The sequence below is a fragment of the Enterocloster sp. HCN-30185 genome (assembly GCF_037890305.1).
GTDB lineage: Bacteria > Bacillota > Clostridia > Lachnospirales > Lachnospiraceae > Enterocloster.
On record NZ_JBBKBT010000001.1, the window covers coordinates 288,358 to 346,028 of the forward strand.

61 protein-coding genes and 2 pseudogenes (2 of these 63 only partly in view) are annotated in these 57,671 nt (G+C 44.3%); 14 read left to right on the plus strand and 49 right to left on the minus strand.

Annotation, left to right across the window (positions count from 1 at the left end):
- The 22 genes from WKT10_RS01285 to WKT10_RS01390 form a co-directional block, all read right to left on the minus strand.
- Positions 1–469 carry the 5' portion of a hypothetical protein gene (locus tag WKT10_RS01285; RefSeq protein WP_066544717.1) on the minus strand. Its footprint begins 215 nt before the window's first position, so the window shows 469 of its 684 coding nt (coding positions 1–469); its start codon is at positions 467–469; its stop codon lies beyond the left edge, outside the window.
- 1 nt (position 470) lies between these two features.
- Entirely contained in the window at positions 471–2,318 is a 1,848-nt protein-coding gene (locus WKT10_RS01290) for a KAP family P-loop NTPase fold protein (protein WP_340274916.1), read from the minus strand.
- Between the two features lie 42 nt (positions 2,319–2,360).
- Positions 2,361–5,462, minus strand: a complete 3,102-nt coding sequence (locus tag WKT10_RS01295) for a type I restriction endonuclease subunit R (protein ID WP_081422848.1) — start codon at positions 5,460–5,462, stop codon at positions 2,361–2,363.
- Entirely contained in the window at positions 5,459–6,757 is a 1,299-nt protein-coding gene (locus tag WKT10_RS01300; RefSeq protein WP_066544723.1) for a restriction endonuclease subunit S, read from the minus strand. The genes WKT10_RS01295 and WKT10_RS01300 overlap by 4 nt, the downstream gene beginning before the upstream one ends.
- Before the next feature lies 1 nt (position 6,758).
- On the minus strand, positions 6,759–8,519 hold the full coding sequence (locus WKT10_RS01305) for a type I restriction-modification system subunit M (RefSeq protein WP_066544725.1): 1,761 nt from the start codon (positions 8,517–8,519) through the stop codon (positions 6,759–6,761).
- Positions 8,520–10,247, minus strand: coding sequence for an N-6 DNA methylase (locus WKT10_RS01310; protein ID WP_340274921.1), 1,728 nt, complete (start codon positions 10,245–10,247; stop codon positions 8,520–8,522).
- 104 nt (positions 10,248–10,351) lie between these two features.
- Positions 10,352–10,969 (minus strand): DUF6040 family protein, encoded by a 618-nt coding sequence (locus WKT10_RS01315; RefSeq protein ID WP_143331325.1) that lies wholly within the window; start codon positions 10,967–10,969, stop codon positions 10,352–10,354.
- A 28-nt stretch (positions 10,970–10,997) separates the two neighbouring features.
- Complete coding sequence (locus WKT10_RS01320; RefSeq protein WP_340274925.1) at positions 10,998–12,239, minus strand: relaxase/mobilization nuclease domain-containing protein; 1,242 nt, start codon at positions 12,237–12,239, stop codon at positions 10,998–11,000.
- Positions 12,188–12,568 carry a plasmid mobilization protein gene (locus tag WKT10_RS01325; RefSeq protein ID WP_066544730.1) on the minus strand — a complete coding sequence of 127 codons (381 nt, stop codon included), beginning with the start codon at positions 12,566–12,568 and terminating at the stop codon, positions 12,188–12,190. Before WKT10_RS01325 ends, WKT10_RS01320 begins: the two co-directional genes overlap by 52 nt.
- Before the next feature lie 793 nt (positions 12,569–13,361).
- Positions 13,362–13,814 carry a hypothetical protein gene (locus tag WKT10_RS01330; RefSeq protein ID WP_066544731.1) on the minus strand — a complete coding sequence of 151 codons (453 nt, stop codon included), beginning with the start codon at positions 13,812–13,814 and terminating at the stop codon, positions 13,362–13,364.
- Positions 13,811–14,755, minus strand: coding sequence for a ParM/StbA family protein (locus WKT10_RS01335; protein WP_066544733.1), 945 nt, complete (start codon positions 14,753–14,755; stop codon positions 13,811–13,813). Before WKT10_RS01335 ends, WKT10_RS01330 begins: the two co-directional genes overlap by 4 nt.
- A gap of 250 nt (positions 14,756–15,005) precedes the next feature.
- Positions 15,006–15,320 carry a helix-turn-helix domain-containing protein gene (locus WKT10_RS01340; RefSeq protein ID WP_055220256.1) on the minus strand — a complete coding sequence of 105 codons (315 nt, stop codon included), beginning with the start codon at positions 15,318–15,320 and terminating at the stop codon, positions 15,006–15,008.
- A 123-nt stretch (positions 15,321–15,443) separates the two neighbouring features.
- Positions 15,444–15,791 carry a TnpV protein gene (locus WKT10_RS01345; protein WP_055220253.1) on the minus strand — a complete coding sequence of 116 codons (348 nt, stop codon included), beginning with the start codon at positions 15,789–15,791 and terminating at the stop codon, positions 15,444–15,446.
- A 168-nt stretch (positions 15,792–15,959) separates the two neighbouring features.
- A complete protein-coding gene (locus WKT10_RS01350; RefSeq protein WP_340274930.1) occupies positions 15,960–16,865 on the minus strand; it encodes a hypothetical protein in 906 nt (301 codons plus the stop codon).
- Positions 16,865–17,347, minus strand: coding sequence for a DUF2812 domain-containing protein (locus WKT10_RS01355; RefSeq protein WP_340274932.1), 483 nt, complete (start codon positions 17,345–17,347; stop codon positions 16,865–16,867). The genes WKT10_RS01350 and WKT10_RS01355 overlap by 1 nt, the downstream gene beginning before the upstream one ends.
- 118 nt (positions 17,348–17,465) lie before the next feature.
- Positions 17,466–18,965 carry a tagaturonate reductase gene (locus WKT10_RS01360; protein WP_066544737.1) on the minus strand — a complete coding sequence of 500 codons (1,500 nt, stop codon included), beginning with the start codon at positions 18,963–18,965 and terminating at the stop codon, positions 17,466–17,468.
- A 567-nt stretch (positions 18,966–19,532) separates the two neighbouring features.
- Entirely contained in the window at positions 19,533–19,802 is a 270-nt protein-coding gene (rpsR, locus tag WKT10_RS01365) for a 30S ribosomal protein S18 (protein WP_066544740.1), read from the minus strand.
- 42 nt (positions 19,803–19,844) lie between these two features.
- The gene (locus tag WKT10_RS01370) at positions 19,845–20,321 is read right to left on the minus strand and encodes a single-stranded DNA-binding protein (protein ID WP_066544742.1); all 477 of its coding nucleotides are present in this window, start codon (positions 20,319–20,321) and stop codon (positions 19,845–19,847) included.
- Between the two features lie 47 nt (positions 20,322–20,368).
- Positions 20,369–20,656 (minus strand): 30S ribosomal protein S6, encoded by a 288-nt coding sequence (gene rpsF, locus WKT10_RS01375; RefSeq protein WP_066544744.1) that lies wholly within the window; start codon positions 20,654–20,656, stop codon positions 20,369–20,371.
- Between the two features lie 132 nt (positions 20,657–20,788).
- Positions 20,789–20,995 carry a DUF951 domain-containing protein gene (locus tag WKT10_RS01380; RefSeq protein WP_340274938.1) on the minus strand — a complete coding sequence of 69 codons (207 nt, stop codon included), beginning with the start codon at positions 20,993–20,995 and terminating at the stop codon, positions 20,789–20,791.
- Between the two features lie 52 nt (positions 20,996–21,047).
- Positions 21,048–22,043, minus strand: coding sequence for an aldo/keto reductase (locus tag WKT10_RS01385; protein WP_337932920.1), 996 nt, complete (start codon positions 22,041–22,043; stop codon positions 21,048–21,050).
- A 14-nt stretch (positions 22,044–22,057) separates the two neighbouring features.
- Entirely contained in the window at positions 22,058–22,786 is a 729-nt protein-coding gene (locus WKT10_RS01390) for an NAD-dependent protein deacylase (RefSeq protein WP_340274941.1), read from the minus strand.
- 153 nt (positions 22,787–22,939) lie between these two features.
- Here WKT10_RS01390 and WKT10_RS01395 point away from each other — a divergent pair, with 153 nt between their 5' ends.
- Positions 22,940–23,605 carry a GntR family transcriptional regulator gene (locus tag WKT10_RS01395; RefSeq protein WP_066544749.1) on the plus strand — a complete coding sequence of 222 codons (666 nt, stop codon included), beginning with the start codon at positions 22,940–22,942 and terminating at the stop codon, positions 23,603–23,605.
- A gap of 109 nt (positions 23,606–23,714) precedes the next feature.
- Here WKT10_RS01395 and WKT10_RS01400 read toward each other — a convergent pair whose 3' ends face one another.
- The 7 genes from WKT10_RS01400 to WKT10_RS01430 all read right to left on the minus strand — a co-directional run bounded on the left by WKT10_RS01400 (position 23,715) and on the right by WKT10_RS01430 (position 29,513).
- Positions 23,715–25,169, minus strand: a complete 1,455-nt coding sequence (locus tag WKT10_RS01400) for a GntP family permease (protein ID WP_337434244.1) — start codon at positions 25,167–25,169, stop codon at positions 23,715–23,717.
- Between the two features lie 36 nt (positions 25,170–25,205).
- Positions 25,206–26,387 carry a UxaA family hydrolase gene (locus WKT10_RS01405; protein WP_340274944.1) on the minus strand — a complete coding sequence of 394 codons (1,182 nt, stop codon included), beginning with the start codon at positions 26,385–26,387 and terminating at the stop codon, positions 25,206–25,208.
- On the minus strand, positions 26,384–26,695 hold the full coding sequence (locus tag WKT10_RS01410; protein WP_066544754.1) for a UxaA family hydrolase: 312 nt from the start codon (positions 26,693–26,695) through the stop codon (positions 26,384–26,386). The genes WKT10_RS01405 and WKT10_RS01410 overlap by 4 nt, the downstream gene beginning before the upstream one ends.
- A 1-nt stretch (position 26,696) precedes the next feature.
- The gene (locus tag WKT10_RS01415; protein ID WP_340274946.1) at positions 26,697–27,341 is read right to left on the minus strand and encodes a hypothetical protein; all 645 of its coding nucleotides are present in this window, start codon (positions 27,339–27,341) and stop codon (positions 26,697–26,699) included.
- A gap of 571 nt (positions 27,342–27,912) precedes the next feature.
- Positions 27,913–28,122 carry a hypothetical protein gene (locus WKT10_RS01420; protein ID WP_003503778.1) on the minus strand — a complete coding sequence of 70 codons (210 nt, stop codon included), beginning with the start codon at positions 28,120–28,122 and terminating at the stop codon, positions 27,913–27,915.
- Positions 28,123–28,201: 79 nt separating this feature from the next.
- Positions 28,202–29,002, minus strand: coding sequence for a helix-turn-helix domain-containing protein (locus WKT10_RS01425; protein WP_006772920.1), 801 nt, complete (start codon positions 29,000–29,002; stop codon positions 28,202–28,204).
- Positions 29,003–29,015: 13 nt separating this feature from the next.
- Positions 29,016–29,513, minus strand: a complete 498-nt coding sequence (locus WKT10_RS01430; protein WP_006772919.1) for a hypothetical protein — start codon at positions 29,511–29,513, stop codon at positions 29,016–29,018.
- Between the two features lie 329 nt (positions 29,514–29,842).
- On the opposite strand from WKT10_RS01430, the gene WKT10_RS01435 reads away from it, so the two are divergent.
- The 5 genes from WKT10_RS01435 (at position 29,843) to WKT10_RS01455 (ending at position 33,700) form a co-directional block, all read left to right on the plus strand.
- Positions 29,843–30,256, plus strand: coding sequence for a cysteine-rich VLP domain-containing protein (locus WKT10_RS01435; RefSeq protein WP_009256047.1), 414 nt, complete (start codon positions 29,843–29,845; stop codon positions 30,254–30,256).
- 111 nt (positions 30,257–30,367) lie between these two features.
- Positions 30,368–30,763 carry a replication initiator protein A gene (locus WKT10_RS01440; RefSeq protein ID WP_006772917.1) on the plus strand — a complete coding sequence of 132 codons (396 nt, stop codon included), beginning with the start codon at positions 30,368–30,370 and terminating at the stop codon, positions 30,761–30,763.
- A 187-nt stretch (positions 30,764–30,950) separates the two neighbouring features.
- Positions 30,951–31,895 carry a MobV family relaxase gene (mobV, locus tag WKT10_RS01445; protein ID WP_006772916.1) on the plus strand — a complete coding sequence of 315 codons (945 nt, stop codon included), beginning with the start codon at positions 30,951–30,953 and terminating at the stop codon, positions 31,893–31,895.
- Entirely contained in the window at positions 31,879–32,094 is a 216-nt protein-coding gene (locus tag WKT10_RS01450) for a hypothetical protein (RefSeq protein ID WP_006772915.1), read from the plus strand. Before mobV ends, WKT10_RS01450 begins: the two co-directional genes overlap by 17 nt.
- Positions 32,095–32,188: 94 nt before the next feature.
- The gene (locus tag WKT10_RS01455) at positions 32,189–33,700 is read left to right on the plus strand and encodes a recombinase family protein (protein ID WP_006772914.1); all 1,512 of its coding nucleotides are present in this window, start codon (positions 32,189–32,191) and stop codon (positions 33,698–33,700) included.
- On the opposite strand, the gene WKT10_RS01460 is transcribed toward WKT10_RS01455, so the two are convergent.
- From WKT10_RS01460 to WKT10_RS01485, 6 genes are all read right to left on the minus strand, one after another.
- Positions 33,684–34,340 (minus strand): lactate racemase domain-containing protein, encoded by a 657-nt coding sequence (locus WKT10_RS01460; RefSeq protein ID WP_340274978.1) that lies wholly within the window; start codon positions 34,338–34,340, stop codon positions 33,684–33,686. The two genes, WKT10_RS01455 and WKT10_RS01460, sit on opposite strands and share 17 nt — an antisense overlap.
- 206 nt (positions 34,341–34,546) lie before the next feature.
- Complete coding sequence (locus WKT10_RS01465) at positions 34,547–36,151, minus strand: DUF3794 and LysM peptidoglycan-binding domain-containing protein (protein WP_340275177.1); 1,605 nt, start codon at positions 36,149–36,151, stop codon at positions 34,547–34,549.
- Between the two features lie 70 nt (positions 36,152–36,221).
- Positions 36,222–37,085: a tRNA 2-thiocytidine biosynthesis TtcA family protein gene (locus WKT10_RS01470; RefSeq protein ID WP_066544757.1), complete on the minus strand. Its 864-nt coding sequence runs from the start codon at positions 37,083–37,085 to the stop codon at positions 36,222–36,224.
- On the minus strand, positions 37,082–37,774 hold the full coding sequence (cysE, locus tag WKT10_RS01475; protein WP_340275179.1) for a serine O-acetyltransferase: 693 nt from the start codon (positions 37,772–37,774) through the stop codon (positions 37,082–37,084). Before cysE ends, WKT10_RS01470 begins: the two co-directional genes overlap by 4 nt.
- A 97-nt stretch (positions 37,775–37,871) precedes the next feature.
- On the minus strand, positions 37,872–38,264 hold the full coding sequence (locus WKT10_RS01480) for a protease complex subunit PrcB family protein (RefSeq protein ID WP_340275181.1): 393 nt from the start codon (positions 38,262–38,264) through the stop codon (positions 37,872–37,874).
- A 94-nt stretch (positions 38,265–38,358) separates the two neighbouring features.
- Positions 38,359–39,384 carry a branched-chain amino acid aminotransferase gene (locus WKT10_RS01485; RefSeq protein WP_340274981.1) on the minus strand — a complete coding sequence of 342 codons (1,026 nt, stop codon included), beginning with the start codon at positions 39,382–39,384 and terminating at the stop codon, positions 38,359–38,361.
- A gap of 171 nt (positions 39,385–39,555) precedes the next feature.
- Between WKT10_RS01485 and WKT10_RS01490 the strand changes: the two genes are divergently transcribed.
- The 3 genes from WKT10_RS01490 (at position 39,556) to WKT10_RS01500 (ending at position 41,260) form a co-directional block, all read left to right on the plus strand.
- Entirely contained in the window at positions 39,556–40,590 is a 1,035-nt protein-coding gene (locus WKT10_RS01490; RefSeq protein WP_340274983.1) for a hypothetical protein, read from the plus strand.
- A gap of 22 nt (positions 40,591–40,612) precedes the next feature.
- Positions 40,613–41,026 (plus strand): EamA family transporter, encoded by a 414-nt coding sequence (locus WKT10_RS01495; protein WP_066544766.1) that lies wholly within the window; start codon positions 40,613–40,615, stop codon positions 41,024–41,026.
- Between the two features lie 75 nt (positions 41,027–41,101).
- On the plus strand, positions 41,102–41,260 hold the full coding sequence (locus WKT10_RS01500) for a hypothetical protein (protein WP_340274985.1): 159 nt from the start codon (positions 41,102–41,104) through the stop codon (positions 41,258–41,260).
- Positions 41,261–41,289: 29 nt separating this feature from the next.
- Here WKT10_RS01500 and WKT10_RS01505 read toward each other — a convergent pair whose 3' ends face one another.
- The 3 genes and pseudogenes from WKT10_RS01505 to WKT10_RS01520 form a co-directional block, all read right to left on the minus strand.
- On the minus strand, positions 41,290–41,517 hold the full coding sequence (locus WKT10_RS01505) for a DUF3791 domain-containing protein (protein WP_340274987.1): 228 nt from the start codon (positions 41,515–41,517) through the stop codon (positions 41,290–41,292).
- A pseudogene (locus WKT10_RS16000) lies at positions 41,495–41,925 on the minus strand (DUF3990 domain-containing protein). Before WKT10_RS16000 ends, WKT10_RS01505 begins: the two are co-directional and overlap by 23 nt.
- Entirely contained in the window at positions 41,922–42,149 is a 228-nt protein-coding gene (locus WKT10_RS01520) for a DUF3791 domain-containing protein (RefSeq protein WP_340274994.1), read from the minus strand. The pseudogene WKT10_RS16000 and the gene WKT10_RS01520 overlap by 4 nt, the downstream one beginning before the upstream one ends.
- A gap of 186 nt (positions 42,150–42,335) precedes the next feature.
- On the opposite strand from WKT10_RS01520, the gene spoIIID reads away from it, so the two are divergent.
- Positions 42,336–42,611 (plus strand): sporulation transcriptional regulator SpoIIID, encoded by a 276-nt coding sequence (gene spoIIID, locus WKT10_RS01525; RefSeq protein ID WP_066544770.1) that lies wholly within the window; start codon positions 42,336–42,338, stop codon positions 42,609–42,611.
- A 90-nt stretch (positions 42,612–42,701) separates the two neighbouring features.
- Here spoIIID and ucpA read toward each other — a convergent pair whose 3' ends face one another.
- The 4 genes from ucpA to WKT10_RS01545 all read right to left on the minus strand — a co-directional run bounded on the left by ucpA (position 42,702) and on the right by WKT10_RS01545 (position 46,292).
- Positions 42,702–43,499: an SDR family oxidoreductase UcpA gene (gene ucpA, locus WKT10_RS01530; RefSeq protein WP_296036387.1), complete on the minus strand. Its 798-nt coding sequence runs from the start codon at positions 43,497–43,499 to the stop codon at positions 42,702–42,704.
- Positions 43,500–43,571: 72 nt separating this feature from the next.
- Positions 43,572–44,978, minus strand: coding sequence for an APC family permease (locus WKT10_RS01535; protein ID WP_337434564.1), 1,407 nt, complete (start codon positions 44,976–44,978; stop codon positions 43,572–43,574).
- 219 nt (positions 44,979–45,197) lie between these two features.
- Positions 45,198–45,770, minus strand: a complete 573-nt coding sequence (locus tag WKT10_RS01540; RefSeq protein WP_337434565.1) for an ANTAR domain-containing response regulator — start codon at positions 45,768–45,770, stop codon at positions 45,198–45,200.
- 189 nt (positions 45,771–45,959) lie between these two features.
- Positions 45,960–46,292 carry a hypothetical protein gene (locus WKT10_RS01545; RefSeq protein ID WP_337434566.1) on the minus strand — a complete coding sequence of 111 codons (333 nt, stop codon included), beginning with the start codon at positions 46,290–46,292 and terminating at the stop codon, positions 45,960–45,962.
- A gap of 298 nt (positions 46,293–46,590) precedes the next feature.
- Here WKT10_RS01545 and pnuC point away from each other — a divergent pair, with 298 nt between their 5' ends.
- A complete protein-coding gene (gene pnuC, locus WKT10_RS01550) occupies positions 46,591–47,298 on the plus strand; it encodes a nicotinamide riboside transporter PnuC (RefSeq protein ID WP_337434567.1) in 708 nt (235 codons plus the stop codon).
- Positions 47,299–47,310: 12 nt separating this feature from the next.
- Here pnuC and WKT10_RS01555 read toward each other — a convergent pair whose 3' ends face one another.
- A complete protein-coding gene (locus tag WKT10_RS01555; RefSeq protein ID WP_337434568.1) occupies positions 47,311–48,087 on the minus strand; it encodes a sulfite exporter TauE/SafE family protein in 777 nt (258 codons plus the stop codon).
- 351 nt (positions 48,088–48,438) lie between these two features.
- On the opposite strand from WKT10_RS01555, the gene WKT10_RS01560 reads away from it, so the two are divergent.
- The 3 genes and pseudogenes from WKT10_RS01560 (at position 48,439) to WKT10_RS01570 (ending at position 51,430) form a co-directional block, all read left to right on the plus strand.
- A complete protein-coding gene (locus WKT10_RS01560) occupies positions 48,439–49,086 on the plus strand; it encodes an IS607 family transposase (RefSeq protein ID WP_337434570.1) in 648 nt (215 codons plus the stop codon).
- Positions 49,025–50,187, plus strand: a pseudogene (locus WKT10_RS01565) (RNA-guided endonuclease InsQ/TnpB family protein). Before WKT10_RS01560 ends, WKT10_RS01565 begins: the two are co-directional and overlap by 62 nt.
- 196 nt (positions 50,188–50,383) lie before the next feature.
- The gene (locus tag WKT10_RS01570; RefSeq protein ID WP_337433351.1) at positions 50,384–51,430 is read left to right on the plus strand and encodes an FUSC family protein; all 1,047 of its coding nucleotides are present in this window, start codon (positions 50,384–50,386) and stop codon (positions 51,428–51,430) included.
- Between the two features lie 81 nt (positions 51,431–51,511).
- Here the strand turns inward: WKT10_RS01570 and WKT10_RS01575 are convergent, their stop codons facing one another.
- The 6 genes from WKT10_RS01575 to WKT10_RS01600 form a co-directional block, all read right to left on the minus strand.
- Positions 51,512–52,846, minus strand: a complete 1,335-nt coding sequence (locus WKT10_RS01575) for a 6-phospho-alpha-glucosidase (protein WP_066544783.1) — start codon at positions 52,844–52,846, stop codon at positions 51,512–51,514.
- Positions 52,847–52,870: 24 nt separating this feature from the next.
- On the minus strand, positions 52,871–54,454 hold the full coding sequence (locus WKT10_RS01580; RefSeq protein WP_340275007.1) for a PTS transporter subunit EIIC: 1,584 nt from the start codon (positions 54,452–54,454) through the stop codon (positions 52,871–52,873).
- Positions 54,455–54,583: 129 nt separating this feature from the next.
- Positions 54,584–55,339, minus strand: a complete 756-nt coding sequence (locus tag WKT10_RS01585) for a MurR/RpiR family transcriptional regulator (RefSeq protein ID WP_066544789.1) — start codon at positions 55,337–55,339, stop codon at positions 54,584–54,586.
- On the minus strand, positions 55,320–56,405 hold the full coding sequence (locus WKT10_RS01590; protein WP_340275010.1) for a DctP family TRAP transporter solute-binding subunit: 1,086 nt from the start codon (positions 56,403–56,405) through the stop codon (positions 55,320–55,322). The genes WKT10_RS01585 and WKT10_RS01590 overlap by 20 nt, the downstream gene beginning before the upstream one ends.
- A 40-nt stretch (positions 56,406–56,445) precedes the next feature.
- On the minus strand, positions 56,446–57,276 hold the full coding sequence (locus WKT10_RS01595; RefSeq protein ID WP_066544792.1) for an arginase family protein: 831 nt from the start codon (positions 57,274–57,276) through the stop codon (positions 56,446–56,448).
- Positions 57,277–57,293: 17 nt separating this feature from the next.
- Positions 57,294–57,671, minus strand: partial view of a methylated-DNA--[protein]-cysteine S-methyltransferase gene (locus WKT10_RS01600; protein WP_066545291.1) — the 3' portion only. Its footprint extends 180 nt past the window's final position; 378 of the gene's 558 nt are visible here — the last part of the coding sequence; its start codon lies off the right edge, out of view — the gene reads right to left on this strand; it ends in the stop codon at positions 57,294–57,296.

Consider the following 57,671-nt stretch of genomic DNA (forward strand, 5'->3'; position numbering starts at 1 on the left):
GAAAATCAAAGTTTTCTTTTATGTATTCTTTCAACATTTCCTTCAGTAATATATCAACTGAAACATTCCCTATATCCGCAATATCTTCTATTTCTAAATTCTCCATAGCCTGTGACAATGCATCCGCTGCCATATTATCTTCTACCGATGCACCATAATTTGTAAATTCATGAAGTAATTCTGTCCAAACAACTTCTGACGATTTTCCAATAAGATCTTCACGATGATACTCACGTAATGCATTATCTATGCCTCCAGAGGCAACCTTTTGTGCAAAACCTAAGACTCCTGCTGCCGCCGATTGAAAACTACCACCTGTCGACATATCTTTTTTCATTGCGGTTGCATATTTACTGGCCGCTTTTGCTTTAGAATCAAAGTCTCTATTATTTATAAAGGCCGTCACTGCTCTTTTTGCGGTTGACCAATGCGGTGTTGTTGGTGCTATATATCCTTTTGATGTACCCATATTAGCTTTCCCTCTGCTCTTTTATTTCTGTAATCTGCTCGTCTGTTAACGTTCCTCTTTTTACCATGTTTTCTAATACAGTATTCATATTTTCCATATCACTATTATACATTGTTCTTAATGCAGCCATATCACCTGCTTTAATAGGAACTGTTGATTTCCCAATTGCATCCACTATTTTTCCTTTATATGCATCAAAATTCAAAAACAAATCTCTTACAACAAAAAATTTCATTTCACCTTTTTCGATTTTAGATGCAACAACCTTAAATGTATCCGCAATTTCTTCTGCACTCAATTTTTTCATATCTTTTATAATAGCCACCATTTGACCAGATTTAGCTCGTCCAATTCTTTCTAAAATTTCTTTCGTATTTTTACTGAATCCAGACTCGTCAATACTAAATCTTTTCAAATTTTCTCTTGTCAAATAAAAATATTTTTCCAATCGATATTTTTCTAATTCAACAGGTTTGCATTCTAGCCACTTTTTTATTTGTGCTGTGTTCCACGGATTCTGAGCATCAACCTTTCCTTCCTTCACTTTTGTTCGAATTTCCTTAAATTCTTTATTTTCAGTATCAAATTCTTTATTCCATTCATTCAATTGTATAAACAAGTCATTATCCAGCTTTTGCAGCACTAATAATTTAGCTAAAATGGAAATATCAATTTCATCACCATAATAAATTTTTGCCAACTGGCGTTTGGTAATAAATGTGTTCAAAAAACGTTTTGCCTGGCGTGGATTGCCTTTCAATGTAGAAGCAACAATTTCCCTTATTTCATCAATAATTTTCGCCGTTTCTTTAAAAGCTGTTTTTCCCCCATCCTGCCAATTCAACCCTAACTCATCAATCAACTTATTAATTTCTTCTAATGTAATTACATCCCCAGAAATTGTTCTTTTTTCTTCAAATATCTTATCTATTAGATGCTTAAAACTCTCTTGTTCCAAATAGCTTTGTGTGACCAGTAATAATAGATAATTTTGTATATCCTTTGCCGATAACTCCGGAATATATATTGGCAGTTGAATAATTTTTTCAATGTATTCTTTGTCCAGTTCTACATCAAATCCATTCATTGGTGGATACTTTTCACGGATAGAGTACTTTATAACATTTTCATCTGCAGCAATAATAAATGTTGTCCTGTCAACAGACAAGAATAGTTTAATTACTTCCAATATTTCAATTATTCGTTCTGGACGACATCTGTCTAAATCATCTATCATTACAACTACATTTTTAATATCGTCACTTTTCAATGCATCAGAAAATTCCTCTCTAAATTTTCTGATATTGTTTATCGTGCTTTCATCATTTGATACATCTTCCTCTTTCCAATATTCATCTTTTAATGATTGTATGGAATTTGCTGCATTTTTGACTGTATTTCCAATTTCTTCAGCACTTCCCGTTACATTTAACAACATAGGCAATGGATTTCCTGTGGCCACGCTTGCAACTACAGGTGCAAGCGTGGATATTGCTTTTGTTCCTAACTTAAACCAGTCAACTCTTTTTATTAATTTTCCCAATTTCTTTTTAGTTTCTTCTACAGGAACTTCTTCTTTAAGTTCCTGTAATAAAGCCTCCATAATTGCGGTTTTAGCATCGTCATATGATTCAAACATCCATGCATTAATAGTTACACAAATAATTCCGTCCTGACTCTTAAGTTTTTCACCTATTAACTTCAATAAGGTTGATTTTCCTGCTCCCCATAATCCAAACACACCGACTGTCAATGGATTATATTGTTCATTTTTTGCAATATCGGCAATTATTCTTGCATACGGCTCATAAAATAAAATATCAATATCTGACGCATTATCTAGCCACATAAAAACCCTCCCTTGCCTTTTCATACCATCATAGTTTCTTTTTTACTTTCCATATTTAGCTGGTTCTTCCGCCACCATTTGAACCTGCTCATCTCGTTCAACTTTCCGGTAGTCCACGGTCTTTTTAGAACGCATTTCCCTATAAATCACCCCTGCTAACGCACTCATTACAGCATCGTACTTGCTTTTGTCCTCAAACAGTGATCCATAACTGTCCTGGGCCTCCATATAGCTTTCCATTGCTGCATTTCCAAACGCTGATGGAAAAATACTTTCTGTAAATATTCTTGGATCAGAAGTGCGAGCCGAACTTTCCAGTTTATCATCTGCAATCAATTTATCATGCAAAGCACCCAGCATTACCCGATCACCTTCTGAAAACTGCCCTTTATACTTTTCATTAATCTTGTCCAATATTTCATCCAATGTGCTTTTCTGTCTGTTTCCCTGTACTCCCTGTTTCTTGGAAGGAACATACTGACCATCAACTTTCTCCAGTGTTATTGCACCTTCGAATGTTTTCTGCAGCTTATAATATTCCAGTTTCAATTTTCCATCCAGATCAACTGGCTCTTCTTTTTCTTCTGGAAGCAGTCCAATCAGATAACTCAGAAACAAATATTCTTTATGCATATCTTCATCAAACATGCGAACTACCTGTGTAATATAGCTGTACCATCGGATCAACTTTCTTACCAGTCTTCTGAATTGATATCGTTCTTCCGGATTCTTCAAATTGTATCTGTCTGCTATCGGTTTCAACACACTCGTCATTTTTCCCATAGCAGTTGCATCTTGTCTTCCCGGATGATTCCATACGTCTATAAAAGCATTAATATCATTCTCATTATAAATCGCATAATCCAAAAGCTCTTTTTCTGTCTGGTAAATCAAATCCACATTTACTTCCTGCTCAAGACTTGTCTCCTGATAAAATGGTTGAAATGCTTCTAGAATATCCTCTTTTTTATTTGCGAAATCCAACACAAATGTATCTACTTTTCCAGGGCAGGTACGGTTCAAACGTGATAATGTCTGCACAGCCTTTACATTTTTCAGTTTTTTGTCCACAATCATAGTATGTAACAAAGGCTCATCGAATCCCGTCTGATATTTTTCTGCAACAACCAGGACATTAAAGTTATCATGAAACTCTTCCTTGGTCTGTCCTTCTGATATATGACTTCCATCTTTTCTGACATTTAATCCAGATTCTGTATATTCTTCGTCACCATCCTGCACGCTGCCGGAAAATGCCGCTAAAATATCCATATCTGCATAATGCCGTTCTTGAATATACCGTTTAATTTCATGGAAATATCGAACTGCAGCCAGTCTGGAGTCTGTGACTAGCATCATTTTCCCTTTTCCATCAATTTTATTTTTGGTCGTTTCCCGAAAAGTTTCTACAATAATTTGCGATTTCTGGCTGATATTATATGGATGCAATTTCTCATACTTTTTAATAATCTTTGTTGCTCTGCTCTCTGGAAGCTCTGGATTTTCCGGTGTATCTTTTGCTATCTTGAAACAAGTACTGTATGTCATGTAGTTCTGCAGTACATCCAAAATAAATCCTTCTTCAATCGCCTGTCTCATACTATAAATATGAAATGGATGAAAACTTCCATCAGTCCATTGGCTACCAAACATCTCTAATGTCGCTGGTTTCGGAGTCGCTGTAAATGCAAAAAATGATAAGTTCGGATGCTTTCCATGTGTCAGCATTTCCTGAACAAGTTTATCATTTCTGTCAATTTCATCTTCTGCTTTCCCCTCTATTTCTGCATATTCCCGTAATGCTGCCTCTGTATCTGCTAATGAGGCCTTCAATTTCATTGCCGAACTTCCAGTCTGTGAAGAATGTGCTTCGTCAACAATGATCGCAAAGTTTCTTCCGGCCACCTTATCCACTTCCTGATAAATCACCGGAAATTTCTGCAAAGTAGTTACAATAATTCTTGAACCATTATTAATTGCATCTCTCAAATTTTTTGAATTCTTTTTATCATCAATCGTCTCTACTGCACCTATCGTATGGTCAAATCCTGAAATCGTTTCCTGTAGCTGAGCATCTAGCACAGTTCGATCTGTCACTACAATAACACTGCTGAAAACAGATATATCATTGGCATCATGCAAGGATGCCAGTCTATATGCTGTCCAGGCAATCGAATTTGATTTTCCAGATCCGGCACTGTGCTGGATCAGATAATTGTGCCCCGTTCCTTCTTTCCGTACATCTGCAATTAACTTACGCACCACATCCAACTGATGATATCTTGGAAATATCAGTGTTTTCTTTTTCGTAACCTGCTCTGTGCCATCCGACAAACGTTTCTTTTCTTCTTTGATTTGCAAATGGATAAACTTCTGAATGATATCCATCATACTGTCTTTCTGAAATACATACTCCCAGAAGTACGCCGTCGGATAGCCATTCGGATTTGCCGGATTTCCTTTTCCGCCATCCTTTCCTGCACCATTGGAACCTTGATTGAATGGAAGAAAATATGTATTCTTTCCTTCCAGCTTTGTTGTCATCCAGACTTCCAACTGATCAATGCAGAAATACCCTAAAATTCTTTTATTGAACTGAAAACAAATTTCTCTTGGATCACGATCATACATCCACTGCCGTTTTGCATGATCTACGTTCTGTCCGGTATACTGATTCTTTAATTCCAGTGCAAATACCGGAATTCCATTCACAGCCAGAACCATATCCACAGAATTGTGTGTATCATTGGAATAAAACCATTGTCTGTTACAGGTAATCTCATTCTTTTCGTATAAAGACATCGCCGTCTGATTCAGACCTGATTCCGGTTTAAAATAGCAGACTTTAAATGGAATTCCTCTGTGTTTAAAACCATGACGTAACACAGAAATGAGACCATCCATATCACAGGCATTATTGAACGCAAGACAAAATTTCCGTTCTGGATCTACTTTGTTTTGTAATAAAAAACGCTTCCATTCCTTCGGTTGTGTTTTCTGCACAAAACGTAGCAAAGTATCTTTATATACACCTAACTGCGGATCGTATGTATCATGGTTGTGTGTATATCCACCTGCTGGCGATAAAAAGAATTCTTCAATATCTGATTCAAAACGTTTCTCTGTAGTAACATCTATGCTCAAGATTCTGGCACCTCCTTCTTCCCGGTAACATACTCATAAATCAGGGATTTTTTGTAATTTTCCAGTTCACTTATGAACTGCTCTTTCTTAAAAATAACAGTTTCAATACAACCACATTTTTCTTTTAAATAATCTACAATTTCATTCTGCTCATCTATACTTGGCAAAGGAATTGTGAATGCTAACACCTTACTTGAACTTGTGCATGCAAGATTCGTTGTTTTTACCGCAGTAACATCAAAATAAGTACGTCCAACAGATGAAGCTGTTAAATATTCTAAATAATATGGATTTAACAGTTTCTCTTTTACTTTAACAGCAAAAATGTGATTCTGATGCAAGCATGGTGTGATTCGTCCATCCCATACACAACCGCGTCCCAGCTTATCCCTGTCCCCTCCTTCTGTCATGAGAACTTCTCCAGCTGATATGCTATATTTCTCTATTTCATCTTTACTTACTTGAAGAACAGCAATATCATTCGTATCTACATAACCATCCTGGACATTTGCTACTCTTAAATATGGCATTTCAACTAATTCAGTATATTTTGAATATGTTTTTCCCAATGTAATCCCAGATCTTATACTTGCACAATGTCGTAGTTGTGTTACTTTCCATGAAGCCGGAATTTTACCTATCCACTCAGTTCCGCTCTCCTTCATCGTATCATTTTCATTGATCCCTTTGGTTACAATTTGTGTAATAAATGACTGCTTTAAATTTCGATATTCCTCGATAGCTACTTTAGATTTTTCTATTGCTAAATTTATTTTCTCACATTGTCCATCTAAAAAATCTGCAATTTTTTTCTGCTCATATTTATTGGGCAACGGAGCAAAAAAATTATTAAAAATTCCTAACGTTACATGTTGCATAAAAATACCATGTTTATTGTCATTATTCATATTTTCCATGACAACTTTCAGTAGCCAAAAGAAATATTCTGGTGAAATACTTTCCTCATTAGGAAGTGCTTTAAATATATGCTGATTCAACCATCCATAATCTTTTTTCCAAATAAAAGCTTCTAATGTTGCCGCCCACGATACTAGAATATCACCTTTTTTGATTAGATACTTATTATCTAAATTTCCGCTATAATAATTAGGTTTATCATTAGAACCAGTCAAATCTTGAATACGGATGATTCGAATTCCTGTATTCCCCCAATCATCTGGTTTAAATGCATATCCATTAATATAAGTTCCTAAATATTTTAATTTTGTGATTTCCCAATCCTCTGGTATCTCTCCCAACCATTCAACCCCAGAATCTTTCATCTCCCTACTCATATCATTCACCCCCAAACAAAGCATCCAAACTGCTCTGAATTTCCAGTTCCAGTTCATGCAGACGCACTGCAATTTCTTCCACTGGTTCCGGTGCCTGATATTCATAGAAATATCTTGTCATTGGAATCTCATATCCTTTTTTCGTTTTCTTCTTGTCAATCCATGCTTCCGGTGCATATGGTAATACTTCTCGTTTGAAATACTCCTTGATATCTTCTGTCAAAGGTACATTTTCTGTATCACGCAGAGATGTATCTGCTACAGGCTTTCCCTTCTTTAATACAATTTCTCCATTTTCATCTCTCTGGGGTTGTTCTACGACAATCTTCTGGTATCCAAATTCCTCTGTATCGAATATTTTGCTCTGGCAATAAATACCTTCCTTATCTCCATATACAGCATCATTTTCAAATGCACCATAAGCCTTTACAATCAAATCACGACACTGATCCGTAATATCATTTCTTTTTGTTCCAATACTTTTTCTTCTTGCTTCATAACAATGTGATGCATCTATCAACTGCACTTTTCCAGTTCTATGCAACGGTTTATCTTTGGAACAAATCCAGATGTAGGTACTGATGCCTGTATTCATAAACATATCGGTTCCTAATTGCACGATTGCATCCAGCCAGTCATTTTCAAGCATATATCTTCTGATTTCTGACGGTCCACTTCCCGCATCTCCGGAAAACAATGGCGAACCGTTCTGAATAATTGCCATTTTCCCATTTGGTGCAAGCTTGGAAAGACCATTTAATACAAACAACTGCTGACCATCTGATATTTTCGGAAGTCCCGGTGCAAATCTTCCCAGATCACCTTTCTTTGCTTCTGCTTCCACTGCTGCCTTTTCTCTTTTCCAGTCGATTCCAAAAGGCGGATTGGAAATGATATACTGGAACTGATAGCCACTAAACTGATCTTCTGACAAAGTATCACCGAACCTCATATTATTCGGATCACCACCCCGAATCATCATATCTGCTTTTGCAATCGCAAAAGTGGACGGATTGAACTCCTGACCAAAACAGGTAACGCCAATCTCTGTATTTAATTCCTGAATTCTTTCTTCCATACAGCTAAGCATCTGAGAGGTTCCCATTGCCATATCATACACAGTTACATTTCCCCCCTTACTCAGATCCGCATCGGATAAAAGCAAGTCTGTCATCAAATAAATGATATCTCTACTGGTAAAATGTGCTCCTGCTTCTTCACCGAAAGACTCTGAAAATCGCTTTACCAGATCCTCAAAAATATAACCACAATCTACAGCACTGATTTTATCCGGTCCCAGGTAACCTTTCTGGGAATTGAATTCTTTGATAACCAGATATAATGTATTGCTTTCTACCATTCTGCGGATAATGTTGTCAAAATCAAACTTCGATAACACATCCTGGACATTTGCAGAAAATCCATTTAAATAATCTCTAAAATTTGCTTCGATATTTTCCGGATCAGCAAGCAATGAATCAAATGTATATTTGCTGATATTATAAAACTGATACTGAGAGGCTGTTGTCAAAAATCCATCAATAACTGCAAATTTCTTTACTTCCTCATACTTTTCAAGTACTGCTTTATGCGTCGACAATAGGCAGTCATGAAATCTTTTTACTACTGTCATTGGTAAGATTATCAAACCATATTCATGTGGTTTGAATGGTCCTCTAAGCATATCTGCTACATTCCAGATCATCGTCGCTTTTTCTGCTATATTGGTTCCAACTACATCAAATTTATTATTCTCGTTCATTTATTTTTCCTCCGTATAAATATGTTCCAGTTCTTCTGTTGCCTTTTCCAGTTTGTATTTTAATTCTTTAATCTCACTTAGCTTCGCATAATATTGATCTGCAATTTTTTTCTGACTTTCTAAATCCGGCAACGGAATTATCACCTTTTTTAATCCTTCCACCGGTAGATTTAACAAGGTAGCACCTACTGCGACTCTGGATAAAGCCGCCTTCCCATTTTCGCTTTCCAGATACGCTTTTAAGAAATAAGGATTTATCTTATCTTCATCCAGTTCAATAACATAGAGATTTCCATTTGCCAAAATCTTATTGCCTTCTTGTACAGACGCAATCGCCATTTTCACCGGCGATGCATTTTTGGAAATTACCAGACTTCCATTTTTTATACAATATTTTTCATATTTAGAGTCTATTCCCTTTAAATATGGAAGTTCGTCACTAATGATTCCATCCTGTAAATTTGCCAACATCAAGTACTGCATGTTCGTCGGTTTATCTGATACAATTTCATCTAAAACAGATGCTTTAATTTGTGCTCCTCTTGTTATATTCTTTATTACAGTTTCAAAAAGCACACCATTTTTTACAACTGTTTCTTGTTGAAGATATCTTGAAGGATTAAGAACATATTCATTTTCCGCCACCTCTTCAATAGAAACCTGTCTTGAATTTTTGTCATCGGTATTCAACAATTCAACAATCTCAGAAATATTTTCATCACTAAGAATGTTCTGTCTCCGTCCGACCGATACCATTTCTGTTGCATCTATCATTCTTATATTTTTATTATTTCTGCTTAGCACCAGTAATGAACATGCAATTCCTGTATTTAAATATAAATTTTGCGGAAGAGCAATCACTGCTTCCACAAATCCTCGTTTTATAAATTTTTCACGAATGATTGTATTATTTCCACCATTCCAAGTAACTCCATTACTTACCGAAATAACAGCCTTACCATTTTTATTAAGGTGATTCATGACATTTATAATAAATATCCAGTCTCCTGCTGCCACCTTCTTTACTTCTGGTATCTCATCATATATTGCTTGTAATGCTTCGTTACTTCCAATGCTGTCTTTTGCTTTTATTCCCCATGGATAATCACAGAATATTTTATCAAACATCAAATTATCCTTTATATTTAAAACTGATTTTTGCTCAATTTTTACCCGATCAGATATCAATTCTGTACGGATTTCTGACACTTCTTTTACATCTCGCACAATCTCTGTACCATAAAATTGTGATTCTGGACTCTTTTCTATGGCACTCACAAGAAACGAACCAATTCCGCTGCAAAAATCTGCCACCTTATCATTTGAAATCTGAAGAATCTCATTTGCCAGCTTTATGACACTCTGCGGTGTTTCACATTCTCCCATGAAACGATTCCCCTGTAATTGCCACCATAAAACAGTCGCTAAAAGTGCAGCTTCTGAATATTCTTCTGAAATTTCTATTGCAACATTCCATAAATTTCCAATATTTTCTTTTATGAAACTGACTCTTTCTGGTGAAAAAGTCAGCTCCACATATTCTTTTAACTGGTTTATATCTGTTATCTTATTTTTTAAGGATACATAGGCCACATATGCTAAACAAAACCCACCGTACATAGAAGCATTTCCAAATTCTCTTATCCTGTTTGAAATATTCCAGCTAATCTCTTCAACTTTTGAGATTTCTTTTGCTTTTAGCTCTTTAACCGAAGTCTTCAATGCCACTTCCTCCTTTGGTTATTCACAATCAATTTCCATATTTTTACTATAGCACCCACATTATTGATTGTCAATAATCAAATTTGGTTTTTGATAACCATTGTTGATTTTTAATATATTTCATTAGCTCTACGATAATAAATCCTTATTTCTATGACAGCGATATTTATTATTCCAAATAATACCACAAGATTTATTGGCATACATCTTCTCAACACATCGCCTGATACAATAATCATCTCTAAACTGACCACCATAAACCGTATGGAATATTTATCCCACACTCTTCGATACTGTTCTATTTTCTTCAGAACAAACATTTCACCGGCAATTACTGCTCCGACAATGATAATAATTGCCATAACTCGCAAACACCACGACCATTCTGTTGAAAAATATTCCTTCTCACCCCAAATATTTAATTCTGATGGACGAATTACCCATTCTACATACCTACACCAAACTCTTACCGGAACTTTTATACAAGCAATTAAATCATTCTGAACTACTGTGCTTTCTATCATCTCAAATACTAAAAAAATAATATATGCCATCTGCCAGAAACTTGTTTTTTCTTTCATTTCTTGTTTCAGACTTTTTATTTTCTGATCCGCCTTTTCTTTCATCGTTTCTGCATTCTCTTGTAATTTGTTATATTGACATTGTATTGTCCTTACCTTCTTTTCAGCTTCTTCCTGTTTCTGCTGTGCCTGTTCCACCGCTTCCACAGATGATTGGTTCACTTGTATCTGTAATTTAGAGTTCCGGTCCCGAACGTCTTTTATTTCTTCTTCGAGCCGCTCTTGCTCGCTCCTGCTCATCAATCCGTTTCTGTTCCTCAAGTCGTCGTTGCTCTGCTGAAGCGATTGATTCAGCTTCTGCGTTTCGGACAGTTCGGTTGTCAAACGCTGAATTTCTACGGTTGATTTCCGAACTTCTTCTCGCAATCTCTGCCTGTCGGATAAGATCGTCTGTTTCTCTTCTTCCAGTGTCTGTATCTGCTTTTTCTGTGTTCGCATGAACTCTTTCGCTTTCTCGAAACTCTGTACGAGAATATCCCTCTCCGCTTTGAGCTTGATTGGTGATTCCTCTGGTGTCTGTAATGGCTGCGTCAAGCTCTCTGTAATAGTTTCTGAGTTCTTCGTCTGATCTGCTGTCTCTGTCGGCTGCAACTCTGGATTTTTCCCTATTTCCATTAAATTCATTCTCTAAGCCCTCCTTACTGATGTCCAGATGGAATGTTTTTGACAGATTGCTGTCACGCACTTTCTTTCCATCCTGATTCTGAAATGTGATGTGTTTCCGCTTTTCTGTCCAGTTTACATTCCATCCAAACTGTTTCATTTTTTCTATAAACTTTTCTTTGCTGATACAATTTTCCAGTGCCTTTAATACCGCCATTGCACAGTCCGCTACAAAACTATCCTTTACCTGTTGACAGAACAGGTTATATTTATCTTTGCTCCATGCAATAACTTCCCCTTTTTCAATCTGGCTTCCATCAAAGTGCTTTCCTTTCTCGACAACTGTCAGTCCACGTTCTCGGCACATCTGATTAGTAAGCTGTTTCATACGTTCCAGATCCTTTTTGGTGTTATGCAGTTTTCTCCCATCTTCATAACTCACAGAATTTGTAACCAGATGGCAATGGATATGGTTTTTATCCTTATGCACAGCCACTAAGGTCTGGAATCCCCGAAACCATTCTTCTGCAAACTCTTTTCCAAATTCAAATGCTTGCTCCGGTGTGATCTGCTCGTCCTTGTGCCAGGAAATAATATTGTGGGCGTACATCCTTCCAGAATCTTTATCCCACACCTTCTTTTCCTCTAAAAATGCTCTGTACACCAGATCATAATTGATCTCGTCATGGCAGTACGGGCCAGTCACATAGGTAAGCTGCTCACTGGTCTTGTCCTGACGCAATACATATTCGATGCAGTTTCTCATTGCTCCATGTGTATTTGTCCGCTTATTAATCGTCTTATTAATAGCCATATCTTTTCACTCTCCTTCCGGTACTTAAGAATACTTTTATTGAGGAAATACAGCGTACTGTCATTTGGAACTTCTCCATCTGTATACAGCTTTCTTGCAATCTGATTGATATTTGTAGTAGCTCCACGAAGCTGACTGAGAATGTCGGCAAACATCTGATTCAATCTTTTTAGTTCTTCCACTTCCTCTGTAGAAGCTATCTTCAAATCTGCGATTGCTTTTATTACTACTTCCTGCTGTGTTCTTCCGGATTCTTTTACTTTGCTTTGAAACAGATCATACTCTGCTTTATTCATTCGTATCGTTACCGTATAATTTCGTTTTCGCATAAATCTTCGTTTCCTTTCTCCACTCTATCTTTTTTATAAATCAGCCATAACCTTTCCGACTGGTAGATTAGCATCCGGCTGGTAGATTAGCAGGGGATTCCATAAGGGGAAATGCAATATTCCCCTTTGGCAGGTGCAGGACAGCGTCCTAGTCAATCAGTAAGTCATCCGAAGGAATGTCCGGTGGACATTTAGCAGGATTACTTACGTTATTGGCGTGCCGGGGTTCCAAGGGGCGGAGCCCTCTGGCAAGTTTAGGAACAGCCCAAAGGCTGGCTCCGGTGCAGAGTGGCTTGCCACTTTGCGAAACTTGCCTGTCATCTTCCCACTACTAAACCGATACTAGCCAAGCAACATTTCCACACTGCATTATCAACCCTAAATGGAGATGACAGTGGTTTTGTGGTGCAGGGACAGACTGTGGAAGAAATAGAAAAGCTCCCATTTCCATAGATTTTCTCTTTCTGAAACAGACTGTTCCTGCATCACTCCGATGCGAAGTATCGGACAATCATGTGCCGTATCCGGCACTCTATCTCTTTTCTTCGCCTTGCTTGTTCAATCACCCATCTGCCAACGCTTTTCTGTTATATTTTCCTGTTATTTCTGTCTTTCTTTTTCTGGATCTCTTTCCATTTCTGCTAAAAGACATAAAAATAGCAGTCATAAACATTTCTCCAATTCATAATATCTGAAATGTCACCACTGCCATTGTCTTTTTCTGCTATTCTATTTTTGTAAAGCTATTCCTTACTGTCAGTCTGTTTTCCTGTTACTGCTATTTCATAACTATCTAAAAACTGTCTGCAAAATCCAGTGCTGCATCCATATCAGCTTCTTTCTCCCAGTCCAGATTATCTTCTGCAATCTCTCCATCCGTTTTCTCCATTGTTAGTGTTCTGTCCAGCAGATTAATTTCTCCTACCGATTCTTTTACAAACGGTACAAGCATTTCCATCAGATTCTTCGCTATAGCCATCGGGGCAGATTCTTTCACTCCATCCCGGACTGCTGTTTCCACTCTTTCCAGAAAAGCATCTTCCTTTTCTCTGGTTTCCAGATACGGATCTGCTTCATTCCTGTACTCTCTGGAAAAATAATCGTTTAAAGCAACTACAACTGCTCTGGTGTACGATTTATATTTTTCCCTGTCCATCGTCTGCAAATATTCCCATGCCTGCCTGTCCTGTTCATCACAAAGGTTCAAACGGATATTGGTATTGATGATTTTCCGTTCTTTTCTCATACAAGCATCCCTCCGTTTCTCTGGATTTTCCTTACGGTCATTGCTTCATAGCCTTTCGCTGTGGCACAGATGTCCCGTACAATTGTCACCCGGCTCTTGTCATATTCTCCAAAATTCTGGATCATACAACCGCCACCGCCGACCACATACAGACGCATCAGTTCTGGATTATATTCCCGTTCTCTCAGCTTATGGAAGATTTCTTTCGTATAATCTCCGGCAGCTTTACGAATGACTGTCAGATATTTCTCGCCAATATCTGCTGTCCTGGTACGGATTACCTGCTCAATCACCAGATCGTCCACCACTGTTCCCAGTTCTTTCAGCAGGGATTCCCTTACAGCAAGCACACACTGATGTGTTCCATATTTCTCTGTAAAGCATTTCTTCTCTAATGGACGGGAATTGTTGATATACATGATGTTCATAGTTCCGTTTCCAATATCCACCAGCATGTTGATGCCTTTAAAATCCTGTAAGCGGTAAAAGGCTGCTGCAAATCCCTGTGGGTAAATATCAGCTCCTGCGAACTCTACATGATACTCTTTATTGCGGAATGTAAAATCTACACATTCATTCTGGAGAAGATATTTCTGAAAGTCTTCTTTCTGTGTAGCTACCCAGGTAAGGGGAAGTCCGGCTGCGATATGTACCGTTGCCCGGTTCATACCTTTCCCATCCAGTTCCCTTGCGATAGCTGCCAGTGTCAGCACATAATAGTCCTCATCCTGCGTTTTCTCTGCACAGAACTCCTTGTGTTCCTCTCCGATCTGGTAATACATGCCATTGTAAACAAGAAGATTGTTCTGAAAGATTGGCTCCTTGTCATATCTGGCTACACCAGATGGAAAGCATCTAGTGGCAGTTTTCATGTTTCCATAACCATGATCAATCCCGATCACTGTAACTATCTCATTATTGTTGTTTTTCATCATTCTCATAATCATACCTCATTCTTTCTTTTCTTATCCAATCCTATTAATACTTACGTGAATTGATAAGATGGATATTTTATTTACTGGTTTTTTAATAATTCATATTTGATAACATTGGTTATTAATAGCGACGGTTTGTCCAATATGGGATTTATCATATCTGGTTTTCCTATTTTCTGATGTCCGGAGATAGGAATTTCCTATGACCTGATTATCCAAAATTGGACTATCCACCATTAGGCATTTTCTCCTTCGCTTAATCATTTTCTTCTCCTAATGGAACTTCCCGGATAATATATTCGGTATCTCCATAAAAGCCATATTCATTACGCAATCTATGACGTTCCACATATCCATGATGCTCTAATTCCTTAATTGCAGAACGAACAGAATCAATCCCATCTCTGTTCAGTGTTGCCAGTCCCTGCATATTGTAATTCCATTCCTCTGGTAAACTTAACATCAGTGACAATAGGCCTTTCGCTTTCAATGTCAGATTCTTATTCTTGAAATGGTGATTACTCATTACCGTAAAATTCTTAGTTTTCTCTACACGAAAAATCTGTGCCATGCTCCCATCCTCCTTTCCAGTTCAAAAGAAAAAGACGCAAGCCATATCTTATGACTCACGTCTTACTTCGCTCACAATATTCTATTTTTATCAGTTACCTGCCAGATTAGTTACTGGCAATCCTTATACATAAATCAATTCTTTCAGGATAATCTCTTCTGCAATCGCTCTGTGCTGATTGGCAGCTCTTACCCATGCCATCTGATCTTTCTCCTTATCCGGCAGTGGTTCTTTTTCTTCCAACTGTTTCAGAATCACTTCTTCCCGTTCCCTGGCTGCCTTGTCCACTTCCAGAAGATGCTCTCCAATCGTATCCTGCAGAAGCATCACCTGATAGGTTGAATTTCGATGGTTTTTCAGATAATCTCTACGAAGAAAACCATACTTTCCAAGTTGCTCCATCTGCTCACCGGATTTATAGGTGAGATTCGGAATCAGATATCCATTTACATTCGTATACGTTAATTTCATTTTATTAGCACTCTCCATTTCTCATCATTTTTTGACCACAAATTTACGACATTTACGACAAATCTGACACTGCTTTACAATACCAGACAAAATGACTGATGCCCCGGAAAGCCTGTAAAACAGGCGCTTCTAGGATACACAAGACAGGACAAAAATCGACTTCCATTATCAAGAGTTGAGTGCTAATTTATTTAAATTTTTTTCCACGATCCCTTTCTGCCCCTCATCCGGCTCCCATGGGAAATGGATTTCCGCAAGAACATTTTCCCAGCATATCAGATACTGATTTCGGAAACCATATCTGGAATCATAGATACGGTATGCTTCTATGGCTCCCCAGGGCCTCGCATCCTCTTCCTGATAAATCCTGTCTCCCTCCGGATAATGGCGCTCTCCTTCCCGGATCAGAGCCTGCCTGCACCGGTCATAAAGCACCGGCAGCTTCACAGTTATCAGGCTATACTCCAGTTCCGGCAGTTCCCTGAAATTTTCCGCATCCAGGCGAGGCCTCTGGGAAATGCTCTCCTGCCTGAGAAGCAGGGATTCCTTTTTATCATTTTCTCTGGTATATTCCTCATAGCTCTCCCCCGTCAGATCTTCCAGCTTAAGTGGAAGCTCATCCTGAGACACCTCCCAGATTCTTCCCCCATACTCATAGGTTTCCTTTTCATCTGAAATAAACATGCCTCTGTCAGACGCCTTCAAAATTCCCAAGGTAAGAAATCCCAGCATAAAACACGAAATAAAATATGCGGCGATCATTCCTGCGATCTGATGTCCTCTCCCTGACAGGCCCCTTTTTTTCATCCATCCCATTCCCGCATACACTATGCCAAATAAAAGGCTGAAACAGGCAACTCCAAGAACCACCAGCCAGCGCTCCATCAAACCTCCGCCAAACAGCGTTCTCAGCGTCCAGAGTATCATCATAAACGACAGCATTCCAAACAGAATCCTCCGAACTATCCCCATTCCCCGCGCAGAAGGGAGCCTGCCCTTTAGAACCTCCTTCTTTGCCCGTAAATACCATAAAATACAACCGATTGTCTCGCCCAGGCAAATAAAAACCACCATCAGAAAACAAATGCCTCCCAAGAGGCGGCCCCCGTCAGACAGCACTCCTGTAAAATCCCGGCCCAGAGATGAAAAAAAGTCCACTCCTGCAGCAGGGCTGCTGCAAAAACAAGGAGCCCTGAAAAAAGATATCTTTTTATCCCAATCCCACGAACCGCTTCCAGCTCCTCCTTTGCCGTACTACCAAAAGGAGGCGCCTCCTCCCGGCTGCAGCAGTAGATTCCCATACGGTCCGACTGGCAGACCTGCTTCCAGCCATCCTGTGGCAGCCGGCCCCCGTCCTTTTCCTCAATCTCCTCTTTTATCCCCCTGCAATGAGACACTGCAAAATGCAGTCTTGCCGGTTCGATCCGTTCATACTCCCAGAACAGCCCAATCCTTTTGAGCATCCCCCCCTTTTGAACCATCTGCTCCAGATGGGTGCAGATTTCTCTGTAATCGTAAAATGTAAAGTTCTCCATTCGGCGTTTTCGGTTTCTCACAGGCACACCCCCTTAATTTTTGCCACATTCTTCTCCATTTAACTGAAAAATGCCGCAGAAGCCCATTTCAGGCTTTCTGCGGCACTGCTTTCAGCGGTTTTAACACATTTTCCGGCGATTACAGGCAGCTTGCGTATGCAGCCTTTGCGCCTTCTGTATGAATCTTCTTTAAGTTTTCTGTAACCTTGGCCTCCAGACCTTCGATCTGTGTCAAATCCTGATCCCACATTTTTTCATTGGTCAGAACAGCATGTACCAGCTCCTCCTCAGAATCATCCTTATGGTCGTAGTAGAATTCCAGTACCCAGCGGTCATCGCTTACGGTATACTCATTGCCGGCCGGACGCTTACATACAAGACCTGCATCTGTAAGAGCCTGGATGTCATTGCTGTAGAATGCAATGTATGCAGCCAGGGACATGGTCAGGCACTCAGGCAGCCTGCCCTCTTCCTTGATGTACTCCAGGAAGGACGGCATATTTCTTGCCTTCCACTTGGAGGTGGAATTTAAGGAAATGCTCATCAGCTCATGGTTTACAAATGGATTATTGAAACGGTCAGATACAGCTGCTGCGAATTTTAACAGGTCATCCTTGTCCAGAGGAAGGGTTGGGATCACCTCATCATAGAGCATCTTGTTCATGAAGCCCTTGATCACCTCATCGTTCATGCAGTCGCGGACAATATCCTCTCCTGCCAGGTATGCACCCAGAACAAAGCCAGTATGAGCGCCGTTTAGGATACGCACCTTTCTCTTCTTATATGGGCTCATATCAGGTGTTACAAATACCTTGTCCATCAGTCCGGCCTTCTTAAATGGCAGAACATCATTTAACTTCTCGTCACCCTCGATTACCCAGACGCCGAATACCTCGCCAACGTCCGTCAGCGGATCCTCGTAGCCGTTCTTTGCATCCAGAGCCTTTACTTCCTCTGCATCACGGATACGGCCCGGAACGATACGGTCTACCAGGGAACCGCAGAAGGTGCAGTCCTCATTGACATACTTCTTAAATCCGTCCTCAAGTCCCCACTGCTCAATGTACTGATTTACGCACTTCAACAGCTCTTTGCCGTTGTTGTCGATCAGCTCGCAGGCCAGCATGATAATACCGGACTTTCCAGCCTGATAGCGATGATAGAGCACCTGTGTCAGCTTTGCAGGAAAGCTTGCAGGAGGGCAGTCATCCTTCTGGCAGGAAGGATCATACTGAATACCTGCCTCCGTCGTATTGGATACGATAATCTCAAGATCGTCGCTTGCGGCAACCTCCATCATCTTGTCATAGTCAGCCTTCTCATATGGATTTAAGCAGTTTGCAACGCTGGAAATCACACGCTTGTCGTCTACCTTCTGACCATTTTCACTTCCGCGCAGATACAGGGTGTACAGACCCTCCTGCTCGTTGATCATCTTTGCCAGACCCGGAGCAATGGGCTGTACCAGACAGCACTTTCCGTTCCATCCGGCCTTTTCATTTGCAAGATCAAACCAGTAATCCACAAATGCACGAAGGAAATTTCCCTCGCCAAACTGAAGGACCTTTACAGGGGCATCCTCCAGGATATATCCGTCATAGCCGGATTTCTTCAACACATCATAATTTAAAAGTGCCATAATAAATGTTCTCTCCTTTCCTTTGTGAACCATCTTTGTACTTTATTTTACCACAGGTATTTACCATTTTTAAATAGAAATATTTTATTTTGTAGAAAACATGAAAATTATAGCTGTATTTTTGTAAAATTTGTTGTGTTTCTCGGTATTGTGTATTTTTTATCAATGTTACATTTTCTTACATGGCTCTTTCATAAGAAAACAGACAACTTTTCCGCTCTTTATAAATTTTTTAATGGCAAATCCGTTCCTCAGCCCAGCCACAGTCCATATAATGATTATAATAGGACGGCAGATCATCACCGTATATTTCTCTCAAATCCGGATTATTATCTGAATAATACTGTGCATCGAATACAAAGGAAATATGTTCCGGTATGTCCGGTTCTTCATTTCAAGCTTATGTCTGTACAGGCCTATTATACCCCATTCATACCCCCAGGCCAAGGGGGATATTAAGCTTGAGCATTTTTTGAGTAAAAGGTGTACGCCCTAATAAATATTTGAGTACAAAAAACGAAAAAAGCCCCGGAAACACCAAGTTTCCAGGACTTTCCCATGTCAAAATTATTCACATGTATAAGGCATTAAAGCGATGTGGCGTGCGCGCTTGATAGCTACAGTTAAAGCTCTCTGGTGCTTTGCGCAGTTGCCAGTGATACGACGGGGAAGGATTTTTCCTCTCTCGGATACGTATCTCTTCAGCTTGTTTACATCCTTATAATCAATTACGCCATTCTTGTCGCCGCAGAATACGCAGACTTTCTTTCTTCTGCGCATACCGCCCGGTCTTCTCATCTTAGCGCCCTCTGGTCTTTCAGTCTTATTAAATGCCATTGGTGTTGTCCTCCTTTATTATTCACCGTGAAGAATCCCGGTCTAGTTGAATGGAAGTCCTTCGTCCTCAACTCCGTCCGGAATATTCATAAACCCATCACCAATCGCGCTGGCAGGAGCCGGTCTCTGAGAAGGCGCAGACTGTCCGTAACCGGACTGTCCATATCCGCCCATATCAGAAGCCGCACCCTTACTGTCCGCGAACTCCTGGTCATCTAAGATGACCTCGGTGGTGTATACCTTTTGACCGTCCTTATTTACATAGCTTCCTGTCTGGATACGTCCGGATACAAGAACACGCATGCCCTGGCGGAAATACCGCTCTGCAAACTCGCCTGCGCGGTCAAATGCCACACAGTTGATAAAATCTGCAGTCTGCTCGGAGTTTCCATCCTGATTTCTGCGGCCTCTTCTGTCCACTGCGAGAGTGTATCTGGCAATCGCCATAGAACGCTCTCCCTGGGAATATCTTACTTCCGGATCTCTTGTCAATCTGCCCATTAAGATAACTCTGTTCATACGGTCACACTTCCTTTTCAATTCCGCTTAAGCGGTCTGGGTATCTCTTATGCCTCAGCCTTAACGCATAAGTATCTGATCACTGGTTCCATAATACGAACGTGAGCTTCTACTTCGTTCGGGCATACAGAATCAGACTCGAACTGGATGAAGTAGTAGTAAGCCTCATGCATCTTCTGGATCTCGTATGCAAGTCTCTTCTTACCCCACTCATCTACGTTAGTTACAGTACCGCCGAAACGGGTGATGTAACCCTTTACCTTCTCGAGTGCTGCTGCGCGCTCTTCGTCTTCAAGCTTCACATTCAGAACAACGGTTAATTCGTACTTGTTCATCTTGCTTTACCTCCTTGTGGTCTCTGGCCCCTGCTTTCAGTTTCAGGAGCAAGGATTTAATATGTCACGAATAGTTATTCTACCAAAGGTTTTGCTTAAATGCAAGCCCTTTTTTCGCTTTTTTCATGGGTTTTAGGACATTTCTCCGCCGCTCTTTTTCAGGCCTCTGGTATTCTTCTCCACCATCCTCCTGGCCACCATGATCTGATGGCCGCAGCCAGTGCATTTTAGGCGGAAATCCGCCCCCACCCGCAGGATCTCCCATTCGCTGCTGCCGCAGGGATGAGGCTTTTTAAGCTTCACAATGTCTCCCATCTGGTAATCTGGTTTTTCAGTCATAATCCGCTCTCCCTTTTTTATTCCTCTGCCCTTGTCCCTATTCTGCCTGTTCTTAGGAATCTGCCAGAATACGGTCAATGGCCTCCTGTTCCTCTTTTGTAAATACTGGTCCGTCCAGAGCCTTTATATTGTCCTCCAGCTGGGCGACGCTGCTGGCGCCGATGAGGACGCTGGTCACTTCCTTTCTGCGAAGGATCCAGGAAAGAGCCATCTGAGCCAGACTCTGACCACGATTTTCTGCCATCTCATTTAACGCGCGGATTTTTTCCAGGCGTTCTGGCGTGAGGTAGCGCCCTCCTACTGTGGTGTTGCTGCGTGACGCTCTGGAGCCCTCAGGAATCCCCTTTAAATACCGTCCCGTCAAAGCCCCCTGAGCCAATGGGCTGTAGCAGATGCATCCTACTCCTTCCCGATCCAGAACCTCAAAAAGCCCATCTTCGCACCAACGCTCGAACATATTGTAGCGGGGCTGATGAAGCAGACACGGGGTCTTATTTTCCTTTAAAATGGCAATGGCCCGCTCTGCTTCCTCTGCCTCATAATTGGAAATTCCCACATAAAGGGCCTTTCCCTGGCGCACCATATCGGAAAGAGCGCCCATGGTTTCCTCTAAAGGAGTATCCGGATCCGGACGGTGATGGTAAAATACGTCCACGTAGTCAAGGCCCATGCGCTTCAAGCTGGCGTCCAGACTGGACATCAGGTATTTGCGGGAGCCCCAGTTACCGTAAGGACCGGGCCAGCAGTCATAACCGGCCTTGGTGGAAATAAACAGCTGGTCTCTGTAGGAAGCCAGATCGGATGCCAGAACGGCTCCAAAATTTTCCTCCGCCTTTCCTCTGGCCGGAGCGCCGTAATTATTTGCAAGGTCAAAATGAGTAATCCCAAGATCAAAGGCCCGAAGAAGGATCTCTCTCTGCTCCTCCAGAGGCTTTTCCAGTCCAAAATTCTGCCACAGCCCCAGAGAAATCTCCGGAAGCAGTACGCCGCTTCTTCCGCTGCGTCTGTATTTCATATGGTCATATCTGTTTTCTGCTGCCTGATACATAATTATTTCCTCCTCTATCTGATACCGGCCACGGCTCCTAAGACCTGGCCGATACTGTCGTTAATGATCAAATCTGCCTGGGAATCTCTGGGAGTGGCAGAACGGTTGATAAGCACAAGTTTCTTTCCTCTATAATAGTCAATCAGGCCGACAGCCGGATAGACTGCCAGAGACGTACCGCCCACGATCAGCAGATCTGCTTTTGAAATGTTCTCGATAGAGCGGCGCAGAACCGTATCATCCAGTCCCTCTTCATACAGAACCACATCCGGTTTGACTGTGCCGCCGCAGGTGCATCTGGGAACATCTTCACTGTTCGTTATATAATCCAGATCATAAAACTGTCCGCAGCGGGTGCAGTAATTTCGGTGTACGGAGCCATGCAGCTCCAGCACCTCCCTGCTTCCTGCCATCTGATGAAGCCCGTCAATATTCTGGGTAATAACAGCCTTTACCTTCCCCTCCTGCTCCAGCTTTGCAAGCGCTCTGTGGGCGTCATTGGGTACAGCCTCTTTATAAATCATCCTGTCTTTATAAAAACGGTAGAACTCCTCCGTATTCTTCATATAAAAGCTGTGGCTGATGATTGTTTCCGGAGGGTACTTATACTTCTGACGATACAGCCCGTCCTCGCTCCGAAAGTCCGGAATTTTGCTCTCAGTAGAAACACCAGCACCTCCAAAGAAAACTATATATTGGCTTTCCTGAATCCACTCCTTTAACTGCTGCCATTTTTCATCCATGAGTTTTCCTCCTTTGCCGGATTTTGAACCTATTATAGCACGGGTTTCGTTTAGATTCACTATGAAAAACAAAATTGCTCCTGCCCGTTTACTTATACTTCCTCTGATGATATGATAAAAGAAATTAAACATTCGATCCCGGAGATAACATACATGAGCCAAATCAGAAGAATTACTACAATCAAACAGCAGGTATATGAGATATTAAGAGATGATATCTGCAGCGGCGTCTATGCGCCAGGACAGCAGATCCAGGAAACAGAGCTGTCAAAAAAACTGGAGATTTCCCGCAGCCCCATCCGTGAAGCCCTGCGCCAGCTGGTATCCGAAGGACTTGCTGTAGAATATCCCAACCGGGGCGTATTTGTAAAAACCTACACTCCAAAGGATATTGAAGATGTGTTCGATTTGCGGATCCTGCTGGAAAGCTATGCCATTATGCGTTCCGGAAACTGTCTGACCTTAGAAAAACACCATGAATTAAACGACTGCATGGAACGCTTAAAAACCTATCACAGCCAGGACGATATACAGCGTTATGTGGAAGAGGACACTCTGCTTCACCAGCTTTTGATCCAGCTCAGCGGAAATAATCTGGTAATCAGTACCTATGAACGCGTCTACGCCATGGTTCAGCGGTTCCGCATCTATTCCTTAAAAAGCCGGAAGCGTTTTGACGATTCCCTGACCGAGCATATACAGATTATCCAAAATGTACTGGCCGGAAATGTCAAAGAGGCAGACCGGATCAATCGGGAACACCTGCTTCTTGCAAAGGATGCCATTATCGTATATCTGGACCAGATGCATCAGGATTGATGTATTTCCATACAAAGACAGCCGGCGCACCCGCAAAAAAAGAGCCATCTCCCAAATTAGAAGAGACAGCTCTTTTTTCATATCATATCACAGTCCTGCATTCTTCCCATCAATGGATAAAGATAGACAGGATGCAGAAAATAGCTGAACCAAATGCCGGAACCAGAATAGATCCAATCGTCCATGTCTTTAAGCTGGTCTTGATATCCATACCGGAGAAATTGGTTACAACGTGGAAATAGGAATCGTTTAAGTAGCTTGGGCACATGGTTGTCAGACAGAGTGACAGTGCTGCAAGATACGGATTGATATTCAGTGTGCTGATCATCGGGGCAATAATCGCGGAGCCTGTAATCATAGCTGTGGTTCCGGAGCCCTGCGGGAAACGCATGATGACACCAATGATAATCGGTACTAAAATACCTGGAACTCCCGCAGCAACGATTGCGTCTGCCATCATCTTTGCTGCGCCTGTCGCATTGATAACTGCGCCAAGGGCACCGCCTGCTGCTGTGATGAATACGATAGGACCTGCATCACGACAGGCTTCCTGCATCAGATCCACACAGGTCTTGCGGTCATATTCCGCACACAGAAGGAATGCGCCCATGCAGAGGGAAATAAACAGCGCCATAACCGGCTGTCCGAGGAATTTCACACACTCTGCAAATGCAGTTCCCTGAAGCGCTCCGATCTGTCCTACCAGAGTGTTGGCAAAGATCAGAACAATGGGTACTAATAAGGTGGCAAAGGATAAAAATGCACTGGGAAGCTTCTCAGCAGCCAGCAGATCTGCAAAATCCTCTGTAGCAAGATCTTCATTGCGGCTCTGTTTTTCCTGAATGCGGTCAAGAACCTTTAACTGGCCCTCACTGTACTTGGAACGGTCGATCTCATAAGGCACAACCAGATCCGGGTATTTCTTTCCAAAATAACGGAAAAGAAATACAGAAAAGATAAACAGGGGAACAGAAATCAGGATACCAAAAATGATATACATTCCCAGATCCAGATTATAACCATTTTCCTGGAAGGTTCCTACAACTGCCAGAGGACCCGGTGTAGGCGGAACCATAAAGTGGGTAATGTAAAGTCCCATACCAAGAATGCCGCCCAGCCAAACCATGGATTTCTTGGTAAGGCGTGAAAACTCTTTTGCCAGAGAGGACAGGATAACGAAACCGGAATCGCAGAATACGGGAATGGAAACTACGAAGCCTGTAAGTCCAAGAACCACATCGCAGTTCTTTACACCGACCATTTTAAGGATTGTCAGAGCCATACGCTTGGCAGCGCCGCTCTTCTCAAGGAAAATTCCCATGATACAGCCAAAGCCGATTACAACGCCGATACTTGCCATAGTGTTTCCAAAGCCCTTGGTAACGGTGCTTACACATTCGGTCAGGGTCGCAACTGTGGCTCCCTCCGGACCAAATGGCATTGCAAGAACCGCAATCAGGATTGCCGAGATGATCAGTGACGGAAATGCATGCATTTTTGTAAAAATGATCAGTACCATCATAACGACAATACCGATTGCCATAGCTAATACAGGATTCAGCATAAATAATTACCCCCTTACATGATTAAACCCCAAATATCAGATTACAGGACCCAGGCAGAAAATATCCATGGATCCGTAATAGCCCAGTGCCTCGTTCTTTGTCATTTTTCCTGAAAGAACATCCAGCATCAGACGGAAGGCCTCTTCTCCTACCTCCTCGATCGTCTTTTCCCCCTGAATGATCCGTCCTGCATTCAGATCCATATCGTGCTGCATCCGCTCATATGTATGAGGATTGCCGCAGATCTTGATTACAGGCATGGACGGAAAGCCCTGAGGTGCTCCTCTTCCAGTGGAGAACATCATAAACTGCGCTCCCGTGGCCGCCATTCCGGTCAGAATCTCCGGTTCCCGTCCCGGAGCATCCTTGATCCACAGCCCCTTCTGTCCGTCTACCCGGTCACAATATTCTAAAACTCCCTGGATCGGCCGATGGCCGGATTTTACGATCGCTCCCAGGCTCTTTTCCTCAATACTGGAAAGTCCTCCTGCAATATTGCCCGGTGTAGGCTGACCGCCTCTCATATCCTCTCCTACAGATTTAGCCCGTTTTTCCATCCGATCTACGATTTCATAGACTTTCTGGCCTATGGGGCCGTTTTCTCCGCCTACTGCCCGTTTAGCAAGAATGTGCTCGCCGCCTAAGAATTCTGTGGTTTCCCCAAATACCACAGTTGCTCCCAGGTCTACCAGCTTATCTGCCACATAACCGATCACGCAGTTGGAAGCCATACCGGAGGTAGTATCGGAAGCACCGCATTTAATTGCCATGACTACCTCAGAAATATCAACCGTTTCCCTCTGCAGTCCGGAAATCTCCTGAACCAGTCTCTGAGCCGCATCAATTCCGGCCTGGATTGCCCTGGAGGTTCCTCCCAGCTCCTGGATCCGGATAATCTCTACCGGTTTTCCGGCTGCCCGTATTTCTTCCACCATCCGCTCGTGGTCTGTTCCCTCACAGCCCAGGCTGACGATCAGCGCCGCTCCCACATTGGGGCTCTGTCCCAGATTGGAAAGGGTGTCCGTCACTCTCTTTAAGTCAATGGGAAGCTGGCAGCAGCCCTGATGATGAAAATATCCGATGGTTCCCTGCACCTGACGGCAGATTGCCTGGCCTACGTCATTAGCACAGATAACGCTGGGGATCACAGCTACCAGATTGCGGGCGCCAACCTTTCCATTGGCTCTCCGATATCCCTGAAATGTATATTCGCTCATTGCTCCACCTCCTCCAGATCGCCTCTGCCTCTTAATGCATCCAGGTTATGCACATGGACATAATCACCCTTTTTGATATCCGTGCTCGCCGCTCCAATGGATTCTCCATATTTCATAATATGAGCTCCCTTCGGAATGTCCGTCACTGCGATCTTGTGACCGTAGGGAACATCCCCATGGACGCAGATTTCTTCCTTCTGCCCCTTTTTATCCCGGACCTCTACCACCGTGCCGTCTGTGATATCATCGGCAAAAATGGTAGCTACATTGTCCAGATCGTCTACCTTTAACGCCAGCTTAAGCTCCATCTTAGTCCTCCTGTTCCTTTACTGCCAGCACTGCCACGCCATCGGGAATAACAATCACCCTTGCGTCCCGTCCCATCATCTCATAGGCCATTTCAAGAGCCTCATCCGGCGAAGAGGCCGGGATCATATTGGCTTTGCGTACCATCTCATGATCCAGATAGGTGGTCACAAGAATCACCTTATGCTTCTTTAAGATCCTGGAATAGATCTGTGCACACCACTGCTCCGGGATCGTCTCTCTGGGAGGAATCTTTGACAAATAAGCATCAATTTCATCCACCGTTCCCTGAACGATCAACTTTTCAAAATGAGTGCCGCCCATACCGTCAAAGCAGGAGGCACACATGATGATAACTCCGCCGTCTTTACAGCAGGCCTCTGCTGTGGCCACTGCCTTGGGACTCTGATACAGGTTCTGATCCAGAGGATAACCGCCGTTTGAGGTAATAACGATATCTCCCGTCATGCCCGGACACTGAGCCAGACCGCGGACAAACTCCACGCCTTTTTCATGAGCCTTTTCCAGATCTCCTGCAAAGGCTGCAATTACCTTTTTCTCCCCATTTAATGCTACATTTAAGATAAACTGAACATTCACTGCTCTGGCCGCATACACCATATCCTCATGGATGGGATTGTGCTCCAAAACGCCTGTAGCAGCATAGGGACTGGAAATGGCCTTGTAGGAATGGTTTTCATTTACGGTTAGGTCAGTTTACAAGGAACTACACGCAGACCACGAAACGGGGGCTGCTGACAACAAATAAAGGCTGAGTATCAAGCACCGGGAAAGTGCGGGATATTCAGCCTGTTTTGTTGTCAGGGGTTTCCAAAGGGGCTTGCCCCTTGGCACACGACTTTGCTCGCAAAGTGTAGTGTGTTATACGCTCTGTCGGCGTTGCCGTGAAAATGCCGTTGCCGCCGGAGAGGGCAAGGGCATTTGAAGCGGCAGGAAAGCAGGGCTGTGATTGCGTGGCGTGGAGCCGCAAACGCAGGACTGGTTTTATCAGCAGACAGGGCGTATATGAAAGCCCCCGTTCCTCGTCCCACGCCGGACTTCGGGACAAAATGTCCCGAACTTGTGGACACACTCACGAAAAAACAGACGGATTTTTCTCTCAAAATTGAAATGGGCGGGAAGCCGTTTTAGGGCTTTGCTATTTCCCCGATAAACTTGAAGTTGTACTTATGCACAGGCAATCAAGCATCCCGTTTAATCAAAGCGGCATCGGAGTCCGGGCAATCACAATGACTGCCAAAACAGCGCCCGCAAACGCTGCTGCGCCGATAACTGCCGCCGTTTTTTTGCTGAGGTTCTTCTTTACTGCCTTACAGATTAGCATGGCGCAAACCACGCAAACAGCCGCAACCGCAAGCGCAATAACCAGCGTCTCCCATAACCATGAAAGTTCGTATAATATTCTCATTCGCTCACCATACCTTTCTCTTGCAAACTGGAAGTTACTTTTTCATATACACGCCTTTGCCAAATCCCGATTTATCCCTTTACTTTCTCCCCCGCTGCGGTTTTGGGTTTTTCAGCAAGTCCGACTTCTGCGCAATCCTTTTCAGCCACTTTCTTTCTTCCTCCGACAGCTTCCCATAGTTCAGCTTGAGCCGTTTACAGATAAACGCCATCGCCGCCTGTTCCGGGTCGCTGCCCGGAGTGGACGCTGCTTCTGCGGCTTGCAAAAAATCTTCCAGAGGATTGTCCTCCGGGACGCTGAAAAAATCGTCCTTATGGGCTTCCCGCAGGTCAAGGGCTATGCCGTTTATGTCCTGCTGTATTACATAGCGGCAAAAGCTGTCATCGTCAATATGGGCGGCGATAAGCTGCCTTAGCTGCGGGTCGGACAAGCCGGGATTGTGCTGCTTCATAATGGTTGCGCTCATAATATCCACAATGGCATTTGCGCTCTGTACCTGCTTGACTGCCGTTCCGTTCACATAGATTTCAAGGTCAGCCATGAGCCGGGGGAAATCCGGGTGTACCGCCAGTTCACACAAGAGGAAATTATCCACCAGCCCGCTTTTCAACAGTTCAATCATATCATCACTCACACGCAGGTCTGCAAGATCGGCGTTTGGGTGATTTTTTGTTTCGGACAGCCCCAGCAGGTAATCGGCGGTCACGCTGTAAAACTTCGCCAGCTTGATAAGGGCATAGTGGCTGATGTCCTTAAAATCCTCCGCTTCATAACTGCCCAGCGCAGACTTGGAGAGGTGGGTCTGCTCCGCAAGCTGTTCCAGCGTCAGCCCACGCTCTACACGCAGGTCTTTTAGGCGCTCTTGAATGGTTAAAGCCATATTTTGTTCCTCATTATATTGCCGTTATCATATTTTCTAACTTAAATCTTTCGAGCTGCGGAATGTTCTTGGCAGAAATATTTAGGCCATATTCTGGTTTCGACTTTTTACCCTCGTATGAATGGTAAACAAAAGTATTACTACTGTCGTTATCCCATGTGGTCGCAGGAATTAAATATTCTATGGGGTGTTCGCCATCATTTAGCAAAAGCAAGAACAAGTAAAGTGATTGGTCTGAAATATCAAAATATTCCTCCCGCATAAAAACATAGCCTGTTCCTTTGCGAATGGCTTTAACTTGAAACTTCAAAAATCCTCTCTTGCTTTCTGCAATAAAATCTATTCCATGGTCATCAACCTCGGAAGTATAAATGCTCACTCCATAAGAGGCTAATGACATTTTTGCGTAGTATTCACAGAACGTCCCCAGCTTTTGCCGGGTGAGGTCACTTCTTGACCAATTTAGGTTATACATTTCATTTCCACCTCCTGCTACATTTCTCTTTTTCATTCTACCACAATTCCGAGAGCGTGGAAATAGGCAGTTTTTTTGGCGGATTTCCTACCTCTTGGATATACGGGACGAACGGTCATTTAGGTGTAGACTTAGGGTAGTTCATCGATGGACAGCACCTTGAAAACCGAATGACCGTCCGAAAAGAAATACCCCGGCCGGGGAAGCACCGCAAGGAGACGGACTTCTGGACACTTTGTCCAGAGGTCACTTCGGGACAAGTGTCCAGAAGCTGCGGGGAGCGTGCCAACGCCGGAACACGCCGCAGGAATGGGGCAGGAAGCCTTTTCGGGGCGAACGGCAAAAGCGAAAAATGGAGGGAACGCATGAGAGATAACCCCTATAAAGACTTGCCACCGCTGGAACGCAGGCCGGACGGTTCCCTTTACCGCATGACCCCAGCGCAGCGGAAACAGGCAAACGCCCTGATCCGCCGGGAGTGCTGCTGTTATGAGGACGGGAACTGTATGTTCCTTGACGATGGGGACACCTGCACCTGTCCGCAGACGGTTTCTTTCTCGGTCTGCTGTAAGTGGTTCCGCTGGGCGGTTTTGCCGCTGGACAAGACGCTGGAAGCGGAGATTTTCCGGGATAAGGACTTGAAACGCTGTGCGGTCTGCGGCGGTGTGTTCGTCCCTAAATCCAACCGGGCAAAGTACTGCCCCGACTGCGCCGCCAGAGTTCACAGGCGGCAGAAAACAGAAAGTGAACGGAAAAGGAGGTCTACTGTGGACAGTTAGGGGCTGAAAAGTCCTTGATTTTCAAGGCTTTGCAAGCACAGAACAGGGGCAGGCAATAGAAACTACCGTCTGCCCCCGGAAACAGGCTTCTAACCGTCCACAAAACACGATATGGCAAACACCATTTATATCCATCAGCCGGAAAAGGCGGTCAGCTTTACCCGGCTTCCCAATTTCCTTTTTGAAGCCCCCACATTCACACCCCTGTCCAACGAAGCAAAGGTTCTGTACGCCTTTATCCTGCGCCGGACAGACCTATCCCGAAAAAACGGCTGGGCAGATGAATACGGGCGGATTTACCTCTACTATCCCATTAACGAGGTAGTGGAGCTGCTCCACTGCGGGCGGCAGAAAGCGGTCAATACCCTGCGGGAGCTACAATATGCCGGACTGGTGGAAATCCAGAAGCAGGGCTGTGGAAAACCCAACCGCATTTATCCAAAATCCTATGAAGCGGTTTCAAACACCGACTTCAAGAAATCCGGTTATGGAACGCCGGAGGACTGAAAACCGCACTCATAGAGTACGATAATCAATCCTCTTGAAGTACGAAAACCGGACGGTATATAGAAATACAGAGATTAAAACGATTTTATTTATATCTATTCCATTCCAATCCTATCAGAGATAGTTTCGGCGGGATTTTCCCTGTGGAAAACCCGCTGGAAAAGAATGGAACGAGGAAAGGAGCAGAATGGCACAACACGCAATCTTGCGGTTTGAGAAACACAAGGGCAACCCGGCAAGGCCGCTGGAAGCCCATCACGAACGGCAAAAGGAACAGTACGCCAGCAATCCCGACATTGACACCAGCCGGAGCAAATACAACTTCCACATTGTTAAGCCGGAGAGCAGGTACTACCACTTTATACAGAACCGTATTGAACAAGCTGGCTGCCGCACCCGTAAGGATAGTACCCGGTTTGTGGATACGCTGATTACCGCCAGCCCGGAGTTTTTCAAGAAGAAGCCCCCAAAGGAGATACAGGAATTTTTCCATAGGGCGGCTGATTTCTTAATCGGGCGGGTAGGCCGGGAAAATATCGTATCGGCAGTGGTACACATGGACGAGAAAACACCCCACCTGCATTTGGTCTTTGTCCCTCTGACAGAGGACAACCGCCTGTGCGCTAAGGAGATTATCGGCAACAGAGCCAATCTCTCAAAATGGCAGGACGATTTTCACGCCTATATGGTGGAGAAATATCCCGACTTGGAGCGTGGGGAAAGTGCCAGCAAGACAGGCAGGAAGCATATCCCCACCCGTCTGTTCAAGCAGGCGGTCAATCTATCCAAACAGGCAAGAGCCATTGAAGCCACGCTGGACGGCATTAACCCGCTGAATGCCGGAAAGAAAAAAGAGGAAGCCCTCTCCATGCTGAAAAAGTGGTTCCCACAGATGGGGAATTTCTCCGGGCAGTTGAAAAAATACAAGGTCACAATCAATGACCTGTTAGCGGAAAATGAAAAGCTGGAAGCAAGGGCAAAAGCCAGTGAAAAAGGCAAGATGAAAGATGCGATGGAACGGGCAAAGCTGAAAAGCGAACTGGACAATTTACAGCGGCTGGTTGACCGTATCCCGCCGGATATACTGGCGGAACTGAAACGGCAGCAGCGGCAGCATGGAAAGGAAAGGTGATTTTATAAGTACCACTATCAGATACAAAAAGGAAACGGAAGTCGTGACTTTTCAAGGCAGGGAAATCACGCTGGAAAACCTCTCCCCGGTGTTCACGCCGGAGCAGGAAGCGGCAAAACGCCGGGAACTGGAACAGCAACTTTATGAGGTGTTCCGCAAGTATGCCGACAAACGGCAGAGTGAGGAAGCCGGGGCATAAGGTTTTCCAAAGCCATCGTTGATTTGCGGGGCTGCTGACGGTATAATAAAGGTGTCAGCAGCTCCGTTTCTTTTTTAAGAAAAGGAGCGACAATATGAATAATCGAATAGACGCAATCTATGCAAGGCAATCGGTAGACAAAAAGGACAGCATTTCCATTGAAAGCCAGATTGAATTTTGCAAATACGAGTTGAAAGGCGGTAACTGCAAGGAATACACAGACAAGGGGTACAGCGGCAAGAACACAGACCGTCCGAAGTTTCAAGAACTGGTGCGGGACATCAAGCGGGGCTTGATTGCAAAAGTCGTGGTTTACAAACTCGACCGTATCAGCCGTTCCATTCTGGACTTTGCCAACATGATGGAGCTGTTCCAGCAGTACAATGTGGAGTTTGTGTCCTCTACGGAAAAGTTTGATACCTCCACCCCGATGGGGCGGGCTATGTTGAATATCTGTATTGTGTTCGCCCAGTTGGAACGGGAAACGATACAGAAGCGGGTAACGGACGCATACTATTCCCGCAGTCAGCGGGGCTTCAAAATGGGCGGCAAGGCTCCTTACGGCTTCCACACCGAGCCTATCAAAATGGATGGTATCAATACAAAAAAGCTGGTGGTAAATCCAGACGAAGCGGCAAATATCCGGCTGATGTTTGAGATGTATGCTCAGCCCACAACCTCCTACGGGGACATTACCCGGTACTTTGCCGAACAGGGGATTTTATTCAACGGCAAAGAGCTGATACGCCCCACGCTGGCGCAGATGTTACGCAATCCTGTCTATGTGCAGGCAGACCTTGATGTGTACGAATTTTTCAAAAGTCAAGGGACGGTCATTGTCAATGACGCTGCCGATTTTACTGGCATGAACGGCTGCTATCTGTATCAAGGGCGAGATGTGAAGCCCAGCAAAAAGAACGACTTGAAAGACCAAATGCTGGTACTGGCTCCCCATGAGGGCATTGTTCCCTCCGACATCTGGCTGACCTGCCGCAAGAAGCTGATGAACAACATGAAAATCCAGTCTGCCCGAAAAGCTACCCATACATGGCTGGCGGGAAAAATCAAGTGCGGGAACTGCGGGTATGCCCTTATGAGTATCTTCAATCCCTCCGGCAAGCAATACCTTCGCTGTACGAAACGGCTGGATAACAAGAGTTGTCCGGGGTGCGGGAAAATCATTACTTCGGAACTGGAAGCGGTTGTTTATCAGCAGATGATAAAGAAACTGGCAAGCTACAAGACGCTGACAGGCAGAAAGAAAGCGGCAAAGGCAAACCCTAAAATTGCCGCCCTGCAAGTGGAACTTCTCCATGTGGACAGCGAGATTGAAAAGCTGGTGGACAGTCTGACGGGTGCAAACAATGTTCTGCTCTCCTATGTGAATGTGAAGATAGCGGAACTGGACGGGCGCAAACAGGAACTTGTGAAGCAGATAGCCGAGTTGACGGTGGAAGCCATCAGCCCGGAACAGGTCAATCAGATTTCCGGCTACCTCGACACATGGGACAATGTATCCTTTGACGACAAGCGGCGGGTGGTGGATTTGATGATTACCACCGTTGCCGCTACAAGCGACAGCTTGAACATCACATGGAAAATCTGATGGGTGGAACCCCTCCCGTCAGATACCTACCCTGTGTAGTCCCTTGTAAACTGTACTTTGCCGCATTGCAAATACCCGGCAGGATACTCTTTCGTCCTCCTGAAAAGCCGGCAAAGAAATGCGGCTCAATAAATCCTTCCGTAATCAGCAGATCGCAGTCTAAGGCCAGTTTGTTTACCCACAGCTCCGCTCCGGAAGGAAGACCGGTCACATAGGCAAAATCATCCGGCTCAAATGCCTTATTTACCGCAATCTTCTCATGGTCTACGATCGGATCGCCAAACATCCTGCGCTGCTCTGCCTCTGTGGTAGGCCGGTGAAGGCCGGTAGCGATCAGAATCGTAATATCTGCGTCCGGATTTCCTTTGCGGATCTCCGCCAGAAGCAAAGGCAGAGTCAGTTTACTTGGTACGGCCCTGGTGTGGTCTGAGGTAACAAGCACGATCCGGTTCTTTCCCTTTGCCAGTTCACTGAGCCTGGGTGTTCCGATGGGATGCTCCAGCGCCTCCTTTACCAGCTCCTCCTCACTCTTTCCTGCCTCGTATTCATCTGTGCGGGCCGTGATCACCGCCTCCAGATTTTTTTCATCCACATGGAGATCTAGACTGGAAGTGTAATATGGAATCTTAATAGTCTTCAAACTTCATCACCTTCCCTGAATTTTAATCCGTCTTTTTAAATTGTCGACTGTCTACTTTTTCATTCTATTACATTTGCAGCTTAATGTCAATATTTTCCAATATTTTATTTTATTTTCAACTTTTTTTGATATTTTTACACATATGACTGTCATAAAAAACAGACCCTCCATAGAATTACTTTTCCATGAACAGTCTGTTTCCTTTTTTATCCCCTTGCCACCTCTTTTACCAGAAGAAGCCTCTGCCCGGCCTTAATCTCCTCGTCCGCCAGTTCATTGGCTGATATGATGTGGCTGATGGTCGTATGGAATTTTTTAGCGATCATCCAGAGACTGTCACCGGGCTGAACAATGTATCCCGCAATTCCCGGCAGCTCCTGAAGCTTCTTTAAATCCAGAGGGCCGGAAGAGATACCTGTGATCACCTGTTCCTTTACAGGCTGCAGAACCAGGAAGTCCAGCACTGCCACAGCCTTAATTTCCACCATATCTCCTCCCATCATCACGGCTGTGAGCTGTTCCAGCCCCGCATCCAGCTGGTATACGCTGTCTTCCCGGATCCCTCTGGCCTCTGCCGTACATTTAAAGGGAATCTGCTCTACTGCCGGCTGAACCGGAGCCTGGTCATCACTGGTAAGATAAAGAAGTGTCACCTCCAAAACCCCCTCTATCTTTAAGCAGTCCTCTCCCGGTTCTACCTCATCCAGTTTTATGGTTCCGCTGTGATGACAGATCTGTAAAATCCGCTCTCCCTGGGGAAGCTTCACTTTTTCTCCGATTCTGGAACGGCATACATTTCGTGTAAGGATCCGGTCAAACACCGTTTCCCTACGCTCCGGCGTCAATTCCCGGCTGTTGGAATATACATCGCTTAAAAGCTCTGTTTCCAGTTCCTCATACAGACGGATATCCAGCTCAAGAACCCCGTCAATCTCCAGTTCCCGCATCTCTCCGTCATAATCCGGTTTTGCCTCGATCTCCCGATGGGAAAGCCGGACCGTAATCATGGGGATCTGATCCTCCTTTACTCCCTCTGCCTCCATTTCTCCTGAAAACGGGATCGTTTCCTCCAGCCACTGCACAGGCATTGTATCATCCTCCGCCTCATAGATCACAAATACCGTGAGCTCCCCTTCCAGATGCAGAGTGCCGTCAAGAGGCTTTACCGATACAGCCCGCAGCTTCATTTCTTTCCATAAAAGGCGGCCGATCCCCGGCTTTCCGCCTGTAAGCCCTACTGCCTCCCGAATCCGATAGGTATCCTTTCTGCATACTGCCATAGATGCGGCTGTCATCCGGCGCTTTAGGGTTTCAACCGGCATTTCCCCATGATTCTCCGCAGCCCCTGTATAGGCCTCTGTATCCGTCCCCCCCTGCTTTACATCCACGGCAGCTTCTGTATCTTTTGATGCCTCAATCCGCACTTGAAGGGTAACGATCGCCTGAACTCCCAGTTTTCGGGAATGGATCATATTGGTATTCAGGTCATCCAGCGTCCAGGACAGACTCACTGTATCCTTATCCTCTAACTGGGGAACATTGATCATCTCCTCAAAAGGAATGCTGCCTCCCAGCGTCTGCAGTCCGCCCCCCTCCCTGCGGTACAGAACCTGAAATTCCAGACGTCCCTTTACATTTACCTTATCCCCCATAGGCTTTACCTGCTCCGCCTGGATCTCTCCATTATCCAGCATAACCTGCTCCATATCGTCCATGGTGTCAGGCACAATAAAATCATCATCCAGGGTGATCTGAGTAGCCACATTTCCTTTCCACTGGTTCATATGTATCTGTTTCTTTATAAGCTCCATAAAAACACCTGCCATCCCTCATAGTCTCTTATAAAAAGAATCTATGCAAATGGCAGGTTAAATATAACTCTCAATAAGTTTCCAAAAAATGGTGCCGCACACCCTTCTGGACATAGCCCAGACAGGCATCCAGATTGATATTTTCCACACTTTTCATGATATTTGCATCAATAAAGGGGCTGTTTTTCCTAAGCCTTGCGATAAGCTCCTTCATCTCCTGGCGCTTGGAAGTATGGACAATATCACCGCCGTTCACCGCTTCCCCGGCAGCTGCCCGTTCTTTTGCGATCTGCTCCGTAAACCGGCAGGCACATTGGAGGAAATGAAGGTGGTTGCTGTCCCTCCAGGCCAAAATATCCTCTTCCTTTACAAAATACAAAGGCCGTATGAGCTCCATACCTGAAAAGTTGGTGCTGTGAAGCTTTGGCATCATGGTATTGATCTGGCCGCCGTAAAGGATCCCCATAAGAATGGTTTCGATCACATCATCAAAATGGTGTCCCAGTGCGATCTTATTGCAGCCCAGCTCCTTTGCATGGGAATAGAGGTAACCCCTCCGCATTCTGGCGCAGAGGTAACAGGGGGACTGATCCACATCCACCACAATATCAAAAATATCCGAGTCAAAGATCCGCACAGGGATATTCATAAGAGCTGCATTTTCCTCAATGAGCTTCCTGTTTTCCGGCTGATATCCCGGATCCATCACAATAAATTCCAGTTCAAACTTCGTATCACTCTGGCGCTTTAACTGCTGCAGGCACTTGGCAAGCAGCATGGAGTCCTTTCCTCCGGAAATGCACACAGCCACCCGGTCCCCGTCCTGAATCATCTCATATTCCTGAAGCCCCTTTACAAAGGGCCTCCAGATGGTTTTTCTGTATTCTTTTATAATACTCCGTTCTATATTAACGTAAGGGGCTTCCTGCTTCATCCCTGTGTGCTTTCTCCTTCTGTTTTCTCATTTCCGGATACGGATTTCTCTGAAAGAAGCTTTACCGTTTCCTTCAGCTGCGTAATCTCCTGAGTTATCATCCGGATCTGGTTCTTCATCTGCTCGTATTCCTCTAACGTCATAGTTTCCCGCTTTTTCGGCAGGGTAACGCCGTCCTTTTTTATGGGACGGGCCGGAATTCCCACGGCTGTTACATTGTCCTCCAAGGGCTTTAAAAGCACCGCATTGGCGGCAATAGAACAGTTGTCTCCCACCTCAAAGGCGCCTAAAATCTTAGCTCCTGCGCCTACCATAACGTTATTTCCAAGAGTTGGATGACGTTTTCCCTTTTTAGTTCCCACGCCGCCCAGCGTAACTCCCTGGTAAATAGTGCAGTTATCTCCCACCACTGCCGTCTCTCCGATGACCACACCGCTTCCGTGGTCGATCAGAATCCCGCGTCCCAGCGTAGCGCCCGGATGGATCTCGATCAGCGTAAAGAAACGGGCTATCTGTGAAATAAGCCTGGCAATAAAAAACATTTTATGCTGGTAAAACCAGTGGGCAAACCGATGCCAGATCAAAGCATGGATGCCCTGATACAGCAAAAGAACCTCAAGCGCACTGCGGGCCGCCGGATCCCGCTCCTGCACTGCCTTTATATCCAGCCAAATATCCTTTAAGATCATTTCTGCTACCAACCTTTCCAAAATGCATCCATTTTGATTCATAACGCATTTTGATGTAGTATAGCATATGATCCCGGCGAAAAAAAGGATTTTCTTTCTACTTAAAAATAACCGGCTCCTCTAAAAGCTCTGTCCGCAGTACAATATAGGGGAAGGACTTCTCCGTGCCCGGATCTTCCCCCTTTTCCGGCCCCATCAGCTCCGTTGCAAGGACAATCGAATTTTCCGTCAGATAAAGTTCTCTTATGCTGATACTGTATCCCCCTGTAGGCTGGGCCCCATATCCTACCGCTATGTACAGGTTCTTATCATCCGTGTAAGTCAGCTTAAAGGGCTGGGACACCTTTTCTGAAATCAGCTTTGAAAGTTCTTCAGGCAGCTCCTCTGAAGGGGCAGTCTGAAATTCCAGATCCCGCACCTTATCCCTGTTTTCCTTTGAAACGGAACAGCCTGTAAAGCCTGCGGCAAGGGAAAGAATCAGTCCCGTCATCCAAAGAATCCTTAAAACTCGTTTCATATCTGAAAAAACCTCCCGAAATATACCATCTGTTATCAGTATATTCCGGGAGGCCTGTCTGCGACCCTTACATTATTTTACGGATCCATCCTTCTGGCGCCTCAATGCGTCCCATCTGGATACCGGTCAGCGTATCATACAGCTTCTTTGTAACAGGACCCATCTCCTCCATACCACTTGGGAAGCAGATTTCCTTGCCATGGTCATTAACCTTTCCTACAGGGGAGATCACAGCCGCGGTTCCGCAGAGGCCGCATTCTGCAAATTCCTTTAATTCTTCCAGCTTTACAGGTCTCTGTGTTACCTTTAAGCCCAGATAATGTTCTGCCACATACATGAGAGAACGTCTCGTAATAGACGGGAGAATGGAATTGGATTTGGGCGTAACAACCTCTCCGTCCTTTGTAATAAAGATGAAATTAGCTCCGCCGGTTTCCTCTACATACGTTCTGGTGGCCGGATCCAGGAACATATTTTCATCAAATCCATTGGCATGAGCCGTTTCATGGGCATGAAGGCTCATGGCGTAATTTAATCCAGCCTTTACATGACCCGTTCCATGAGGAGCCGCACGGTCAAAATCACTGACGCAGATGGTAATCGGCTTCGCTCCGCCCTTAAAATAAGGACCCACTGGCGTCACAAACATTCTAAACTGATACTCATCAGACGGCTTAACGCCGATCACAGGACCAGAAGCAAACATATAGGGGCGTATATACAGGGTTGCTCCGCTGCCGTAAGGCGGAACCCAGGCCGCATTTGCCTTTACCACCTGATCCAGAGCTTCCAGAAAACGCTCTTTAGGAAACACAGGCATCTCCAGACGTCTGGCAGAGTCCATCATGCGCTCTGCATTTAAGTCCGGACGGAAGGTAACGATGCTGCCGTCCTCTGTGGTATACGCCTTTAATCCCTCAAAGCACTCCTGACAATACTGCAGAATGCCTGCACATTCATTGAGCACTACCGTTGAATCAGCCGTCAGCCGTCCCTCTCCCCATACTCCATTCTTATAATCTGCTACATATCGCATATCTGTGGGCATATAACTGAAACCGATATTACCCCAGTCCAGATTCTTTTTTTCCATAGCTGCTTCCTCCATTCCTGTCCTTGGAATTTATTTTACAGACATTATAGACTTATTAAATCAGAAAATCAACGTCAAAACAGGAGGATGGGTATATCATTCGGATATGGAAGGTATAACCCGTACCGGAAATACCTTTGGATAGAATTGACATCCTTCCAGCAGTGTTCTATGATACAGTCAGAAACGGCAGAAAGGACTTTATCGATGAAACTTCCTGAGTTCAGAAAACAAATAGAAACATATTCCATAGAAGAGCTGCGCTATCTGACCGCAGAACTGTACAAAGCGATCCCGAAGAAAATAAAAGAGGAAAAGGACATTGACCCCCTGGTTCTGTCTGTTCCGGAGCATTTCAAAGAAAATGGAACAGGCAAGGCCTCTTCCCCCTCTAAAGTAAAAAAAGCCCCGGATCTTGGAGCCCTGGAATCAGAGATTGAACTTTTTCTTGAAAATGCCTATGCACAGAATTATTTTGCCCCAAACCGCTTCGTTCCAAAGCATGAGCGGCCCAAATGGCGTTTTAAGGTGAAAAACTATATTAAAACCCTTCGGGATCATTATACAGAAGGGGAGGAGGCTGAGACTGCAGTCCTTCTTCTGGAAAAGCTGTACCGTATGCTGTGTTACGGCTGCTGCTATTATATTTTCAGTACAACCGATCCTTTCCAGTCCATCGGAATGAGGCAGAATGAACTTCTGGATCTTGTGATCAAAAAAAGTTTTGCCTGCGGAGTCACCAGTGAACGCATCTGCAAAATGGAAGAAATTTCCACATTAAGCGGATTAAGCTATGATATGCTTTCTGGATCCCTTCTTTCTGTCCTTGCTGCAAATTTAAAGACTGCAGATATGAAGGAAACTGCGATTGCAGAGGCAAAAAAACTGAGACAGAAAATTGTCAGCATACGTTATTCCGACCGTGAACAGAAAAACAGCTTAACTACTCTGATTCTGATGATCCATTTCTCTCTGTACGAATATGAGGAGGGGATCAGGGATTTTAAGGAAAAGTATCTGGAACCGGATAAAGAGATCTTATATTACGTACTGCTAAGCCATATGTTTTTCTATGATCTTAAAAATTACTGGGTGCGGGAGTACAAAACGGCTTTGAATCAAGGAATTTCACTGAGGAAATCTCTGATGGAAATATATGAATATCTGATGGAGCATGGGGAATTTCCGGAGAGCTTTTATTTATAAAAGGAATGGAGGATACACTTATATGTGGCTGTTTTTCGCGCTGCTGTCCGCTCTCTTTGCGGCCCTTACTTCCATTTTGGCAAAACTTGGAATCGATGGAGTAAATTCAAATCTGGCAACCGCCATCCGGACCGTTGTAGTCGTAGTGATGGCCTGGGGAATGGTATTTCTTACCCATGCTCAAAACGGAATTTTTTCGATTGGAAGAAAAAGCTGGATTTTTCTCATCCTGTCCGGCCTTGCCACCGGCGCCTCCTGGCTCTGCTACTACCGTGCATTACAGCTGGGAGACGCCTCAAAAGTTGTTCCTGTGGATAAACTCAGCGTTGTGATGACGCTGATCCTTGCTTTTGTCTTTCTCCATGAAGATTTTACCGCAAAGTCGCTCATAGGGTGTATCCTTATTGGGGCCGGGACGTTGGTAATGGTATTATAGGTATACTGCTGAAGCTTTTTACCTCTCCAGAAAATCTATAAGTAAAAATAAAATCAAATTGGAAAGGTGACGATTATGTTAAAGAAAACTCATATGCTGTACAAAAACCGGAAATGGATTTCCAACGGTATGACAGCCAGCATAAACCGCATAAAGAATATCCTGACGATCAGTTTTCAGCCTGTGGTAGGGGAATTAAACCAAAAATACAGAGCGTCTATCCACCCTCTATAAGATAAATAGACGCTCTGTTCATTTGTATATCATGTTTCTTCATACTCAAAAATCAGTTCTTCTGTCAAATACTCATCGCTCATACAATGTAAATCTGATACCCCTTCACAGAGCAAAGGATAAAGAGCAGAACAATAGAAAAATTTCAGGGCTTCATCGAAAGACAGATTTTTCTTTTTCGAAAATCGCTCAATGATCCAGGCATATTTTTTTGCAGCAAAATCGGATTGGCTGTCAAATCTGTTCACTCCCTTCATAATGCAGATACTCATCAAGAACCGTTTGTGTACGCAGGCACATCTGCAGGTTTGGTTTTTCATAACGCAATCGGCGAATCGCTTCCTTCTTATCAATTAAATTATCAAAGTAAAGTTCAACAGTATTAAATACTTTATCATTTGCAGCACCGCCAATCACTATATCGTAATCTGTTGCATCATTCCCCTTCTGCATTTCAGAATTTTAAGTCTCTGATAAGCTGATTCGTCAAAACTGTAGTGAGAAACAATTCCTCTTTTCCCGCGCCGCTTAAATCTTTCATACCACTTTATTGCCTGTTCATAAAGTGGTGTTGTATAAAAACCACGCCCAAAATCAAGATTCTCTCTGGAATGTACTAAATCCGGAGTTTGAACTTCCAAATATGAACCATGATATAAAATCATAATTGGATACCCATTTCTTCTATAAGATTAATAATATCGTCCACAATATATTCTTTGCTCTGGGTATGAAGCATCTCATACTCCGGTATAACATAACTGTTTAAAATATCGCTCTTTTCTGTCAAAGCTCGATACCATTTTTTCAGACGCATTGCAATATTTTCAATGCAGAAAACAGCAAATTCCAGTTCATCGGTATTTTTTATTTTTATATCATTCAACATCGTCAGCTCCCCTCCGTCATTCATATTTTTGATCTCAGCATCTTGAGGTTAAAGTAAATACTTCTGTATACTTTTAATTTCCATGGAACAAGTATATGACAACCTTCTGCTTTTGGCTATCTCCCCAATGCATAAAATACCACAGCTTGTAATATGATGGTAAAAACGTTCTCAGGGTGAAATACCATGAAGGAATATATTGAAGAACGGGCCATTGCTATTGCGAATTACATTATCGACCACAACGCTACCGTGCGCCAGACAGCCAGACGGTTTGGAATTTCCAAGTCTACGGTACATAAGGATGTCACCGATCGTTTGGAACACATCAACCCATCCCTCGCCGCCCAGGCCAGAGTAGTGCTGGACATCAACAAATCCGAACGGCATATCCGGGGCGGACTGGCTACAAAGGAAAAATACCAGCATCGGCTGGCAATCTGCAGTAAAGAGAACAGCTAAACAAATACTTATGTGTACTATATACATCACAAAAACCGGCAGACCCTCACAATCTGCCGGTTTTTATATCAATTATTCTAATTTCAAAGCTTAGTTGGTTCCAATCGACATTGTCTCAGGCAATGTGCTTCCGCCATCAATAACAATCTGAGAACCTGTCAGATAGCTGGATTCGTCGCTTCCCAGGAATGCAAAGAGCTCTCCTACCTCGATTGGTTTTGCGAGGCGCTTCATGGGAACGCCGACTGCGATATCTGCGATTGCTGCCTCCGGATTTTCAGGATTAGATTCCAGAGCCATCTTTTCAACCATAGGTGTACGCGCATAGCCCAACTGTGAGCAGTTTACACGGATGTTGCGGTTTGCATACTCAACAGCCAGACATTTTGTCAGGCCAACCAGAGCAGCCTTTGTCATAGCATACGCTGCCTCACCTGCGTCTGCTACAATATCTCCGGTTACAGAGGAAGCGATCACAATATTGCCTCCGCCCTGCTTTAACATATATGGGATTACTGCCTTACAGGTGTTCCATACACCTTTGATATTTACATCGATATGGAAATCTCTGGTAGCATCATCCATCTCCTCAAAAGGAGCCAGACGGCATACACCTGCGTTGCAGCAGGCTACATTGATCTCTCCAAAAGCCTCAATGCCCTTTGCCGCAGCTGCATCCATCTGTGCGCGGTCCGCTACATTGGCAACTACGGTGATAATCTCTGAATTGTATTCCTTGCGCAGTTTTTCAGCTGTTTCTTCTACAGCAGGAGAGAGATCTACCATGATCAGCTTTGCTCCGTATTTTGCATACGCAGTAGAAATTCCTTCTCCAAGTCCGGCAGCAGCTCCGGTAATCAGTGCAACTTTTCCATCCAGTTTAGCCATTTTATCTTCTCCTTTACTTCATTCATTTATTTTCAGACGTTTCGTTTCGTCCGGATTAACTGTTTTACAAACTTAAAATTGCTGTACTCCATCCGGTGTTTCAATCTCAACCGGATGTTTCTTCCAGTTTACCAGAAGCATCCACAGCCAGATCACTACACCGATGCCCAAATATACTCCAAAGCAGATCCAGGAATCAATTCCCTGGCCCAATGTACAGAAAAATGCAATCGCAACTGCAATGAGCATCGCAAACACACGAAATGCATCACCGCCCTTAACGGTATTCGCACTCTTCCACTCAGGATGCTTGTGATGAATGCACACAGCTGAAATCATTGTTAAAGCATACGCACAGGCGCAGCCAAAACTCATCAGATTGAAAAATGCACTCATAAAATCGGAAGAGTTCTGAAGTACAATAAAGATCAAAGATAATACCAGCAGAAAAATGTTAGGAAGCATCGGCTGCTGATTTTTATTTACCTTGGCAAATACTTTTGGAAGGAAATTCTTATTTGCCATGGAATACAGCATACGTACGGTAGACATCCAGAATCCCAGCAAAGATGCTCCCATACCCAGAAGGCAGGAAAGAATACCTACAATAATCGGCCAGAAGGTCCATCCCAATACATTCTGCATGGTCGCAATGGTCAGGAAACCGTCCTGTGCGAAATTGGCATGAATGTCCTTCAGACCATCCAGACCTGCTACACAGAAATAATAAAATACATAAATACAGCCGCAGGTGAGAATGGAACCGCAGATTGCTTTTTTAGAATTTTTAATAGGGAAATCTCCTTCTTCTACCATCTGAGGAACGGTTTCAAATCCAAAATACGGAGTGATCAAAAGAGCCATTCCAATGATCCAGCCCGGTATACCGTTCACAGACTCCAACGTTGTAGTGAAAATATTTCCAAAGTTTTCCAGATGCCAATGACCGGAAAACAGAAGAATAAATCCAGTCAGAATGGTTACTGTGATATTACAAAACAGCATACCTGCCTGAGCCTTTACCAGAAACTGCACATTCTGGATACTCATTAAAAAATACAGAACCAAGAGTACAGCTGCACATCCCACCATGGGCCAAGTACCAAGGTTTAAACCCAGCGTTTTGTTTACCCAGGTCATAATTGCCATAACCACTGCCGGAGGAACGGAAATCCACGCTGCCATAATAAGCCAGGAAGCCAGGAAACCAACGTGCTTATTGATCCCTACGGTATTGTAGATCAGCTCGCCTCCTGAGGTATGGAACAAGGATGCCAGCTCACTGTATACCAGAGCTACCGGAAGGATCGCCACTGTCATCAGGGCGAATGCCAGAAACGTACCGCTGCCGCAATAACCATAAAATACAGAATCCCAATAGTTTACAAATGTGAAAATAGATCCTGTCGCAACCGTATAAACAAAAATCAATTTCAGACTCTTATTCAAACCATTGCTTTTATTTTGTTTGTCCTCCATGTAAAACACAACCCCTTTACTTTTACTTTGCAATTTTTCAGCATACAAAAAAGCCCAAAATCCCCCCTATACTTAAAAGAGAAAATCTGGACTTCGATGTCGCTGTTCGCTGATATGCGCCGTTGTATATCAGTTATGTTTTTTAAAGAGATATCGCTTTAATTGCTTTCAATCATACCACTTTGCTCAAAGTTTGTCAAGTAATTAACAATTTTTATCCTACATGTTATACGCCATTAACAAAATCCGGGCAATTTCTGCCATGGTCTGCTCCTTATCCATAGCCTGACGGCGAATATAGGAATATGCCTCATTTTCAGAAAGCTTCCTGTGCTCCATTAAAAGCCCCTTCGCCTTTTCAATGTATTTTCTGTCCTCCAGCGCTTTTTTTGTTTTCTCACATTCCCTTTCTGCCTTCATAATATGATCTTCCTGACAAAGAGCTACCTCCACCGCTCCCAAAAGCGCTGATTCCTCTACCGGCTTCACAAGATATCCCATAATATCCTCCTGGGCTGCCTGATGCAGCAGCGCTTTATTGCGGCAGGAAGTAAGCACAATGATAAAACCTGCCAGCTTCTCCCTGTGGATCACCCGAATTGCCTCAAGCCCGGTCATAACAGGCATACTCAAATCCATAATCACAAAATCCGGACGTTCCCTGCGGCATACCATAACTGCTTCCAGCCCGTCTGCTGCTTCTCCCACAACCTGATACCCATTATTCTGAAGAAATTCCACTGCCTTTTTACAGGCTTTACCATCATCATCTGCAACCACAACCCGATACATAATTCCCCCTTCATCCAATACTCCAAACTTAAAACTGGAAATTTTTGTCTATTTATTAACAATTTTCACTATGTGAAATCATTGTATCATGGGGGGAATAAAATTGCAACTTAAGGCAGCCGGTATCACTGCATAAAGCCTGCAACAGCCTGGTTCAGATGAATCAAACGCCTCTGGATCCGTTCATCTTTAATAGTTAATCCCCAACACCGCCAGTTTCCCGTCTCTCATCCCAAATACAATATTGGGCCCGCCGTTTTCTCCAGTAAGGACAAAACCAGCCATACTTGGGGAGCGTGCCGTCTCATCTGCCGCGTGAGAAGCCTGTACTTCAGATTCCTTTTTCTCAGCTTCAGGAGCTTTTTCCGTTTCTTCTGTATGTGCTGTCGTTCCTTCCGTCCTGGCTGTTTCTGATACAGCGCTTGTCTCCTGTACGCTTTTTGTTTCTTCCTTTGCTCCGCATCCAACAGCCAGTGCCATTACAGCTCCTGCGATCAATAATACATTCCATCTCTTCCTCATATTTCAATTCTCCTTCCCAGTTTATTTTACAATTTTCTTTTGTTTTGCAAATTTCAGATTAGTTTCAGGGTTTTAAAAATTTTTCTTGATTTTTCTCAAAAGTGCCCGTATACTGTATCACGAAGCGGACGCCGCAGGAGCGCCCCATACGTTTCAGACAGCAAACTGCTGTGCATAAGATCAAAAATTATCTGCCACCGGGTAGGAATGTTGAAAGCATTCACATACGCATCGATAGGTCTTTGAAGATGTGTATATGAATGCTTTTTATATATCACCGGCAGATAAGGAGGACATCATGAAATCATTTACCACACTCAAAAACTACTTTTCAAAAACAGAGCTGATTCTCTGGAGTACCTCAGTCGTTTTGATTCTGATTGCTTTCTGTCTCTTTGACCGGACCAGTTATATGACCCTTTGGACCTCATTGATCGGAGTGACTTCTCTCATCTTCTGTGCCAAGGGAAATCCCATGGGACAGCTTTTGATGGTGCTGTTCAGCCTGCTTTACGGAATGATTTCCCTGAACGTTTCTTATTATGGAGAAATGATCACATATCTGGGAATGACCATGCCTATGGCTGTGTTCTCTCTGATCACATGGCTGAAAAATCCATTTAATGGAAATCGTTCGGAAGTCGAAATCTACCATATCAAACGGCATGATATTGTGCTTATGTCCGTTTTGACTGCAGTCGTGACCATCCTGTTTTACTTTATTTTAAAGGCCTTTAACACTGCCAATTTAATCCCCAGCACGATTTCTGTAACTACCAGCTTCCTGGCTGTATATCTAACCTTTAAGCGCAGTCCCTACTATGCGGCAGGATACGCCGCCAATGACCTGATCCTGATCATACTGTGGACTATGGCCTCAATGGAAGATATCAGCTGCCTGTCTGTAACCGTATGCTTTGCCGCCTTTTTTGTAAATGATATTTACGGCTTTTTAAACTGGCGCAGGATGGGACAGCGACAGGCTGCGGTGGCTGCAGGCAGCTAAAAAGCTGTCCCCCTAAAGGAACAGCTTCCAGACTGCAATCAATATAGAAAATACTGCGATCCCCCGTTTTAAAACGCCCTGATTTATGCGCACTGCGTTTTTGCTCCCCAGATACACGCCAACGCCATGGCTTGCCAGAGCGGCAGCCAACACAGGCAGGAGCGCCGGGACATCGCACTGGCTCATGTAGCCGATACAGGCCGGAATCCCGATAAAAATGGAGTTAAACAGGGCAATTCCTACTGCCACACGAACGCCGGTGCCGAATACTACTAAAAGCGGCATCACCAATATTGGGCCGCCTGCTCCGGACAAAGCACAGATCAAACCCGTAACAAACCCCAGAAGCAGGGTGGGGACAAGATGCTTCTCCAGTCGAAAGCCCTTCTCCTTTGCCCCGGCGGCCCCGGCAGCCGCCTTTTTCTCCGTCTCAGCAGCTTTTCCGTCCTTTCTCAGCAGAATGGAAATACCGGACAACAGCACCACCACATACAGAAGTATCTTGACCTGCTCTTCCGGGATAATCAAATTCAGCTTTACGCCCAGAACCGCACCTGCCATACTTCCTGCACTTAAGCGCAGACCAAAGGACACGTCCAGATTTCCAGCTTTTTTATAATTGAAAGATCCCAGCGCGCCCGACAGGATAAAGGCCGCAAAGCTCAGTGCAAGTCCCTGGGTGACGCTCATCTGCAGAAGGCCTGTATACACGATCGGAAGGAGAAATCCCGCCACTCCGGTAAGCCCTACCAGACCGCCGACTCCGAAATTGGATAATATAACTGTCAACCAGAAACAGAAAACCTTAGAGGATTAAATTTTTCGTTAAAAGCCATATCAAACCTGCCTGAGCGCAGCGAGTTTTTAATATGGCTTTTGCTTTTAGAAAAATTTCAGCCCCTTAGGTTTTCTTATGGCCGGAAACCGGAGTCCTGAACACCAGACGCCAGAGTGCGGTGTAAAGTGCGGAAACTCAAAGTCAATTTTCCTCTTGTTTCCCTTCCCGAAAACAGTTATAATTCTCTTTACTGCCCATTTTCAGGCTAAAAAGAGGAAATATCAAGTAATCAAAATCATTGATATTAGTGCTTAAAAGTGTTTGAATATACTCGAGGAGGATTATTTATGAACACTTCTAATATCACTAATTACAAACCAAAAGATTTTGCTGGATTATTAGGTGTCTCTGTTAAAACGCTGCAGCGTTGGGATAGAGAGGGGATTCTGAAAGCAAACCGTACTCCAACTGATAGACGTTATTACACTTATGACCAATATCTTCAATTTAAAGGCATTCATACCGAAAATGATGATCGTCAGACTGTTATTTATGCCAGAGTATCTACAAGAAACCAAACGGATAATCTACAAAACCAGGCAGCGTTTTTACGTCAGTTTTGTAACGCCAGGGGAATGATCGTAGACCAATGCATTGAAGAGTATGGAAGTGGTCTTAATTACAACCGTAAAAAGTGGAATCAATTATTGGATGAAGTGATGGAACAAAAAATCAGGACGATTATAGTCACGCATAAAGATAGATTTGTCAGATTTGGCTATGATTGGTTCGAAAAATTCTGTATGAAGTTCAACACGACCATAGTAGTAGTAAACAATGAAGAGCTATCACCACGGGAAGAACTTGTACAGGATATTGTTTCCATCCTTCATGTATTCTCCTACAGGCTGTACGGACTTCGTAAGTATAAAAAACAAATAGAAGGAGATGAGGAGATTGCTAAAGAACTTCAAGACGGAAATAAATCCAACAGAGGAACAGAAGGTTAAGATCCGTAAGAAGATAGGAACGTGTAGATTTATCTATAATTTCTATCTTGCTCACAATAAAGAACTTCATGAAAATGGTAAAAAGTTTATGAGCAGTCATCAATTTAGAGTCTGGCTTAATAATGAATATCTGCCGGATCACCCGGAATATGCATGGATCAAGGAGGCATATTCAAAAGCAGTAACCCAGTCTGTAAATCATGGACAGACCGCATTTACAAGATTTTTCAAACATCAAAGCGGCTTTCCTAAATTCAAAAAAAGGGTAAGTCGGATGTAAAAATGTACTTCGTGAAGAATAATCCAAAGGATTGCCGCTGCGAAAGACATCGGATCAATATCCCATCCCTTGGGTGGGTCAGAATCAAAGAAAAGGGATATATCCCTGCTACAAAAGATGGATATGTCATAAAAAGCGGTTCGGTCTCCATGAAAGCGGACAGGTTTTATGTTTCAGTTCTGATAGAAATACCGGATAACAAAACAACCGATATCTACAGCGAAGGGATTGGCATAGACCTTGGATTAAAAGATTTTGCCATTCTCTCAAATGGTAAGAAATATAAGAACATTAATAAATGAGCAAGACTGAAAAAACTTGAAAAACAACTGATCCGGGAGCAGAGATGTCTCTCCCGTAAGTATGAAAATTTAAAGAAAGGAGAGTCCACTCAAAAAGCAAATATACAAAAGCAAAAGCTTAAGGTACAGAAACTTCATCATCGGATAGACAATATCCGAACTGATCATATCAATAAGGCCATCGCTGAGATAGTGAAAACCAAGCCGTCTTATATAACGATTGAGGATCTGAATGTATCAGGAATGATGAAGAACCGGCATCTTTCAAAAGCAGTTGCATCACAGAAATTCTATGAGTTTAGGACAAAGTTGAAAGTGAAGTGTGATGATAATGGCATTGAATTAAGAATTGCAGACAGGTTTTATCCATCTTCTAAAATATGTCATTGTTGAGGTTCTATAAAAAAGGACTTAAAACTTTCAGACAGGATCTACAAATGCAGTTGTAGTTATGTAGAGGATAGAGATCTTAATGCGAGTCTTAATTTAAAAGATGCAGTAACTTACAAAATTGCATGATCAGGCAAGTGTAAGTATGTACCGAAGGCTATTTCGGGAATTGACGACTGTGGAGTGTACAAGAACCTGTTAGTAGCAAGTTGCCAGCAACTGCCAACGCATACACAATGAAGCAGTAAAAAGTATCCGTGAGGACTTTAATTTCTCGATGTGTTTGAGTATAGTTGAACACATTTTGAGTGGCAGGTTTTTACAAATGACATTTTATCAGGAACTGCAATTAAATTCCGCTGGTTCCAAAGCCCTGATCCGGATCACCCGGGACAAAAAGGAACGTATGCGCCACATTCTTATCTACAACTTCAAGGTCTATCTGGTTGTCGCCTTCTGCTTTGCCGCCGTCACGCTGTTCAGTATGATATTTGGAAATGAAAACAGTATCGCCGGAGTAGTTGTGCTGCTGGCTCTTTTAGTGCTGCGCCAGGCCGATTTTGGAATCCATACCTCTCACGGGCTTTTATGTATTGCCGGCATCTTTGGCATTCTCATGACCGGCCCCAGACTGTCCAATATGGTATCTCCCTTTGCCGCCTTTTTTATCAATCTGATCTGCATCCTGCTTTTGATGCTTTTAGGCTGCCACAATGTAATCATGTCCAACCATTCTACCTTTGTGCTGTCCTATCTGATTCTTCAGGGCTATGATGTAAGCGGCTATTCCTGGATGATGCGTACGGCCGGGCTTTTTGTGGGTATGCTTTTATGTATGGCAGTATTTTATAAAAATCAGAAACACCGGCTTCACAAAAGAGAATTTAAGGATCTGTTCCACGAATTTGATCCCCGCTCCCTGAGAAATCGGTGGTATATCAAGCTGACCTTATGTGTATCTACGGTACTTTTAATTGCATCTCTTCTCGGTATCCCACGGGCCATGTGGGCCGGAATTGCCTGTATGTCCGTGTGCCTTCCCTTCCAGAAGGATCTTGTAAAACGGGCTCACATACGCTGGATCTACAACATCCTGGGATGCATGATCTTTCTTGTAATCTATGCCGTTCTGCCCAAAGAACTCCATCCCATGATCGGACTTTTAGGCGGCATCGGAGTGGGATACTCTGCCGGATACCCCTGGCAGACGGTATTTAATACCTTCGGCGCCCTCTCCATTGCCTCCGGACTTTTCGGTGCAGCCGGCGCTGTGATCCTGCGCATTGCAACCAATGCAGGCGCTGCCTTCTATACAGCTCTGATGGGCAGTCTCATTGACAGGGCTTCCGACCGGCTTTTCTGCAGGGAATAGAATATGGAAAATCAAAAAACAGCCCAAGGGCCGCCGCCATTTTCAGGCAGCACACCCTGAGCTGTTTTTCATTTTAAAATATTACTTAAGCTCCGGCCAATACTCCTTATTTGCCACAATAAGCTCATCAAGGATCTGCTTTGCCACACCGGCGCTTGGCACGGTCTTGGACAGAGTAAGAGCCTGCCACAGCTTTAAGTAGCTCTTCTCTACATAAGCCTCTACCACAAGCTTCTCAACTGCCAGCTGCTCCTGCATCATCCCGCGCTCAAAGGTGGGGATCTCGCCCTGGCACATAGCCTCAGGACCGTTACTTCCTACTACACAGGGAACCTCTACCATGGCGTCGGAGTCAAAGTTGCTGATCGCGCCCTTGTTCTCCACGATGCACAGCATGATCTCATGGGTGTTGTAGGCGATAGCCTTTGCCAAAGACACGATAAAGGAAGCGTGATTGTCCACGGTAAACTCGCCGCCGGTGGCCGTACCCTTGCGGATGATCTCTCTGGCTGCGCCGAATACCTCTTTCTCACGGCCTTCGATCACCTCGTCGGCGCGGGTGTGGTTTGGGTCGGAATGTTCTACCACATAGTCGGGATAAAGATAATATTTCAGATAAGTATTTGGTAAAAACTGGGGATCCAGTGCCAGAAGGTCCTTTGCCTTTCTGTGGGTTGCCTGCCAGCTCTCATCCATGTGCTGAGTCTCAATGGCCTTCTGAGTAAGGTAACCGTTTTCAGACACATACTCTAAGAGCTTTGGCATATAATCCTCGCCTGTGGTCTTATCCTTTACGCTGGTCCACCAGCCGAAATGGTTCAGGCCGAAATAGCGCACATCCAGATCATCATACTCTTTTCCCACAATGTAGGCCATTCTTCTTCTGGTTCCTACGGGCATATCGCAGATATTGATGACTCTTGCATCGGGACGCAGTACCCGGCAGGCCTCTGCCACGATAGCGGCCGGATTGGAGTAGTTTAACATCCAGCACTCAGGAGAATATTTTACCATATAGTCAATGATCTCCAGCATACCGGTGATGCTTCTCATACCGTAGGCAATACCGCCCGGTCCGCAGGTTTCCTGACCAACCACACCATACTTTAAGGGGATTCTCTCATCTAACTGGCGCATGGCGTATTTTCCCACACGGATATGTGCCATACAGAAATCCTTTCCTGTAAATGCTTCCGCAGGATCTGTGGTGTAGGAGAAATGAATGTGGGGTGCTTCCTCCTTCATCAGTATCTCCAGCGCTTCCCCGATGACAGCCTGACGCTCCCCGTCATTGTCGTAAAGGGTAACGGAATTTAACGGAAAATCCTCCTGGTGCTCCAGCATCATTTTCACGATTCCCGGTGTATAGGTGCTTCCGCCGCCTGCGATTACTACATCAAATGCTTTCTTTGCCATATCTGCATACTCCCTTTCTAAACTTTACTGATCCAGGCCCAGTTCCCTATCCACTGCCTGTCTCACCTGGTTAATGTGGAGACCGTAAATTACCTGTACGTTTTCTCCCTTTTTCATCACTCCGGCAGCTCCTGTCTTCTGCTTTAAAACATCATCCTGTACCAGAGTATTATCCTTTACAATCAGACGCAGACGGGTAAAGCAGTTGTCTACCTTTACGATATTGCCTGCTCCGCCCAGGGCTTCCACGATCAGAGCTGCGTTGATTTCTTCGCCCTTTGCGTTCTTTTTGCCTTCCTGCTTCTCCTTGTACTCAGCCTTGGTATGAAGCTTCATTTCCATGCCCTCAGACTCACGTCCCAGAGTTTTTAAGTTGAACTTGGCGATCATAAAACGGAACAGCAGGTAGTAAACTACAAATTCGCCTACACCAATCAGCAGGTACGTCGGCCATGCTGTCTTTTCAATCCCCAACGGCAGGTTGTAAAGGATAAAGTCAATAAAACCATTCGGTCCGATGGCACGGCAGTTCAGCAGGTTAAATACAACCATACCCAAACCGCTTAATACAGCGTGCGCTACAAACAGGATAGGCGCTGTAAACAGGAAAGAGAACTCGATGGGCTCTGTTACGCCTGCGATAAAGGAGGTAAATGCCGCCGGGATCAGGATTGCCTTGATCTTTGTACGGTTCTCCGGTCTTGCAGTATGGTACATAGCCAGACATGCGCCCACCAGACCGAACATCTTGGAAAGTCCTCTTGCATCCCATACAACAGAAGCGGATAACATCGCTACGTTCGGATCTGCCATTTCTGCATAGTAAATGTTGCGGCAGCCCTCAAATACCTGTCCTGCCACCTCAGCAGTACCGCCAAGATTGGTGTACAGGAACGGAGTGTATACCAGATGGTGAAGTCCTGTGGGGATCAGCAGACGCTCTAATGCTCCATAAAGGAAGATTCCGAAGTTTCCGGCCTGATTGATGAAATATCCCAGCTGGTCAATACCGGACTGAACCACCGGCCATACATAAGTCAGCGCTACTGCCAACAGGATAACCACAGGAATCAGAACGATAAATACGAAACGTGTTCCGCCGTAAATCTGGAACGCATTGTTAAATTCTGTATCAATAAAACGGTTGTGTACATACGCGGTCACGCAGCCCAGGATCATTCCCAGGAATACGCCCATATCCAGAATCTGGATTCCCAGAACCATCGCCTGTCCGGTTCCTCTTAAGGCTGCCGGATCAGCTAAAATACCGCGAAGATCCATAAATTTGTTCATGGCATTGATAAATACCAGAAATGCCAGCATGGCAGTAAATCCGGCTTCCGCCTTTTTCTTCTTTGCCAGTCCAACTGCGATTCCTGCACAGAAGATCAGTCCCAGGTTATTTAAAATAGCCACCAGAGCGCCGGATAAGATGGTTCCGAAGCCCTTTGTTACCGGATTATCCAGGAATGGAAGGATCTCGATCAGTCTTGCGTTTGTAAATACATTTCCCACTGCAATGAGAAGACCGGCGATCGGAAGGATCAGCACCGGCATGAACATAGCTTTGGAAAATGCCTGCATTGTGCTCATAACTTTTTCTTTCATTTCATACCTCTCCGTTTTTCTAACTTTAACCCCGCGTGGTCGATGATTGGATTATACGCAGACAACGGGCAAAAGTACATAGATTTCAGACAAAAGAAAACGTGTTACCCGGATGTGTAACACGTTTTCTTATCCCAGAGAAACCTGGTAATATTCATAAACCAAAAGCTCGATCATGGTCATTATCTTAGAAAAAAACAGGGTCGGCTTCATGTTTCTGTCATCTAAAGGATTGTCATCCGGCACCTCTATAATACAGCCGCAGTGCTCCTTTAAGGGGCTTGCCCCGTCATTGGTAAAGCCCACGGTAAACACTGTGTTCTCCTCTGCCATTTTCACACGGTTGAGCACATAGGGAGAACGGCCCGATCTGGAAAAAACGATAAAAACGCCGATATCCTCCAGATTATTCTCAAAGACTCCAATGGAATCAGCCCCATCAGAAAAAATGCACTTGATTCCCAATACCAGCAGCTTTTTTGCCAGATATTCTGCCATCATGGATGAAAATCCCATGCCATAGATAAAAACCACCTGATCTGTCTGGTAGATCTTTTCTGCAGCCAGACGGAGGCTGCGGTAATTTTCCATGGAAACAGCTCCCTCTCCTGCAAAATGGCTGATAAAGCCCTCGTTCAGCTCATAGCTCTGGCTTCCTTCTCCCACAGCCCCCAAAAGCTTATAATACATCTCAATAAAACCGTTATAGCCCAGCTTTCTGGAAAGACGCATCACCGTAGAAGTAGAAGTAAAATTAGCCTTTGCAACTCCCCGGACCCCCAGCTTCAAAGCCTCATCAAGATGAAGCAGCAGATATTCCAGCACCGCCTGCTCTGTATCCGTCAAAGACACACCGCAGGTCAGCTTATTCAGATCCAGATTCATAAATTTCTCCTTCCTGCTCGGGCAGCTTCTGCAGATATCCAACTGCCACGATCCGGTCGATCAGGTCAATATACCTGCCATCCCGGTAGCTGTACCAGATCTGCTCACAAACCTGACGGAATGCTTCATATTCACTGTCTGTCAGCTGAGTGATCACAGCATTTTTCTGTAAAAGCGCTTCTCTCACAGCCGCCTCTTCCTCAGCCCACAGCTTCCTCTGATATTCGCAGGATTCCTCCGCCGTCTTATCCAGAATCAGCAAATCTCCTTCGGACAGCTTTTTCCGGCTTTCCAGGCTCATCACCAGCACATCTGCAGACCGTGTGTGATTGTCCTCTGTAAAATAAGGCGCCACCTCATAAAATGCCTGAGCATAATAATTTACAATGGAATTTTCCGCCGCGTCTGCCTCCTTTGACTGCAGCGTACGGTACAGTTCGGAATAATCCGCAGTTACCGGCCTTGCCCCCAGTGCTCTTGCCATAGAAAGCGCTGTTTCCGACTGCTGAACCCGTACGTCAAGTCCCTCAAGATCTCCAGGACTGTGTATTTCCCCCCTGGAACTGTAAAAGCAGCGGCTTCCTCCGTCATAGTAGGTCAATCCGTACATCCCAAGCTCTGCCATCTGCGCTCCCCGGAGCAGTTCTTCACCGATCGGGCCATTATGAACCGCCCAGAAATGTTCCGGATCCTCATAAATATACGGCATTCCCAGTACATTAAATTCCTCAACAAAATTTCCCAGAGCCGAAACATCTGCCTTTACGATATCTGTTCCTCCGTACTGAAGCTGCTCTAAACAGGCGCGCCCGTCCCCCATATCCGCATTATTCAATACTTCTATTTTTACCCGTCCCTCCGTCCGCTCCTCTACCTGCTCCGAAAACCATTCCACCGCTTTTGTTGTAATGCTTTCATCTGGAAGATTATTCTTTAAAAGAAGCGTTATCGAAGGCTCTGCCATCCGACCGTCAAAGCCATCGGAAGCAGAACCGCAGGATGCCGCTATCAAACAAAGTACAGCGGCAGCAGTCAGAAAAAACAGCCGTTTTTTTCTATTCACCATGATTTTTTCCTTTTGTTTATCTTATCGCAGCAGCCATCATTTATTCATCAAAGCAGCCAAGAACCGTCTCTAAAAGCAGCCCATTGGCAGTATCATTGATCCGCCGCTCCTCCTCTGCCTCCGGCCCCTCTGCGCCTTCCGGGTTTTCACCGCATATATCTGCTCCGATCAGTGTACGTCCTTTAAGAAAAGTCCTGATAAAATCCGCCGTTTCCGCTATGCCTGCCTGTCCCTGATCCCAGTTGGTGCGGGCAAAATCGGGCGAAAGGACATCCTTATCAATGGAGAGATACACAGGATCCTCAGAATCCTCCAATCGCCGGATATCTCCGGCGCATCCAGAATCCCCAAAGCATCTGGCATATTTTAAAGCTCCGGCTCCCCACTTCTCCTTAAGTGCCTCCTCCGGAATCCATACCACCTTTTTCCACAGTTCTTCCGGAAGCTCATTTTCCGCTTCTTTCACTGCCTCACAGGGTGGGCCTGCCAGAAAAACCCGGTTCAGATAAGGATTCTCCTCCAAAGAGGCCCGAATCCATCCCCCGCAGGAGAGAATATCTCCAAACATGGGCTGCTGCAGATCTGTGTGATGATCCAGTACCAGAAGATCGAAGGGTTCCTTCACCTGATCCAGCCACAGCTTTGTGACATAATGATAATTGCCGGAATCCAGAAAATGGATCCCCTCCGCTCCAAGAGGCTCCATCCTTTCCTTCAGCTCCCTTTCCCCCTCTTCGTCACAGTAGCAGTTGGTGCCGGGAATTGTTCTGCAGTCCAGCCATATTCTGTTTTCCTGCGGAACCGTTTCATAAAAGCTCTCTGTTTCGTAGATCCCGCTGAAATTCATCAGAACCACCTGTTTTTTTCTCATTTGTTTCTGGCTCCTTTTTACAGTGCTGTTCCCTTCTTCGGAATATAAAACCGGCCCATATCCATGCCCTCCAGTTTAAGCAGTGCTTCCTTTGTCCGAATCCCGCCTCCAAATCCGGTTAGATTTCCTCCCGTTCCTACAACCCGGTGACAGGGAATGATGATGCCTATGGGATTATGTCCTACCGCTCCTCCCACTGCCTGGGCAGACATCCGCAAAATGCCTTTTCGGTCTGCCACCTGCTTTGCAATCTGGCCATAAGTTATTGTACAGCCATAGGGGATTTTTAACAGTTCCTCCCAGACCACCTTTCTGAAATCACTTCCCTGCGGCGCCAGAGCCGGGGTAAAGTCCGGCCTTTTTCCTGAAAAGTAAATATCCAGCCATTCCCTTGT

Coding starts and splice junctions, on each gene's coding strand:
- WKT10_RS01395 (WP_066544749.1), top strand. CDS start 22,940: ATGAGCCAAATCAGAAGAATTACTACAATCAAACAGCAGGTATATGAG.
- ucpA (WP_296036387.1), bottom strand. CDS start 43,499: ATGGCTAAACTGGATGGAAAAGTTGCACTGATTACCGGAGCTGCTGCC.
- pnuC (WP_337434567.1), top strand. CDS start 46,591: ATGAAATCATTTACCACACTCAAAAACTACTTTTCAAAAACAGAGCTG.
- WKT10_RS01580 (WP_340275007.1), bottom strand. CDS start 54,454: ATGAAAGAAAAAGTTATGAGCACAATGCAGGCATTTTCCAAAGCTATG.
- WKT10_RS01465 (WP_340275177.1), bottom strand. CDS start 36,151: ATGGAGCTTATAAAGAAACAGATACATATGAACCAGTGGAAAGGAAAT.
- WKT10_RS01350 (WP_340274930.1), bottom strand. CDS start 16,865: ATGGTGGTTTTTATTTGCCTGGGCGAGACAATCGGTTGTATTTTATGG.
- WKT10_RS01385 (WP_337932920.1), bottom strand. CDS start 22,043: ATGTATCAGGCAGCAGAAAACAGATATGACCATATGAAATACAGACGC.
- WKT10_RS01485 (WP_340274981.1), bottom strand. CDS start 39,384: ATGGAAAAAAAGAATCTGGACTGGGGTAATATCGGTTTCAGTTATATG.
- WKT10_RS01410 (WP_066544754.1), bottom strand. CDS start 26,695: ATGGAGCTTAAGCTGGCGTTAAAGGTAGACGATCTGGACAATGTAGCT.
- WKT10_RS01595 (WP_066544792.1), bottom strand. CDS start 57,276: ATGAGAAAAAAACAGGTGGTTCTGATGAATTTCAGCGGGATCTACGAA.
- WKT10_RS01400 (WP_337434244.1), bottom strand. CDS start 25,169: ATGCTGAATCCTGTATTAGCTATGGCAATCGGTATTGTCGTTATGATG.
- WKT10_RS01590 (WP_340275010.1), bottom strand. CDS start 56,405: ATGGTGAATAGAAAAAAACGGCTGTTTTTTCTGACTGCTGCCGCTGTA.
- WKT10_RS01495 (WP_066544766.1), top strand. CDS start 40,613: ATGTGGCTGTTTTTCGCGCTGCTGTCCGCTCTCTTTGCGGCCCTTACT.
- WKT10_RS01320 (WP_340274925.1), bottom strand. CDS start 12,239: ATGGCTATTAATAAGACGATTAATAAGCGGACAAATACACATGGAGCA.
- WKT10_RS01430 (WP_006772919.1), bottom strand. CDS start 29,513: ATGAAAAAGAGAAATGTAGCAGGAGGTGGAAATGAAATGTATAACCTA.
- WKT10_RS01290 (WP_340274916.1), bottom strand. CDS start 2,318: ATGTGGCTAGATAATGCGTCAGATATTGATATTTTATTTTATGAGCCG.
- rpsR (WP_066544740.1), bottom strand. CDS start 19,802: ATGGCATTTAATAAGACTGAAAGACCAGAGGGCGCTAAGATGAGAAGA.
- WKT10_RS01325 (WP_066544730.1), bottom strand. CDS start 12,568: ATGCGAAAACGAAATTATACGGTAACGATACGAATGAATAAAGCAGAG.
- WKT10_RS01500 (WP_340274985.1), top strand. CDS start 41,102: ATGTTAAAGAAAACTCATATGCTGTACAAAAACCGGAAATGGATTTCC.
- mobV (WP_006772916.1), top strand. CDS start 30,951: ATGGCACAACACGCAATCTTGCGGTTTGAGAAACACAAGGGCAACCCG.
- WKT10_RS01480 (WP_340275181.1), bottom strand. CDS start 38,264: ATGACGGGACTGATTCTTTCCCTTGCCGCAGGCTTTACAGGCTGTTCC.
- spoIIID (WP_066544770.1), top strand. CDS start 42,336: ATGAAGGAATATATTGAAGAACGGGCCATTGCTATTGCGAATTACATT.
- WKT10_RS01455 (WP_006772914.1), top strand. CDS start 32,189: ATGAATAATCGAATAGACGCAATCTATGCAAGGCAATCGGTAGACAAA.
- WKT10_RS01370 (WP_066544742.1), bottom strand. CDS start 20,321: ATGAACAGAGTTATCTTAATGGGCAGATTGACAAGAGATCCGGAAGTA.
- WKT10_RS01405 (WP_340274944.1), bottom strand. CDS start 26,387: ATGAGCGAATATACATTTCAGGGATATCGGAGAGCCAATGGAAAGGTT.
- WKT10_RS01380 (WP_340274938.1), bottom strand. CDS start 20,995: ATGACTGAAAAACCAGATTACCAGATGGGAGACATTGTGAAGCTTAAA.
- WKT10_RS01305 (WP_066544725.1), bottom strand. CDS start 8,519: ATGAACGAGAATAATAAATTTGATGTAGTTGGAACCAATATAGCAGAA.
- WKT10_RS01540 (WP_337434565.1), bottom strand. CDS start 45,770: ATGTATCGGGTTGTGGTTGCAGATGATGATGGTAAAGCCTGTAAAAAG.
- WKT10_RS01490 (WP_340274983.1), top strand. CDS start 39,556: ATGATACAGTCAGAAACGGCAGAAAGGACTTTATCGATGAAACTTCCT.
- WKT10_RS01535 (WP_337434564.1), bottom strand. CDS start 44,978: ATGGAGGACAAACAAAATAAAAGCAATGGTTTGAATAAGAGTCTGAAA.
- WKT10_RS01360 (WP_066544737.1), bottom strand. CDS start 18,965: ATGGCACTTTTAAATTATGATGTGTTGAAGAAATCCGGCTATGACGGA.
- cysE (WP_340275179.1), bottom strand. CDS start 37,774: ATGATCTTAAAGGATATTTGGCTGGATATAAAGGCAGTGCAGGAGCGG.
- WKT10_RS01470 (WP_066544757.1), bottom strand. CDS start 37,085: ATGAAGCAGGAAGCCCCTTACGTTAATATAGAACGGAGTATTATAAAA.
- WKT10_RS01505 (WP_340274987.1), bottom strand. CDS start 41,517: ATGAAGGGAGTGAACAGATTTGACAGCCAATCCGATTTTGCTGCAAAA.
- WKT10_RS01300 (WP_066544723.1), bottom strand. CDS start 6,757: ATGAGTAGGGAGATGAAAGATTCTGGGGTTGAATGGTTGGGAGAGATA.
- WKT10_RS01570 (WP_337433351.1), top strand. CDS start 50,384: ATGACATTTTATCAGGAACTGCAATTAAATTCCGCTGGTTCCAAAGCC.
- WKT10_RS01340 (WP_055220256.1), bottom strand. CDS start 15,320: ATGGCACAGATTTTTCGTGTAGAGAAAACTAAGAATTTTACGGTAATG.
- WKT10_RS01545 (WP_337434566.1), bottom strand. CDS start 46,292: ATGAGGAAGAGATGGAATGTATTATTGATCGCAGGAGCTGTAATGGCA.
- WKT10_RS01435 (WP_009256047.1), top strand. CDS start 29,843: ATGAGAGATAACCCCTATAAAGACTTGCCACCGCTGGAACGCAGGCCG.
- WKT10_RS01390 (WP_340274941.1), bottom strand. CDS start 22,786: ATGGATGAAAAATGGCAGCAGTTAAAGGAGTGGATTCAGGAAAGCCAA.
- WKT10_RS01335 (WP_066544733.1), bottom strand. CDS start 14,755: ATGAGAATGATGAAAAACAACAATAATGAGATAGTTACAGTGATCGGG.
- WKT10_RS01450 (WP_006772915.1), top strand. CDS start 31,879: ATGGAAAGGAAAGGTGATTTTATAAGTACCACTATCAGATACAAAAAG.
- WKT10_RS01330 (WP_066544731.1), bottom strand. CDS start 13,814: ATGAGAAAAGAACGGAAAATCATCAATACCAATATCCGTTTGAACCTT.
- WKT10_RS01425 (WP_006772920.1), bottom strand. CDS start 29,002: ATGGCTTTAACCATTCAAGAGCGCCTAAAAGACCTGCGTGTAGAGCGT.
- WKT10_RS01575 (WP_066544783.1), bottom strand. CDS start 52,846: ATGGCAAAGAAAGCATTTGATGTAGTAATCGCAGGCGGCGGAAGCACC.
- WKT10_RS01420 (WP_003503778.1), bottom strand. CDS start 28,122: ATGAGAATATTATACGAACTTTCATGGTTATGGGAGACGCTGGTTATT.
- WKT10_RS01345 (WP_055220253.1), bottom strand. CDS start 15,791: ATGAAATTAACGTATACGAATGTAAATGGATATCTGATTCCGAATCTC.
- WKT10_RS01440 (WP_006772917.1), top strand. CDS start 30,368: ATGGCAAACACCATTTATATCCATCAGCCGGAAAAGGCGGTCAGCTTT.
- WKT10_RS01520 (WP_340274994.1), bottom strand. CDS start 42,149: ATGTTGAATGATATAAAAATAAAAAATACCGATGAACTGGAATTTGCT.
- rpsF (WP_066544744.1), bottom strand. CDS start 20,656: ATGAACAAGTACGAATTAACCGTTGTTCTGAATGTGAAGCTTGAAGAC.
- WKT10_RS01585 (WP_066544789.1), bottom strand. CDS start 55,339: ATGAATCTGGATCTGAATAAGCTGACCTGCGGTGTGTCTTTGACGGAT.